Origin of the sequence: Nonomuraea sp. NPDC048916 (assembly GCF_040649575.1) — a bacterium.
Taxonomy (GTDB): domain Bacteria; phylum Actinomycetota; class Actinomycetes; order Streptosporangiales; family Streptosporangiaceae; genus Nonomuraea.
This window is the reverse complement of sequence record NZ_JBEZFS010000016.1, coordinates 114,701-160,144: the sequence shown is the minus strand read 5'-3', so window position 1 is coordinate 160,144 and position 45,444 is coordinate 114,701. Positions and strand designations below refer to the sequence as shown.

Genomic DNA, 45,444 nt, shown 5'->3' with positions numbered 1-45,444 from the left:
CTCGAACACGTCTACTCCGCCGTCGCGCTCAACCTCATCCGCCTGGACGCCTGGTGGAACGGCCACGTGCTCGATAGAACCCGCACCAGCCATCTCGCCCGCCTCGAACTCGCGCTGACCGCCTGATCAGAATTCGGCAACGGGGTCACCGGCATCGACAAACCCGACCCCATCGACCCCACCGCCAAAGAGGAGTACAACCCCTACCGCTTCAACAGCAAGCGCTGGGACAACTCCACCGGCATGTACGACATGGGGTTCCGCGACTACAACCCCAACCTCAACCGCTTCCTCAACCTCGACAGCTACAACGGCGCCCTCGACGATCTGAGCCTCAGCCTCGATCCCTGGACCGCCAACCGCTACGCCTTCACCGGCGGCAACCCCATCACCGGCATCGAACACGACGGCCACGAACCACGCCCCTGGCACAACCCGAAGTACAAGGCATCAGACTGCCAGAACAACAGCAGCATCGAATGTAGCCCGGGATCCGAAGGAAAGTGGTTCGCAGCAAATCAGGCGGATGTCCGCTATCGGGAAGGAATGGACGAGGACAAAGACGGCTTCGTAGATGATCGCGAAGCCGCTCGCAATGGGCTTGCACTCGACCACGACGGATCCCTGAACGGCGCACCGACGAAGGCCGCGCTAGCTCTCAAGGATTTCCTGCTCGGTCTTCAGAGCACCCCATGTGGCGATATCGAGGATCATCGTCTGGCCCTTGCCTGCCTGAACCTCTACGCACTTACAGGAGGCATCGAATTTGGCGGACCGGCTAGGAATGCGACGAGAGGAATCTTTGAGGTAAGAGCGCCGAACAAACTTCATCCGCCGCGGGCCGATGTGACGGAGGCAATGCTTCGAGCCTGTCATCCGAACATGGACTGCGATGAAATCGCAGAGGATCTCCTGGAGACTGCAGGTGGTGTAGGAAAGCTAATTCGTTATGAGCCGGCCAAGGGGACGATGTTGCGTACGCCTGAGGCTGGCGGGAGAAGCATCGAAGACTACGTATTCCACGTAATATACACGGATGGGAAATACGCATACGACCCAAGATTTAGTTCAACACCGGTTCCCCTGGGCGACTATCATCGAATGATGAGTAGGCTCAATCCTGGTATCATCAAAAAGTGAACGTGGACGACCAAGGAATCACGGCGCGTTTGATGTCGCTTCTGGGCCTGATGGGCGAGGTAGAATGGGCGCGCTTCGCAGTTGGTCCAACGCGCGAAGGGAAGCCGCGCCCGCCACTGCTGGTATGGCGATTCAAAGTGGAAAATGAGTCACTTGAGGAGCGGCTTGCCGATGCTGTCCACTCTTTTTCAGGAAGAGTGGAATGGCTACTTGATGAATCGACTCGAAATCGCGTCCTGATGCCAAGGGAAGTATCGGAAGCTCTAGGGCTTTGGCGGACGGACTCTGAGGTTCTTCTTCACCTGGCAGAAACTCGTCCCAAATACTCCAGAGATTCGATGGAGGATCTGAATGATCTTCTTGACCATATCGAGCGGGCTTTGGAATAATTGTACTGAGCATAGCGGGATGAATAGGATGCAAATCCCGTTCATCCCGTTCATCCCGCTATGCTTTTCTGTCCGGTGGCTCGTATGCGTCGGCACCCGCTGACATCGCCTTCGCCATCAAGCATCTGAACGAGGGGGGCACCGAAGGCGCCGTATGGGACCTGGTCAGGATCGTTCCCATCGTCGGAGACACGGGAAGATTCACCGCGAATGTGGTGCGGCGCTGCCACAGCTTCGTCCCAGGCACCCAAGTCGCCATGGCTGATGGGACGTATAAGCCGATCGACGAGGTGGTGGCATAATAAGAGCAGCCGCTCATGATCATGTCTGTCCCTTCAGTCGTAGATCGCCGTGGCTCTGGGAGATCCTTGTGTCGGCCTCGATGACTCAGCTGGTGGCCATGTCGGTTGAGTCAATCGGCGTGGCGGAGGTTTCCGCCTGATCATCCTTTTCGTGGTCTCCTGCGGGGTGGCGGGCCGCCCGAGACGCTCGGCTGGGCGGCGGCTTCCACGGGCCGCGGGGGTGTGGATTGACTCCTTTCCGAGGTTGTCGAGACGGGTTGGTGCCGGTCAGGGCGGTTCAGGCAGGGCGCAGAGGCGCTGCCAGCAGGTGAGGAACGCGTTCTTCCACGGCCATGTGGCGCTGATCTTCAAGATCCGCTGGCGGGCGTGGGAGATCAGCCGGGCGGGCAGGTGCCAGAGGCAGTAGCGCAGGGTCTGCGGTTCGGCGGGGCCAGTTCGGCATCGTCGTGCAGGCCCAGCAACCGGGTCCAGGCATCCAGGTCGGCGGCGAGGTTGGCCGCCGGCACCCATCCGACGTTGACGTTCCACGTCTTGGACGGCAGGTTGCGCAGGCCCATCGCCTTGTTGCAGCGGACCCGGTCCTCGACCTCGGCGTGATCGCGGTGGACGGCGTCGATGAACTGCACGTGGTGGCTGCCGCCGATGCCGCGCAGCCCGCGGGGGCCGAGGTTGGTGGCGATGATGGCGTACTTCCAGCCGGTTCGTTTCTCCAGGTCGGTCAGCTGCGCCGCGTCGCGGGCCGAGGGCTTGACGCGGCGCACCAGGAGCCTGACGCCCCAGTGCTTGGCGCGCTCGTCCAGGCCGGTCAGCTCGGCCACCTGGGCGTGCTCGTGCACCCGGCCGTCCTGGCGGAGGGCGGCCTGCCAGGCCGATTCCGGGAGTTTGGCGATCGCGGCCTCGTCGACGTCGGTGATCTTCCAGCCGACGGTGAAGCGGACGGCGCGCCGGGTGGTGTTCAACCCTTGCATGTGTTCGACCAGGTCGTGGGTGGCGCCCGCGCCATCGATCCGGATCCAGATTTTGGCCCGGTAGGCGTCGGGGATCTGGGCGATGGCCTCGGACAGGACGCGGATGTGGCCGCGACGGTGTTGGAGCCCGCCGAGCCGGTGCGCAGCAGCATCGCCAGGCATTCGTGGGTGTTGCTGCACCAGGCGGCCAGCGGGTGAAAGCCGTAGCCCTTCTTGAACGTTGCCGAGGCGCCTTCCTTGGGGCTGTGCGCGGTGATCAGCGTGGCATCCAGATCGATGACGATCCAGCCGGTCAAGACCTTCCCCGCGACCGTCAGCCAGGGGAATCCGGTCGCGGCGGCGATGAGCTCCCATACATGCCGCCGCACCCGGGCACGGGCGCGGGCGAGCCGCCAGCGGGTCTGCTCGTCGGCGCCGATGGGTTCCAAGGTCCGGCGGACGGTGGAGTCCGAGGGCGGTGTGCCGAAGACCGGTTCCTGGTGGGCCAGAAGGGCGATCTGCCGCATGCTGGTTGCTCCGAGCGTCATCGCCACGGCCAACTGGACGAGGACCACTCCCCGGTCCCACACCGGCGAGCCGCCCAGCCGGGCGAACACCGCGCCCAGCGCGCTGGTTAACCCGTTCTGATCAGCGCATTTGCGCAGGAGCACGGCTCCCGCGTGCCCGACGAGTCCCTTGCTGTCGCCGCGTACAGACAAGCGGCGGTCCCATGCCGTACCGTTCACCCGGAAGGTGCGTCCGTTCTGTGCGATGTCTTGATCTAAGCAGTCAGATCATCGCAGGTCGGAGGCACCTTCTTCAGTTATCGATCTTCAGATAGGAATCCCGGCTGAATACCCGAGGCCAACATCAGCGTGAGGATTGTGCCGTGACAGACGTCGAGCGTGTGCTCGCCAGGGCGCTCATGGAGATCGTGGTCTCCCTCGATCTGAGCGATGACGACGAGATCGATCCCGATGTGGCGACGGGCATATTGGAGCCGGTGGCCGCGCTGCTGCAGAACGCTCCAGCGGAAGATCGACAGGCGATTGTCAGGCTGTTCACCGAGTGTGCGGAGGAGGAAACCGATGCGACTAGAAGGCTGACGGCTTTGGACCTGCCCGACGCGTTCGGCATCCGCTGACAGTGCCTCCCCGCCGGGTCGTCTGTGCGGGGAGCCGTCACAGGCCCGCTGGAGTGTTCAGCGGGCCTGTGAGTCCTTTGTGTGAGGCTGGTGCTGGGGTTCCGCGGGTCGATCTTTGGCGGCTCCGGTGCTGGGACCTCCGTGTTGTTGGGCCGGGTGGAGCTGAATGGGCGGCCTTAAGTGGGCGTTTGAATCCTACAAGTTCTGTCTGACTCGGATTTAAGGTGTTTCGCCAGGTTGGGGTGGATTCCCCGGTGAGGCGGCGGCTCATATTGTCGATCATGGCGATGTGGATCAGGGCTTCGGAGCTGGCGGGCAGGGTCTCGTAGTCGCGGACCAGGCGACGGTGAAGCATGAGCCAGCCCAGGATGCGTTCGGCGACCCAGTGGCGCGGCACGGGGGTGAAGCCTCGGGTCCCGGGAGGGCGTCGGACGATCTCCATGTCGATGCCGAGGGTGGCGGCGTGTTCGACGAGGTGTTGGCGGTAGCTTCCGTCCACCCAGGTCTTGCGGATGCCGGGATGGTCGGTGGCGATCTGGTCGATGAGGGTGGTGCCGGCGACGGAGTCGGGAACGGAGGCGACGAGGACGTAGGTCACCGGGTTTGGGCGCGGATGGTCCAGCCCGGCGGCTGATCGGGGGAAGCTCAACCGCGACTACTACCTGGCCTGGGGACCACCCGACACACCCATCGAGGAACTGGTTCTCGTACCCGGCGCCCGGTGGCGGGTAGAAGAAGCCATCAAGCTCGGCAAATCCGCCTGCGGCCTGGCCGACTACGAGGTCCGTTCCTACCACGGCTGGTACCGGCACATCACCCTGGCCCAGTTAGCCGCCGCGTTCCTGGCCGTCCAGCAGGCCACCACCGCCGGGAGCGACGGCGATCTCCACCGCGACGGCGATCTCCACCGCGACGGCGACGGCACCGCCACCCACACAGGGGGTTCTCGCCCCGTCCACCACCAGCACCTCCACGCTCTCCAGCCGCGTTGAGCCAGTGGGGTACTCCACCTACGAGATCCGTCGCCTTATCCTCGCGGTCACGCCCTTACCCAGCCCGAGCACACGGCTGCAGCACGCACTGGCCTGGTCCCGCTGGAGACGTCACCACCAAGCCGTTGCCCGCGCCTGTCACCGAGCCCGGCAGGCTACCGCCAGACCCCCACCGACACAAGGATCTCCCAGAGCCACGGCGATCTACGACTGAAGGGTGAGTGCGGTTGTATCCCCATTGAAAAGCGCGCCTGGTCTTAATGATGTTCGATGAGCTCTAAGTTCGTCTTCTCGTGGCCAGCACGGCAGGGACTACCGTATGCGAGCCAGTTCGCTGGTTGGCCTTACATCCGGGACGGGTAGGGTCGACTACGGCTTTACTTAGAATGTCTTTCTGGACCTGGATAATCATTGCGACGAACTTGATACTGGTAGTTCTCTTAAATCATCGCTCCAAAGAAGGGTACTTCCCGTGGATGTACACATTGGGGACGCCGTGCAACTATCCTGCGACACAGTACTGGTTCCGATCCTTGACATATCTGGTGATTACATCACCACACGATTGCCGTGGTATCAGGTCGACCCCGCGTCCGAATTCGGCTGGGATGGCACACGCCGCCTTCCTCGGAACCCAGATGCCGGCGAATGGTTGGCAACGCCATTTCGTTTCCAAGAAGATCCCACCTCCTTCGTTCCGGGTGAAACCCGTCCTCTCTCGATACAGGGGATAGTCGCTTATGTTGCGAGGGTCGAGCACTTCGATCAGCCGCTCGATGTCGGCTGGCTGCCGCGTCCAACAGTCTCGTCCGCGCTTCTGCTGCAGGGAAACGTGCCGGTGCCATTCGCAGAGGATCAGGGATTCTCATACAACCTGCCCGGAGACGAGTTCATGAACGTCGAATTGCTGTTTCGGCCCTACGCGTTCCTTGAGGAAGGCGACGTCATCCTGGATGCGCGGGGACTGACATGGCGATTCAGCCGTCCTTGGCTCTGGGAGATGGAGGGCGGTTCGGGTAACGACGCACCTGAGTGGCCGCTTACTCTCCGGAGTCCGATCAACCCTTCCAGCTCTTCTCGCAGGCGACGCATTTCGCAGGCGACACGTACGGGATCGCACGTCGATGAGCTGACGCGATGGGAACAAATGAGCCATGTAAGGCCAATTAGTATCGAGCATATAGCCAACCAATGATGACAGATGAGCCGTTGACCTCGATTCGTCAGGGGCCTGCGTTGTGTGAGCGGCTTCGCGGTTTACCCATAATGTCCCCTGTGTGGGCGGGGTGGGCCATCGCATGACGCTGCGGGGCGCCGGGTTCCACGGGCCCGGAGGTGGTTTCCTTCCTTGGTGTCGGGCTGGGGTTGGCTCTCAGGTGAGGTCCGGCAGGTGGGTGAGGCGTTGCCAGGCCAGGACGAAAGTGAGGGCCCAGGGCCAGGTTCGCTCGTCAAGGGCGCGATCACCTGCGCGGTCAGTACGTGCGCGCCGACAGACCTCGGCGTGGCGAACGAGGTTGGCGGCACGAGCAGCGGGAAGTGCCGCACGCTATCGGCGGGACCCGGGAGAGTGCGATATGAGGCGGTCGAAGACCTCGATCAGTGAGGCCGTGGTGAGATCGCGGACCCGCGCGTACTCCGCCTCCGGATACTGCCGCGGCCCGTTCTCGATCAGCAGGATCAGGTAGAGGTAGGCGCGGTAGAGGTCGAGCCGGACCCGGGCGGCGGGCGTGAGCTCCAGCGGGGTCACCTCGCGGTAGCCGGCCAGCAGCGGGTCGTCCTCGCGCAGTTCGCCGAAGATGGTCGGCGTGACGAACTCGGCCAGCGGATCGCCCCAGAAGGCCCGCTCGTGGTCGATGAGGGCCTGGATCCGGGGTGTCCCCGTGAGGTCGAGGAAGACGTTGCCCGCCCAGACGTCGAAGTGCACCAGATGCGGCGTGGTGACCTCGTCCAGCGCCGGTGAGGCGGCCGCGAGGAGCGCGGCGATCTCGCCGACCGGCAGCGGGAGCGCCGTCGGGTAGCGCTCGGTGTCGCCGAGCAGCGCCCCCACCATGGCCAGGTACGCCTCGCGCCAGGTGGCGCCGGTGATCCCCGCGTGCGGGTAACCGAACACCTCGCCGGTCACCGTGTTGAACCGGGCCAGCAGCCGGCCCAGCTCGCGGCGCAGCTCATGCTCGGCGTCCGGCGACGCGCCGTTCCACGAGACGCCGTCGAGCGCGCCGAGCAGCAGGTAGTCGCCGCCCAGCACCGGATCGTCGAACCCGGCGCGCAGCAGCTCCGCCACCGGCACGCCCGCCGCCGCGGCCAGCTCGTAGGCCGCCGCCTCCATCCGCAGCAGGTTGCGCTCGTAACTGAGCTGCTCCAGCTCCGGCGGCGGCGCCAGCTTCAGCACCACGTCGCGGCCGTCGTCGAGGGACAGCCGCCAGACCGCGTTGGCGTAGCCGTCCGTCAGCTCGGTCGAGGCCGCCACGCCGGTGCCCAGTGCGCGCCGTGCCAGCGCGTCGAGCTCGGCAGCCGACAAGTGCCGTTTCGTCCTGCTGTCCACGGGACCTGATTGTGATCGCACGCACCGCTGATCGTCCAGCCCTCCCCGCAAGGCCGCCGCGCGCGAGCCTCATCGAGCGCCATGCTCAGGCGGACTCACGGCGTACGAGATGGGTGTCGAGGATGACCACCGGCTGGCGCAGCTCCTCGCCGTTGATGCGGGCCACCAGCAACTGCGCCATCTGCCGGCCCATCGCCTCGGTCGGCTGGTGCACGGTGGTCAGCGGCGGATCGGTGTGCAGGGCCGCCTTGGAGTCCTCGAACCCGACCACCGCCACGTCGCCGGGAACGGACCGGCCCGCGGCCTTCAGCACCCGCATCGCGCCCACCGCCATCAGGTCGGAGGCGGTGAACACCGCGTCGAGCCGTGGATGCCGGTCGAGCAGCTCGCGCATCGCCGACACGCCGCTCTCCTCGGAGAAGTCGCCGTAGGCCACCAGCTCCGGCATGCCGGAGCTGAGCAGCGCGTCGCGGTAGCCCGCGAGGCGGTCGACGCCCACGCCCATGTCCTGGGGCCCGGCGATGGTGGCGATCGCGGACCGGCCGAGGCTCAGCAGGTGTTTGACCGCCTGCCGGGCTCCGGCCCGGTTGTCCATGTCGACGTAGCTGTAGGGGTCGAGGCCGACGGGACGGCCGCCCAGCACGGTCGGCACGCCCATCGCCTCCAGCCGGCCCGGCAGCGGGTCGGCGCCATGCAGCGACAGGAGCAGCACGCCGTCGACGTGCTGACCCGTCAGATAGTGCTCCAGCCGCTCGTGCTCCTCGGGCGACTGCGCCATCGCCAGGATGAGCTGCAACCCCGTCTCGGACAGCGCCGAGCCGATGCCGCGGATCGTGCCCGCGAAGTAGGGCTCGTCGAACACCCGCAGCTCCGACTCCGACACCACCAGCGCCACCGTGTCGGTGCGCCGCGTGACCAGCGCCCTGGCCGCCCGGTTGGGCACGTAGCCCAGCTCCTCGATCGCCTGGTGGACGGCATCTCGCGCCTTGGCGCTCACGTTGGGCGAGCCATTGATGACTCTCGACACCGTGCCCCGGCCGACCCCGGCCCGAGCCGCGACTGCCTCAAGAGTCGGTCGGTTCATATCGCCTATTCTGCCGGATGATCTCGGCATACCAGAGAGCGCTGTCCTTCATCACTCGCCGCTGGGTCTCGAAGTCGACGTGCACCAGGCCGAACCTCTTGCCGTAGCCCCAGGCCCACTCGAAATTGTCCATCAGCGACCAGGCGAAGTAGCCCTCCAGGGGAACCCCCGCCCCGATCGCCTCCCGGCAGGCGCGCAGGTGCGCGTCGAAGTAGTCCCGGCGCTCGGCGTCGTGCACCCGGTCCTGCTCCAGCACGTCGTCGAAGGCGGCCCCGTTCTCCGACACGACCAGCGGGATCGGCGGGTAGTCGCGCGCCACCCTGGTCAGCACCTCCAGCAGCCCGTCCTGGTCGATCTCCCAGCCCATCGCGGTGACCGGGCGGCCGCCGTTGACGAACGACACGTGCTCGCTGCCCACCCACGGCGAGGCCGTCTCGGTGGGCGCGGCCGCGGCCGATGCCTTCCCGCCGGGCGCGCCCGACACCGTGAACCGGCTGTAGTAGTTGACCAGCAGCAGGTCGATCGGCGCGTTGATGGCCTTCAGGTCGCCGTCGGCGATGAAGTCCAGGTCCATGCCCAGGTCGTCGAGCACGTCCCGCGGGTAGCTCCCGGTCAGCAGCGCGTCCAGGAAGAACCGGTTCTGCAGCCCGTCGATGCGCCGGGCCGCGTCCAGGTCCTCCTCGCTGGAGGTGGCCGGGGTGACCGCGTAGAGGTTGACGCAGCCGCCCACCCGCGCCGCGCCCATGGCCTGCACGGCCAGCCCGTGCGCCAGGTTGAGGTGGTGGGCCGCCCGGATAGCGCTCTCCGGCTCGCGCCGCCCCGGCGCGTGCTCGCCCGAGGCGTAGCCGAGGAACGCCGCGCACCACGGCTCGTTCACCGTGCCGAAGGTGTGCACGTGGTCCTTCAGCGCCTCGTGCACGGTCGAGGCGTAGTCGGCGAACCGCAGCGCGGTGTCGCGGTTCGGCCAGCCGCCCGCGTCCTCCAGGGCCTGGGGCAGGTCCCAGTGGTAGAGGGTCAGCCAGGGGTCGATGCCGTGGCCGCGCAGCTCGTCGGTGAGCCGCTTGTAGAAGTCGAGCCCCTTGGGATTGACCTTCCCGGACCCGTCGGGCTGGATCCGCGGCCAGGAGACCGAGAACCGGTAGGCGGTCAGGCCCAGCTCCGCCATGATGCCGACGTCGTCCCGGAACCGGTGGTAGTGGTCGATGGCCACGTCGGCGTGTTCGCCGCCGACCACCCGGCCGGGCGTCTTGGTGAACGTGTCCCAGATCGAGGCGCCGCGGCCGTCGGCGTCCACCGCGCCCTCGATCTGGTACGCCGAGGTGGCCGCGCCCCACGCGAATCCGGCGGGGAACCGGAGCTGGGAGCGCGTCTGCTCCTCTTGAGTCGTCACGCTTTGACCGCACCTTCCATCAGGCCGCCGACGATCTGCCGGCCGAACAGCACGAAAACCACGAAGAGGGGGAGGACGGAGGCGGCGGTGCCGGTGAACAGCATCACGTAGTCCGTGCCGTGGGCGGAGTTGAGCGCCGCGATGGACGTCTGCACCACCGGAGTGTCCGGGGTCAGCACGATCAGCGGCCACAGGAACTCGTTCCAGGTCTGCATGAAGACCAGCAGCGCGAGCACCGCCATCCCCGGCCGCAGCGCGGGCAGGATGATCTTGCGGTAGATGCCCATGGTGGACGCCCCGTCGACCCTGGCCGCCTCGACCAGCTCGTCGGGCACCGCCTGCGAGGCGTACTGGGTCATCATGAACACGCCGAACCCGTTGAGCAGGAACGGCAGGATGACCGCCTTCAGCTGCCCGATCCAGCCCAGCGTCACCATCAGCTCGTAGAGCGGCACCATGCCCATCTGCTGCAGCGGCACCATCATGGTCACCAGGATCAGGCCCAGCAGGATCTTGGAGCCGGGGAAGCGCAGCTTGGCGAACGCGAAGCCGGCCAGCGTCGAGATGAGCACCACCGACACCGTCACCGTGCCCGCCACGATCGCCGAGTTGATCAGGCCGGTCATGAAGTTGGCGTCCTCGGTGGCGAGCAGCCGCTGGACGTTCTCGCCGAGGTGGCCGCCGGGCAGCAGCGGCGGGGGAGTGTCGATCGCGTCCTCGTTGGTCCGCGTCGCCATGATGAACATGTAGTAGATGGGGAACGCCGACAGCACCAGGGCGAACACCAGGGTGACCTTGGTGAGCAGGTTCGCGTCCCACAACCGGTTCGTCACCGGGCACCTCCGATGCGACGGGTGAACCCGTAGTTGATCAGCGTCCCGATCAGGATCAGCACGAACAGCAGCCAGGCCGCCGCGGAGGCGTAGCCCATCTCGAAGTCGCGGAAGGCGGACTTCACGATGAACATGGCCACCGTCTGGTACTGGCCGGTGGTCCCGCCGGTCATCATCGGGTTGCCCTCGAACATCACCGGTTCGGTGAAGAGGGTCAGCCCGCCGATCGTGGAGATGAAGACCACGAACACGATGGTCGGCCTGAGCATCGGCACCGTGATCTGCCAGAACTGCCGCCGGGGGGTCGCCCCGTCGATGGCCGCCGCCTCGTACAGGTCGCGGGGGATGGTCTGCATCGCGGCCAGCAGGATGATCGCGTTGTAGCCCGTCCAGCGCCAGTCGATCATCGTGGCGATCGCGAGCCAGGACGACCACTTGTCGTTCTGCCAGGTGATCGGGTCGATGCCGGCCAGCCCGAGCCCCCAGTTGATCAGCCCGTAGTCGCGGCTGAAGAGCTGGCTGAAGACCACCGCCACGGCCACCACCGAGGTGATCAGCGGCAGCAGCACGCCCAGGCGGAGCAGCAGCCTGCCCCGCAGGCGCTTGTTCAGCGCGTTGGCCAGCATCAGGGCCAGCACCAGCTGGGGCACGGTCGCCATCACGAACATGCCCAGCGTGTTGACGACCGCGTTCCAGAAGGCCTCGTCGGCGATCAGCTCGACGTAGTTGGCCATCCCGGTGAACGACTTGTCGCCGGCCAGCTCCCAGTCGTGCAGCGACACCCAGAGCGTGTAGACCAGCGGGAAGACGCCGAAGATCGCGAAGAGCAGGTAGTAGGGCGAGACCAGCAGGTAGGGCACGCCCTTGAGGTCGAAGCGGGCCCATCGCCGGTTGGGCGCCGACCGCCGGCCCGGCGTCTGCCGGGGCGGTGACGCTAGTTGGAGAGTCATCGAATCTCCTTGAGGCTGGAGACCCCGTCCGTTTTCAGGGCGGGGAGGTAAGCCGGAACAATGCCATCAAATCGAACACTCATTCGATATTTTGCTGATCTTGCAGTACGGTGTGAGGCGTGGCGCAGATCGTGAAGCGGGCCTACAAGTACCGCTTCTACCCGACTCCCGAGCAGGCAGAGGAGCTTGCCCGGACGTTCGGCTGCGTGCGCCTGGTCTACAACATGGCGCTGGAGGAGCGCAGCCGGGCCTATCGGCTGGAGGGCCGTGGTGTCTCCTATGTGGAGTCGTCGGCGGCGCTCACGCGGTGGAAGCGCTCTGAGGAGTTGAGCTTTCTGGGTGAGGTGTCGTGCGTCCCGTTGCAGCAGGCGTTGCGTCACCTTCAGGCGGCGTTCGCCCACTTCTTCGCTAAGCGGGCGAAGTATCCGGTGTTCAAGTCCCGTAAGAGGTCGCGCTTGTCGGCGGAGTACACCCGTTCGGCGTTCCGCTGGTGTGAGGGCCGGTTGACGCTGGCGAAGATGTCCGAGCCGTTGGACATCGTGTGGTCGCGTCCCCTGCCTGAGGGTGCGCGGCCGTCCACGGTGACGGTGAGCAGGGATGCGGCCGGGCGCTGGTTCGTGTCCATCCTGGTGGAGGAGAAGATCTCCCCGCTGCCCCCGGTCGAACAGGTGGTGGGGGTGGATGCGGGCATCACCGCTCTGGTCACGCTGTCGACCGGGGAGAAGATCGCCAACCCGCGCCATGAGCGGGCCGACCGCAGGCGGCTGGCCCGTGCTCAGCGGGCGCTGGCCCGCAAACAGAAGGGATCGAACAACCGGGCCAGGGCCCGGCTGAAGGTGGCCCGGGTGTACGCGCGGATCGCCGACCGCAGGCGGGACTTTCTGCACAAGGTCAGCACACGGCTTGTTCGCGAGAACCAAGTGATCGCCGTGGAAGACCTGACCGTCCGCAACATGGTCAAGAACCGTTCGCTGGCGCGCGTGATCTCTGATGCGTCCTGGCGGGAGTTGCGCGGCATGCTGGAGTACAAATCGGGCTGGTACGGGCGGCGGCTTGTGGTGGTGGACCGCTGGTTCCCGTCCTCCAAGCTGTGCTCGGCCTGCGGCGCCATCACCGACACGATGCCGTTGAACGTCCGAACCTGGGTCTGCGCCTGCGGCGCAGCCCATGACCGGGACGTCAACGCGGCCAAGAACATCCTGGCCGCCGGGCTGGCGGACAGCTGAAACGCCTGTGGAGCTGGCGTAAGACCTCAAGGGAAGTCCTTCCTGGCGGGCGGCCGGCGGTGAAGCAGGAACTCTCACCTGTGAGGGTGGGAATCGTCCTCGTTTACGAGGGGGAGGAGGTCAAGGAAGCCTTTCGAGCCAGGTCAGGGGGGTGGCGCCGGCGGAGGGAGCCGGACGCCACCCGGTCCAGGGGCGGGTCAGCCCGCTGCCTTGACGCCTGCCGCGACGAACTTCGACCAGGCCTCGTCGTACTTGACCGCGCCCTGGTCCATGCCCTCGATGACCTTCTCGACGGCGGTCTTCACCTGCGCGTGCTTCTCACCGAAGAACACCGGCTGCAGATCCTTCACCGAGGCCGAGAAGATCTCGCCGGTCGGCGCGTTGTTGAAGTAGGCGTTCTTCAGGCTGGACACCCGCGGGTCGGTCTGCGCCGGGATCGAGCTCGGGAAGGCGCCCGCCTCCTGGAACGCCTCGACGTGGCCCTCCTTGCCGGTGAGGTAGTTGAGCACCTCGGCGGCTTCCTTCGGGTGCTTGGTCTGCTTGGGCACGGCCAGCCAGGAGCCGCCCCAGTTGCCCGAGCCGCCCGGCACGGCCGCGACGTCCCAGTTGCCGTTGTTGGACTCGCCGGCCTTGCCCTCGATCACGCCGAGCATCCAGGACGGGCAGCCCATGGTGGCGAAGCCGCCGCCCTTGATGGCCTTGTCCCACGCCGGGCTCCACGCCTGCAGCTTGGCCGTCAGGCCTTCCTTGCTGAACGTGGTGACCCAGTCGAACGACGCCTTGACGGCGGGGTTGGTCTCGACGATGAGCTGGTTGCTCTTGTCGAAGTAGGACACGTTGCCGTTCTTGGGCGCTTCCTGCGACAGGATCACGTTGTAGATGGTGTTGGGGCCGTCCATGAACTTCGCCCCGGTCTTGGCGGCCTCGAACTTCTTGCCGACCTCAAGGAAGGCGGGCCAGTCGGGCCACAGCTTGCCGACCTCCTCACGCTCGGTCGGCAGGCCGGCCTTCTTGAACAGGTCCTTGCGGTAGCACATGGTCATGCCGCCGATGTCCGTGCCCAGCGCGAACAGCTTGCCGTCGGCGTTGACGCCCGACTCCCACTTGGCCGCGGGGAAGTCGGCCTTGCGGCTCTGCAGGCCGTACTCGCCGAGGTCGGTGAAGAACTGCGGGCGGGCGGCCAGCAGGCCCATCGCGCCCTCGTCGATGCCGACCACGTCACCCGCGCCTGCCCCCGCCTGGAGGCGCTGGAGGAGCTGCGGCAGGTACACGTCCTCGAAGCGGTCGGTCAGGTTCTGGTACTTGATCTGGATGTTCGGGTGCTCGGCGTTCCACTTCTTGACGGCCTCGTCATAGCCGAAGTTCTCGCCGCCGCCGAAGGTGTGCACGTTGATCGTGACCGGCTCGGCGGGCGCCGCGGCGCTGCTCTGTGACGTGGCCGGCGTGGAGCCACCGCCGCCGCACGCGGCGGTGGCTGCCAGAGCGATGAGCGCGGCACCGGCTACTGCAAAGCGCTTGTGGTTCGTCATTCCGTATCCCTCTTGGGTGTGGAGATGGGAGGTGCGTCGCGGCCCGTGGCCGCGGTGGGAAAATTCTTGGGAGCGCTCCCACAAAGAGTGCCCGCACGCCGTGCGGGCGTCAACGTCCCGAAACGGAACCGTTACCAACCAGGCGATTCGCCACGACGAAAGCGGACTCTAGTTGCCAAACATCTCAAGTGGGTTGCTGGGAGCGCTCCCATCACAGGGGCACCGTTTGTGCGCAAGCCGGGACAACTTCTCGCCGGCATCACCCCCGGCGCCGCTTGCCGGGGCGGAGCCAGGAGCGGGCGTCGCCCCGAGCCGCTCCCCGGGCGCAGGTCTCGGCGCGGGGCGCGGATCCGGTGGATCTAGGAGCAGGCCTCGGCGCGGTCGAGCAGCAGCCTGCGCTCGCGCTCGTTGCGCGTCAGCGAGGCCGCCCGCTCGAACTCCGCGCGCGCCTCGGCCCGGCGGCCCAGCCGGGCCAGCAGGTCACCGCGCACGCTCGGCAGCAGGTGGTAGCCCTTGAGCGACGGCTCGTCGACGATCTGGTCGACCAGCTCCAGGCCGGCCGCCGGGCCGTAGGCCATGGCGAGCGCGACGGCCCGGTTGAGCTCCACGACGGGTGACCGCGCGAGCCGGGCCAGCTCGTCGTACAGCGCCGTGATGCGCGCCCAGTCGGTCTCCTCGGGAGTGAGCGCCCTGGCGTGGCAGGCCGCGATGGCCGCCTGCAGGGTGTAGGGGCCGCGTGCGCCGGCGAGCTCCTCGGCGCGTTCGAGGGCGGCCAGCCCGCGGCCGATGAGCAGGCGGTCCCAGCGTGCGCGGTTCTGCTCCATCAGCAGGATCGGCTCACCGGACGGCCCCACCCGGGCCCGCGCCCGCGACGCCTGGATCTCCATCAGGGCGACCAGCCCGTGCACCTCGGCCTGCCGGGGCATCAGCCCGGCCAGCACCCGCCCCAGCCGCAGCGCGTCGTCGCACAGCGCCGGCCGCATCCAGTCGTCGCCCGCGGTGGCCGAATAGCCCTCGTTGAAGATGAGATAGATCACCTCCAGCGCCGAGGAGAGCCGCCCCGCGAGCTCCTCGCCCTGCGGCACCTCGAACGGGACCCGCCGGGCGGCCAGTGTCCGCTTGGCCCGCACGATCCGCTGCGCCACGGTCGGCTCCGGCACCAGGAAAGCCCGGGCGATCTCGTCGGTCGTCAGCCCGCCGAGCACCCGCAGCGTCATCGCCACCCGCGCCTCGGTCGACAGCACCGGATGGCAGGCCGTGAACACCAGCCGGAGCAGGTCGTCCTCGATCTCGTCGACGTCGGGGAGCTCGTCGTCCCCGTCGAGGTCGCGGCCCAGCTCGGCCAGCTTGCGCTCGTAGCGCTCCTGGCGGCGCAGCAGGTCGACGGCGCGCCGCTTGGACACGGCCATGAGCCAGGCGCCCGGGTTGCGGGGCACCCCCGACTCCGGCCACTGCTCCAGCGCCGCGACCAGCGCGTCCTGTGCGAGCTCCTCGGCCAGGCCGACGTCGCGCACCATCCGGGCCAGCCCGGCGATGAGCCGGGCCGCCTCGATCCGCCACACCGCCTCGATCGCCTGGTGCGTCTCGGAAGCCTTCACCGGCCCATGAGACCAGCCAGGGCGCCCCACCCGCAAACCGGCTCCGGCGCGTAGACCGGCTCCGGCCCGCAAACCAGGCCCTCGCAAACCAGGCCCGTCCGCAAATCAGGCCCGTCCGCAAATCAGGCCCGTCCGCAAATCAGGCCCGTTCCCCGGGCCGGGCCTGGGGTCAGGCGGGGTCGCGGTCCTCCAGCGACTCGCGCAGGGCCCGCTCGCGCTCGGCGGTCTCCGGCGACATGGACTCCGGTGGCATGTCGGTCGGGTCGAAGACCTGCCACACGTGCAGGCCGATGCCGTCGTGGTCGCAGGGCACCGGGAGCCGCATCGCCCACTCGAGCGCCTCTTCGCGCGACTTGACCTGGATCAGCCAGAATCCGGCGATGAGCTCCTTGGCCTCGGTGAAGGGCCCGTCGAGCACGGTCGCCTTGCCTGACTTGTAGGCGATGCGGGCCCCGTGCGAGCTCGGGTAGAGCCCCTCGGCCGCCAGCAACACCCCCGCCTTGACCAGCGACTCGTTGTACTCCATCATCGCGTCGACCAGTTCCTGGCTGGGCATGACGCCGGCCTCGGTCTCCTCGTTGCCCGCACCTACGATCATGAACTTCACGGCGCCGGCTCCTTCCGCGTTCGTTGCCGGGTCCCGGCCGGACCCCGCGCTCACCAACGCGTCGAACCCCGCAGGCGCGAATCGACGCGTTCAGTGGATTGTTTCGGAAAAGTGGCGAGCGCGCGCCCGAGGGGGAGTGGGGCACGCGCTCGCTGGAGGGGGACGTGTGTGTGATCGGGGGAGGGAGGTGAGGGGATCAGCTCGTGTACTGCGGGTAGCCGTAGCCGACGACCTGCCACGTGGGCCGGACCCGCTCCTCGACCTTGCCGTTGCCGGTGTTGCCCTCGATCGTGGTCAGGGTGCCGTTGCCGTTGTCCTTGACGACGAAGCCGACGTGGTCAATGGAGCTCAGGCTCTTTCCGCCGTTCCAGGCGAAGAAGACGACGGCGCCGGGCTTGGGGGTGGTGCCCCAGCGGCCGTTGTCGGCGAACCACTGGGCGTGCGTCACGGTGTAGGCGTCCCAGCCGATCTGGGAGCGGGCGCCGGCGTTCTCCCCGACCCAGGAGACGAACATCGCGCACCAGGCGGCGTTGAGGTAGGCCGCCCTGTTGCCGCCGTCACGGGCGATCGTCTCGGCGGCGCGCTGCGAGGCGGCGTACCACTTCTGGAACTTGGTGCCTCCGCCGTAGGCGTTCTCCGAGGTGCCGATCTGGGCTCTGGCCAGGGCGAGGACCTGCTCGGCCGTCACGCTGACCGCACTGGTCTCGGCCTGGGTCTCCGTGGCCGAACCCGCGTGCTGGTGGGAGTCCGCGGCGGCGGGGGCGACGGCGCCGAAGACCGCGGTGGCGGCGAGGGTGACGCCCAGGGCGGCGCGGACGGCTAGGTGCCTGGTGGCATGGGAAAGACGATGCGTGGCCATCGGGTGGGGTGACTCCTTGCTTCCATACCGCTTACCGGGTTAGCTGACGGGTTCGGACGTGGAAGCTGCCCTACGGCACGATGTGCCGATTCACCCCAATGGGACCTGGGTCCCCGGTTCCGCGTGATGCGGATTCAGCGGTCGCAGGTAGATCCTGCGATGTTCTCTGCGATGGGCCGGCAACGAACGGACAAACCGGACGTATGCCGCGAATGCCCCATAAGGTAATACAAGGGGCAAGGGGATTACAAGAGGGTAACTGGTTCGGTTAACAAAGTTGTTTCCACGCGTCCGCGAGGTGCCCCATCGGCGTCCGCGAGCTCGTACCGGCTCGATCGACGGGTCGCTGAGCGCGATCCGCCGCGGCGCCCAGGACGGCGCCTCGATGTCCGCCCGCATCCCGGTGCCCACCGCGTAGGCGCTGTTGGGCAGGGCTCCCAGGAGCGAGACGTCCGCCGGCGCCCGCTTCCCGTCCGGGTAGAGCGGCGCTCCCGCCGCCGAGTTCCGGCGCCCAGAGCCGATGCAGCGGGTCGTACGGTAAAGCGAAGTCAAAGCCGGCGTGAACGGAGCGAATGTCGCCGAAGCGCGGGCCGGCCGCACCACCCGCTCGGCGTCGGCGAGCGCAGCGGCCAGGGCTTCTCGCACAGCACCGCCTTGCCCGCCGCGATCACGGCCTCGGCCACCTCCACGTGCTTGCCGTGCGGGGGTGGCCGCGGGGAAAGATCATCCTTTACGCCTGGTTGAAGGTGTCCGGGTCGGGTCCGAGCCGCTTTCCGATGTTCATCGCCCCGATGGCCGCGATGTCCTCATGGTCGAGGATGAAGTTGAAAATGCCGAGGTTTTCCTTGATCCGCGACGGCGTGACCGACTTGGGGATCGCCACGTTGCCCAGCTGGATGTGCCAGCGGAGCACGATCTGCGCGGGAGTCCGGTTGTGCTTCTCCGACAGCACCGCCAGCGCCCGGTCCTCCAGCAGCCCCCGGCCCTGCCCGAGCGGGCTCCACGCCTCGGTGAGGATGCCGTTGGCCTCGTGGAACGCCCGGAGCTCGCGCTGCTGGAAGTAGGGGTGGAGCTCGATCTGGTTGATCGACGGCGCGATGTCGGCCTCGTCCAGCAGCCTCGTGAGCGTCTTCACGGTGAAGTTGGACACGCCGATGGCCTTGGCCCGGCCGTCACGGTAGATCTTCTCCAGCCCCCGCCAGGCCCGCAGGTAGGTGTCGCGCGCCGGCATCGGCCAGTGGATGAGGTAGAGGTCGACGTAGTCGAGCCCGAGCCGGGCCAGGCTCTCCTCGAACGCCTCCTCGGCCCGCTCGTGGTCGGTGTTCCACAGCTTGGTGGTGATGAACAACTTGGCGCGCGGGATGCCCGAGGCGTGTACGGCCCGGCCCACGCCCGCCTCGTTCCGGTAAAGCGTCGCGGTGTCGATATGCCGGTAGCCGACCTCCAGCGCGGTCTTCACCGACTGTTCGGCCGCGTCGTCGGGCACCCGCCAGACGCCGAACCCGATCTGCGGGATCTGGACGCCGTCACTGTTGAGCAAGAGCGAATTCATACCCTCCATTGTTCACGCGGCGTTCCTCACCGCTTCAGGCGGCCGGGCTAGCTTGAAGCGGTCATGCACGGGCCATCACCCGGCGGGGAGAACAGACTGGGAGACAGCGTGCGAGATCGGGCGTCGGCCTGGGTGGAGTCCCCGCTCCAGATGCTGTGCGCCGTCGAGGCCCACCACGCCGGGCTGCTCGGCCCCGCCACGGTCATCGTGCCGAGGGCGAGGCTGCGCCCGCTCAGGGCCACCCGCGCCGAGCTGTGCCGCCTCCCTCTGCCCGAGGGACTGGAACTGGCCGAGCCGCGCGAGCGCATGCCCCGCCGGCCGCACGCCGTCGGCGACGCCTTCTCCGGCAGGACGCAGCTGCGCTGGCTCACTTCCCGTCCCGGCCCTCTCGTGGTCGTCGACGACGGGCTGGCCACGCTCCGGCTGCTCGAACTCCTCGCGGCGGGGCCGTACCGGCCGCTGCTGCGGGCCCGCGCCCACCCCGGAACGCTGCGCACGGCGCTCGGGCTGGCCGCCGCCGTCCGGCTGCGCGCGAGCCGCCCCACCGTCTTCACCGCGCTGCCGGTGCCCGCCGGCCTGGTGGAGGGCGTCCGCCGGGCGGGCGTCGACCTGGTCCGCCACGACTTCCCCTGGCTGCGCGCGCAGCCGCTCACTGAGCCCGGCCCCGCCGAGCGGACCGTCGTGCTCGGCACCTCGCTGGTCAGGAACGGCCTGGTGCGCCGCGACCGCTACCTGCGCTGGATCACCGAGCTGGCCGCCGGGGAACCGCTCGCCTACTACCCGCACCGCCGCGAGGACCCCGTGGACGTGGCGCTGATCCGCGGGCGGCCGGGCATCACCGTGCACGACCCGGGCGCCCCCGCGGAGCTCACCCTGCGCGGCCTCGGCCCGGGGCAGCGGGTGCTCAGCCTGCCGTCGACCGCCATCGCCTCGCTGCGGGTGCTGCTCGGCCCGCGCGGCGTCGCGGTCGAGCCGGTCGACGTGCCGGACGACTGGTGGACCAGCGGCGCGGCCCCCGCGCTGCGCTCGCATCTGACAGGAGTGACCGGGTGAGGGTGCTGGCGATCGCCGACTCCGACTCGTATCTGAAGTGGGTGGCGTGCCTGCTCGGCGACCTGCCGTCCGGCTGCGCGACGGAGCTCGTGGTGGTGCGCACGCCCATCGCGCCGTCCCCGCCGCAGACGGCCGCCGCCGTCGGCGACCGCCCGGCGCCCCCGGTGCTGTCCGCGCGGGCCGTGCGGCGCATGGCGGAGCGGATCCGGCCCGACGTGATCATCGTGGCCTGTACGGGGCCCGTCGTGGACGTGCTGGTGGCCGAGACGCTCGACGGGCTGCGGCCGCGGCCGGTGATCGTGACCGGGCTGCCCGGCATCTCGGTGCCCGCCACCGAGAAGGCGTGGCTCTACCGCAGCGGCTGCGACCTGTTCGTGGTCCACAGCCGGCGGGAGATGGCCGAGTTCGGCGAGATCGCCTCCCGGCTCGGCGGGGGAGGGGTGATCGGCCTGGCCAGGCTGCCGTTCCTGCGCCCGCGGCAGGCGACCGGCGGCGGCGACCGGGTGGTGTTCGCCACCCAGGCCAAGGTGCCGAGGGCGCGGGCCGACCGCGAGCGCGTCCTGCTGGCCCTGGCCGCGCTGGCCGAGCGCCGGCCCGACCTCGACGTGGTGGTCAAGCTGCGCGCGCTGGAGGAGGAACGGCAGACGCACAACGAGCGCCACCACTACCGGCGGCTGTGGCGGGAGATGGGCGAGCCGGGCCGGCTGCTGTTCGAGACCGGCTCGATGCACGAGCAACTGGCGCGGGCGGCCGGATTCGTCACGGTCAGCTCCACGGCCGCGCTGGAGGCCATCGCCCAGGAGGTGCCGCTGCTCGTGCTGGGCGACTTCGGCGTGAGCGCCGAGCTGATCAACCTGGTGTTCGAGGGCAGCGGCCTGCTGGGCACCCTCGACGAGCTGGTCAAGGGCGACTTCCGGAGCGCCGGCCCCGAGTGGTGCGCCGCCAACTACTTCCATCCGCCCGGCCGCGACGACTGGACGGGACTGCTCGCCGCCATGGTCGCCGGCCCGGTCACCCCGGCCCGGTCGCTGCTGGACGGGCCCGAGCACGCGCGCGCCCGGCGCCGGGCCAGGCGGCGGGTGGAGGTGCCGCCCACAGTGCTGCGGGCCGGTTACCGGGCCAAGCGCCGGATGCGCCGCTACCTCAGAGCGCTGACCTGAACGTGCCGCGCGGGCGGGCCTGCTGCCTCAGAGCGCTGACCTGAGCCTGCCGCGCAGGCGGGCCAGCGCGGTCGGCCGGGCGGCGACGGCCAGGCCGAGCGCCTCCAGGCGCCTGCGCCTGAAGTAGCGCGGGTCGAAGTCCAGGGTCGCGGGACGCAGCCCCGGATACGCTTCGGCCCGCATGCAGTAGCCGACCGCGCGCACCAGCGCGGGCAGATCCACCTCGGGAGGCTCGGCCAGCGAGCCGTCCGGCGAAAGCCGGGGCAGCAGCGCGTCCACGATCGTCACCGGCACCCGGTTGCTGTTCTCGTACGGCGTGAGCCGTTCCAGCACCGGCCCGGTGCCGAACGAGGCCACCGGCAGCCCGAAGAAGCGGCGGGCCGTCACCAGCGCCGTCGAGAAGCAGCCCACGACCAGCTCCGGCCGGAGCGCGGCGAAGCACACCTCAGCGGGGACGCTCTCGCCCACCACGGCCAGCCGCACGTCCAGCGACCGCGCCACGTCCCGCAGCCGCCGCGCGTGGCCGGGCCCCGCCGCCGGGTGCGGCTTGAACACGACGCCGGTGTGCCCGCGGGCGGCCAGCGCGCGCAGCATCGACTCGTGCAGCACCGCCTCCTCCTCCGGCGTGAGGAGGTCCAGCGCGGACAGGTACTGGCCGAGGATCATCGCCCGCCCCTGCGGGAGGCCGGACGCCGTCGTGGCCACCTCCCGCACAACCGGCGGGAACGCCGCCTCCGGCAGCGCCGAGGCCGCCACGCCGTACTCGCTGAGCAGCAGCGGCGTCAGCCCCGGCACCAGGTCCAGGTGGAGCAGGCGGACGATCCGGTGGAAGATCTCGGCGGGCAGTGGGTCGCGGGTCGGGCCGTAGCTCATCAGCCCGTCGGAGTAGACGGTGATCGGGCAGTCGCGCACCAGCCGGGCGATCGTCCGGGCCGGCGGCACCGCGATCGACTCCAGCACCAGCTCGTCCACCTCGCCGAGCGCGAGGTGGGAGCGGATCAGCCGCTCCAGCATCGGCACCTCGATCACCCGTGCCCGCCAGTCCGACGGGTGCAGCGGGGCGATGAGCTCGTTCCACGAGTGCACCTCGCCGAAGCGGGCGCGCAGCGCCGCGAAGCCGGGCGTCCGATCCAGCGGCGTGGTCACTTCGGGGACCGCCGTGTTCGACGAGACGATCAGGACGCGGCGGCCGGAGCCGAACCGGCCGTCGTCGATCGCGGCCGCCAGCGACATCGCCCCGAACAGCGTCGAGGCGTAGAAGACCGTGGTCCTGTGTCCGGTCAAGTGTCCTCCCGATCGCGGCCCGGGCCCTGGTGGGAGCGGTGCCGCACGTGGGGGCCGGCGGGCAGGCCGGGCAGCAGCGCCCGCAGCGCGCCCGCGCGCTCGGCGGACATGTCCGCCACCGCGCCGGCCACCAGGTCCGCGGGCAGGGCGCGGGCCATCTCGGGGCCGCGCTCCTCGAAGCGGGCCCGCAACCGCGGCGTGAACCGGTCGGCGAGCTCCAGATGGTGGGCCAGCAGCGCGCAGAAGTTGCGCGCCGCCTTGGGCAGGTACTCCTCTTCGAGATCCTTGAAGACCAGCTGGAAGGCGTCGAAGAAGTGCAGCTGCCGCTCGTCGCCCACCTGGGTCAGCGACCCGGCGACCTGCCGCCGGTAGAACACCCCGGCCAGCGACACCACGGCGAACGTGGCCGCCTCCCGGTGCAGCCGCCAGATCCACGGCCGGTCCTCGGCGGTGTGCAGGGAGCCGGGAAAGTGCAGCAGGTCACGAAGCGAGCGCCGGTAGATCCCGGCCCAGGCGTACGGGTAGTCGACCATGGTCCGGACGTCCGCCGGGAGGATCGCCTCGCGGGGATCGAGCACCGTGCCCCGCCACGCCATCGGGGCCCGGTGCACGACCCGCTTGCGGCCCTCGGCCTGCACGTGGTCGGTGCGCACGAAGTCGCAGCCGAGCCCGTCGGCCGCCTCGACGAGCCGTTCCAGGTGGCCGGGGGCGAGCCAGTCGTCGCCGTCCAGGAACGTGACGTACCGGCCGGAGGCGGCCGACAGCCCGGCGTTGCGCGCGTCGGCCAGGCCCACCGGGGCGGGGTTGCGGATCACGGCGAGGCCGGGCAGCTCGGCGCGGAAGTCCTCGGCGAGGTCGCCGGTGGCGTCCACCGACCCGTCGTCCACCACGATGAACTCGAAGTCGCGGCGGGCGTTGCGGAGCAGCGAGGTGAGCGCGTCGCCGATGAAGCGCTCGCCGTCGCGCACCGGCACGACGACCGAGAGCGTGATCAAGACCGCCGTCCGTCAGACGGTGACGCGGCGCAGGCGGGCCTTGGGCGCCTCCTCGCCGGGGAAGACGCGCTTGACACCGTCGCCGAGGGCCTGCTCGATGATCCTGATGTCGCGCACCAGGTGCTCGAGCCCGGCCGGCTCCAGCGAGGCGGCGTGGTCCGAGCCCCACATGGTGCGGTCCAGCGTGATGTGGCGCTCCACGCAGACGGCCCCGAGCGTCACCGCCGCCAGCGAGACCTGCAGCCCGCGCTCGTGCCCCGAGTAGCCGACCGGCACGCCGTAACGCTCCTTGAGCGTGGTGATCGTGCGCAGGTTCGCCTCCTCGGGCGGCAGGGGGTAGGTGGAGGTGGCGTGCATCATGATCAGCTTGCCGGTGCCGAGGATCTCGACCGCCCGGTCGATCTCCGCCAGCGTGGACATGCCGGTCGACAGGATGACCGGCTTGCCGGTGGCGGCCAGGGCGCGCAGCAGCTCGTGGTCGGCCACGCCGGCCGAGGCCACCTTGTGTGCCAGGACGTCCATCTCCTCCAGGAAGTCCACCGACGGCACGTCCCACGGCGAGGCGAACCAGTGCAGGCCCCGCTCGTCGCAGTGCTTGGCGATCTGGAGGTACTCGTCGCGGCCGAACTCGGTCCGCTCCTTGTACTCCAGGTAGGTCATCTCGCCCCACGGCGTCTGCCGGATCCGGTCGCGCTGGTCGGCGGGCACGCAGATCGAGGGCGTCCGCTTCTGGAACTTCACCGCCTGGCAGCCGGCGTCGGCCGCCACGTCGATCAGCCGGCGGGCCAGGTCGACGTCGCCGTTGTGGTTGATGCCGATCTCGCCGATCACGTAGACGGGCTCGCCGTCGCCCACCGGCGTCTCGCCGATGGACACCGGGGCGAACCTGAGCCTGGGCGCCACCTCGGGCACGGGCTCGGCCACGGGCCCGGGACGCGCCGCCACGACGCGGTCGCACAGCTCGCGCACCGCGCCGTCGCCACCGGGCCTGGTGAGCACGACGCGGGCGGCGGCCCGCACGCGCGGGTGCGCGCCGGGCACCGCGACCGGCCAGCCCACCTCGCCCATCGGGCCGAGGTCGTTGACGTCGTTGCCGACGTAGGCGACGCGGGCCGGGTCGAGCCCTTCGATGGTCAGCCAGTCGCGCAGCACGGTCCGCTTCTCGGCCAGTCCCTGCAGCACCGGAACGCCCAGCTTGCGGGCCCGGGCGGCCACGACCGGGTTGTGCTCGGTCGACATGACCAGCACCTTCACCCCGGCCTTGCGCAGCAGCGAGACGCCCATCCCGTCGGAGCGGCTGACCTGCACCATCTCGCGGCCCTCGGAGTCGACGTAGGCGCGGTCGTCGGTGTGCACGCCGTCGAAGTCGGTGATGACCGCGTCCACGTCGATCGGCTCGGGCGCGTCCACGAACGGCGCGAGCGCGCGGGCGAGCTCCAGGTCGGCGGGCTCGTCGATCTCGACGGCGTGCCCGGGCGGCACCGGCTGGACCGCGACCGTGCCGAAGAAGCGGTGGCCGTGCTCGCGCAGGCCGGAGGCGCGCATCACGTAGAAGGCGCCGGTCTCGCGGAACTGCGGGTCGAGGTCCTGCCTGCGCGGCCTGACGGCCGGGTCGTGGTTGACGCCCGCGCCCGCCGCCGTCCACAGGAACTCGTGCGTGGGCAGCCCCGACACGACGGAGTCGGCCTCGCCGTCGAGCACCCTGCGCACGGCCGCCGACAGGGCGGCCGCGTCGATGAACGCGCTCGTGCACTGCACCAGCACGACGACCTCGGGGTCTCGCTCCAGCGTGTCGAGCGCGTGCAGCACCGCCGACTCGCTGGAGGCCGTCGCTCCGCTCAGTTCCTCCGGGCGGTCCACGACGAGCGCCCCCGCCTGCCTGGCGGCCTCCGCGATGCCGGCGTGGTCGGTGCTGACCAGCACCCGGTCGACGAGCTCGGCCCGCAGGCACGCGCGGACCGCGCGGGTCACCAACGGGACGCCGCCCACGGGGGCGAGGTTCTTCAGGGGGACGCCCGCCGAACCTCCGCGGGCGGGAACTACGGCCAGGACGCGCAACGTGACTCCTCAGTGCTCCGGATTGCATCCCGAAGCTAGAGGCTCCGATTGAACGACCGACGTCACCCCCCTGAACGTTCCGTGGGCATCCGGTAGAGCAACTCTGGACGGCCCACCCCGCCGTACTGCGGAAACCTCATCACCATTCCCAGCTCGACCAGGTATTCGAGGTAGCGGCGGGCCGTCACCCTGGACACCCCGGCCGCAGCCCCAACGGCATGCGCGGACACGCCGCCGGGCCGTTCGCGCAGTTGTGCGGCGACCGTGTCGAGGGTGTCCTGCGTCATGCCCTTGGGCAGCTCGGAGGTGCCGCGCAGGGTGCCCAGCACCCGGTCCACGTCGCCCTGCCCGACGATCTCGCCGGCCTGGCTGCTGAACCGGGCATGGCGGGTCAGCTTCTCCCGCAGGGCGGCGAAGGTGAACGGCTTGAGGAGGTACTGCGAGACGCCCAGCGACACGGCCGAGCGCACCATGGCCAGGTCACGCGCCGACGTGATGGCGATCACGTCGCAGAGCAGCCCCGCGGCCCGTGCGGCGCGGCACACCTCCAGCCCATGCATGTCCGGCAGGGACAGGTCGAGCAGGATGAGATCGACCGGGGCGCGCCGCAGGAACCGCAACGCCTCTCCGCCTGACCGGGCCACCCCGGCCACCTCGAATCCAGGCACCCGTTCCACGTAGACGCGGTTGGCTTCGGCGGTGATCGCCTCGTCCTCGACGATCAGCGTCGTGATCATCGGGCCGGCTCCGGTTTCGGCGTCGGCAGCCGCACGGTGAACACCGACCCGTCGACCGCGATCGTGCCGCCCAGCCGCCGCACCGCCTGCCCGACGAGCGCCAGGCCCAGCCCGCGCCCGTCGCCCTTGGTGGTCCAGCCCTTCGCGAACGCCTCGGCCCCGGTCAGCCCCGGCCCGTCGTCGGACACCCTGATGACCAGCCCGCCGGGGTCGCCACGCAGGTGCACCTCGATGCGCGAGGCCGCGTCGATCGCGTTGTCGATCAGGTTGCCGACGATCGTCACCAGCTCGCGCGGGTCCAGTCCCAGGTCGTCGAGCTCGCTGTCCGGGCTGATCACCAGCTCACCGCCGCGTTCGGCCGCCTCCGCGCTCTTGCCCAGCAGCAGCGCCGCCAGCACCGGCTCGCGCACCGCGGCCATCACCTGGTCGGTCAGCGCCTGCGCCGCGCGCAGCTCCGCCGTGCCGAACGCCACGGCCTGCTCGGCGCGGCCCAGTTCGACCAGTGTGATCACCGTGTGCAGCCGGTTGGCCGACTCGTGCGCCGCCGACCGCAGTGACTCGGCGAAGCCTCGTTCGGCGTCGAGCTGCCCGGCCAGCGCCTGCAGCTCGGTGTGGTCCCGGACGGTCACCACCGTGCCGAGCCGGCTGGCCGCGCTGTTGACCGCGAGCACCCGGTCGCCGGCCAGGTGGACGCGCTCCTCCTCGTGCGCGGCCGGCGGCTCCGGCAGGCCGAGCTCGGTGATGTGCCGCCCTTCGGCGTCGGCGGGCAGGCCCAGCAGCCGTCGGGCGGCGTCGTTGCAGAGTGCCAGCCTGCCGTCGGCGCCGATCAGCAGCAGCCCCTCCCTGACGGCGTGCAGCACGGCGTCGTGGTGCTCGTGGATGCGGCCCAGCTCGACCGGGCCGAGCCCGTGCGTCTGCCTGCGCAGCCGTACGGTCACCAGCGCGGTGCCCGCGGCGCCCAGGCCGAGCGCGAGCAGGGCGACGAGCCCCGCCCAGGCGAGCTGGTCCCAGGCCCTGGCGCTGACCCTGTCGACGGTGATCCCCGCGCTGACCAGCGCGCGGACGGTGCCGCCCGACCGGACGGGGGCGACCGCGCGCACAGACGGGCCGAGCGTCCCCGTGTAGGTCTCGGTGAACGTGCGCCCCCTCAACGCGGGCTCGATGTGGCCGAGGAAGCGCCTGCCGATCTGGGTGGGGTTGGGGTGGGTGTAGCGGGTGCCGTCGGGCCGCATGATGGTGACGAAGTCGACCCCGGTCTCCGCGCGCACCCGCTCCGCGAACGGCTGCAGCCTTGACGTGGGCGACGGCTCGTCCAGCGCGGCCAGCACGTCCGGCGAGGCCGCCACGCCGGCCGCGGTGGCCCTGGCGGTGGCCGTGGCCTCGGCGGTGACCAGCTGCCTGGTCAGGATCGTGACCAGGACGGTGCCTCCGGCCACGGTCACGGCAACCACGAGTAGCTGCAGGATCAGCATCTGCCCTGCCAGGCTCCAGCGTCGCATCGGATCCCCTCGGCGATCCTCTCGGTGAACGAAACTTACGCAATGGTGACGTAGGTCACCACGGGTCGCATTGTCGCACTGTCAGAAGAATCGTCCCAAATGCCCGGAGATCCCTGTCATGCGTGATCGCACCCGCTATCTCTATCTGGCCGTCGTTGTGGCGGTCCTGTTCGGAATCCTGGTCGGCTTCGTCTGGCCGGACGTCGGCGCGGAGCTCAAGCCGCTCGGCACCGGATTCGTCGCGCTCATCAAGATGATGATCAGCCCGATCATCTTCTGCACGATCGTGCTGGGCGTCGGCTCGGTCACCCAGGCGGCCAAGGTCGGCAGGGTGGGCGGGCTCGCGCTCGGCTACTTCCTTGTCATGTCCACCGTGGCGCTGGTCATCGGCCTGGTGGTCGGCAACGTCATCGACCCGGGTTCCGGGCTGCAGTTGAACGACACGGCCCGGCAGGCCGCCGAGGCGGAGGCGGCCAAGGGCGACTCGACCGGCACGGCCGACTTCCTGCTCGGTGTCATACCGACCACGCTGGTGTCGGCGTTCACCGAGGGCCAGGTGCTGCAGACACTGCTGGTCGCGTTGCTCGCCGGGTTCGCGCTGCAGGCCATGGGGGCCAGGGCGACGCCGATCCTGAACGGTGTCGCGCACATTCAGCGGCTGGTGTTCCGTATCCTCGCGATGATCATGTGGGTGGCGCCGTTCGGCGCGTTCGGCGCGATCGCCGCGGTCGTCGCCGCCACCGGGCTGGACGCGCTGAAGAGCCTGGCCGTCATCATGGCCGCCTTCTACATCACCTGCCTGCTGTTCGTCGGCGGCGTGCTCGGCTCGCTGCTCTGGCTGGTGGCCCGGATCAACCTGTGGTCCCTGCTGCGCTACCTGGGCCGGGAGTTCCTGCTGATCTTCTCGACGTCCTCGTCGGAGACGGCGCTGCCCAGGCTGATCGCCAAGATGGAGCACCTCGGCGTGAGCCGTACCGTGGCGGGCATCACGGTGCCGACCGGCTACTCCTTCAACCTCGACGGCACCGCGATCTACCTGACCATGGCCACGTTGTTCGTCGCTTCGGCGACCGGGGCGCCGCTGGAGTTCGGTGAGCAGGTGGCGCTGCTGCTGTTCATGATGGTCGCCTCCAAGGGCGCGGCGGGCGTGACCGGCGCGGGCTTGGCCACGCTGGCGGGCGGCCTGCAGTCACACCGGCCCGAGCTGGTCGACGGCGTCGGTCTCATCGTCGGCATCGACCGCTTCATGTCGGAGGCCAGGGCGCTGACCAACTTCGCCGGCAACGCCGTCGCCACTGTGCTGGTCGGCACCTGGACCGGCGACTTCGACCGCGACCGGGCGCTCACGGTGCTCGCCGGGCAGGTACCGTTCGACGAGGCCACCCTGCTCGACGAGGACGAGCGGCCTGAGCCGCCCGCCTCGTCCGCGGAGCGGGAGATGTCGGCGGTCTAGAGCTTGCGGCCGATTCCGGCCAGGCCGAGACGGGCGATGTCCTCGTCGAGGAACATCGTCGTCTCGGGGTCGGGGTCGGCGAACGGCCACACCACCTCCGGGCCCATGCCGGTGGCCAGGCCCGGGGGGATGAGCTCGAAGTCACCGAAGAAGGCCGCGACCTCCTCGTAGGACCGCGGGCAGAACGGGGTGTTGGCCTGCCGGTAGAACTCGCTGATCCGCGCCGTCACCGCCGGCGCCACGTCGCCGGCGACGTGCGTGACCGCCAGATAGCTGCCGGGGGCCAGCGCGTCGCGGTAGGCGGCCACGAACCCCTGCGGGTCGTCCTCGTCGGGCACCAGGTGCAGCAGGAACATCATCAGCACCGCCACCGGCCGGTCGAAGTCGAGCAACGCCGTGACCTCGGGATGAGCCAGCACCTGCTCCGGCCGCCTGACGTCGGCCTCCACCATGGCCACCCTGGCCGGGTCCGCCAGCAACGCCCGCCCGTGGGCGGCCGCCACGGGGTCGTTGTCGACATAGACCACACGGGCGTCCGGGGTGAACCTGCGGGCCACCTCGTGCACGTTCTCCTGGGCGGGAAGCCCGGAGCCCAGGTCGAGGAACTGGGTGATGCCCTGGTCGCACAGGTATTGGACCACCCGGCCGATCAGCGCGCGGTTCTGCCTGGTGCCCTCACGGACCTCGGGCATCACGCTCAGCACCAGCTCGGCCAGATCCCTGTCGGCCTTGAAATTGTTCTTGCCGCCAAGGAAGAAGTCGTACATGCGTGATGCGTTAGGGATGTGGGGGTCGACACCCTGAGGGGCTTGCTCCGTCATACGCCCATGATCCCTGAGGTTAAGGAGTGTTTTCAGCTGATTCGTCGTTCGCTGTAGGCAAACGGAGCGGGCATGTTCGGTCCAACGCCCCGCGGCCGGCGGCCGGGCGGCCGGGCGGCCCGTCGGCTCGGCGACCCAGGCGCCCGGTGTCCGGTGTCCGGCGGCCTCAGCGGTGCAGCCAGAGCGCGCTGTCGGGGGCGATCGTCCCGTCGCCCGCCTGGGGGCCGCTCGACAGCAGCACCTCGCCGCCCAGCCCGAGCGCGGCCAGCTCGACCGGCCGCTCGCCGGTGTTCAGCACCACGGCCAGGCCTGGGTCCCGCTCGAACGCCAGCACGTCCCTGGGCGAGTCGAGCCAGGCCAGCGTGCCGCCGCCGAGCGCCGGGTGCGCCCTGCGGATGCGGAGCGCGGCCCTGTAGAGGTTCAGCGTGGAGCCGGGGTCGTCGTGCTGCGCCTCGGCCGACAGCGCCCCCCACGAGCCGGGGATCGGCAGCCACGGGTCGCGCCAGCCGAAGCCGGGCGCGCTGGTCCACGGGATCGGCACGCGGCAGCCGTCGCGGCTCTCGCCGCTGCGCCGGAAGGCCGGGTCCTGGCGCAGCTCGTCCGGCAGGTCGAGCACCTCGGGCAGGCCGAGCTCCTCGCCGTTGTAGACGTAGGCGGAGCCGGGCAGCGCGAGCATCAGCAGCGTGGCCGCCCTGGCGCGGGCCAGCCCGCCGTGGCGGGTGACGTGGCGCGGCTTGTCGTGGTTGGACAGCACCCAGGTGGTGGGCGCGCCCACCAGCTCCGCCTCGGCCAGGGCCTTCTCGATGACCGTGCGGAACGACTTGGCGTGGAAGTCCGCCATCATGAACTCGAAGTTGAACGCCTGGTGCAGCCCCTCCGGGCCGACGTAGCGGGCCAGCCGCTCGGGCGACGACACCCACGCCTCGGCCACCGCCATCCGCCCGCCGGGGTAGGAGTCGAGGATCGGCCGCCACTCGCGGTAGATGTCGTGCACGCCGTCCTGGTCGAAGTACGGCACCTGCTCGTCGCCGAGCATCTCGGCCTGGGGGCCGTCCTTCGGGCCGACGTCCGGCAGCCCCTCGGCCTTGACCATGCCGTGCGCCACGTCCACCCGGAACCCGTCGACGCCGCGGTCCAGCCAGAACCGCAGGATGTCGTGGAACTCGGCGCGCACGTCCGGGTTGTCCCAGTTGAGGTCGGGCTGCTCGGGCGCGAACAGGTGCAGGTACCACTGCCCGTCCTCGACCTGCGTCCAGGCCGGCCCGCCGAAGATCGACTCCCAGTCGTTCGGCCGGTCCCGGAAGATGTAGCGGTCGCGCAGCCCGGCCTGGAACCACGGATGCCGGTCGGAGGAGTGGTTGGGCACCAGGTCGACGATCACCCGGATGCCCAGCGCGTGCGCGTCGCCGACCAGCGCGTCGAAGTCGTCGAGCGTGCCGAACATCGGATCGACGTCGCGGTAGTCGGCCACGTCGTAGCCGGCGTCGGCCATCGGCGAGGTGTAGAAGGGGCTCAGCCAGATCGCGTCGACGCCGAGCCCGGCCAGGTAGCCGAGGCGGTCGCGGACCCCGCGCAGGTCGCCCATGCCGTCGCCGTCGGCGTCGGCGAAGCTTCGGGGATACACCTGGTAAACAACGGCGTCGCGCCACCAGTCGTCGTCGGCCAGCATGATGATCCTTCCCCCGGATGTCCGTGATGTCTGGTGCAGGATGGCGTGATTTCTTGCGAGAGGTCAAGTGTAAGTTGCGGAAAGTTGCACAATTCTCCCGGGTCAGCTCATCGACCATGGCAGGAGGTGGCGCGGCATGCTGGAGATGAGGATCCGGTCACACTCCTTTGCAAGTTCTTTCCAATTCTTGCAAAGAGCCGGCAGCGTCCCGGAAACATAAGCCGCGAAGGCGGCGAATGATGACCTTTCCGGCGGCGGCGCGTGAGGTGTCGTCGCTCCTCCGCGACCTCAGAAGGTCTCATGCGCAACCGAGCTCTGGGTGCGGCCGCACTCGCGACGCTGACGTTAGCCGCCACGGCCTGCGGCGGCGGGCAGCCCGCCGCCCCTTCGGCGACGGCCACCGCGGCGACAAGGAGTCGGCCGTCACCGCGATCGAGACCGGTTCGGTGCGGCAGGCGCCCGGCTCGCCCGAGTACGGCCTGACGGCCGCGCTGCGCGGCGACGAGCTGGTGTTCCTGCTCGTCGACCCGAAGACCGAGCGGGTCCGGCTGGGATCGGCCGAGGGCCTGGCCCCGCTGGACGGGGCCCGGCTCGGCGTGACCGGCAGGGTGCTGGCCGCCCCCGGCCTCACCGTGCTGACCGCCCCGCAGGCGGCCGCCCGCGGTGTCCGACGCGCGCGCCCGAGCGGGAGATGTTCCACTTCGATCCCGAGACCGGCGACTACGCCTGGAACCGGCCCGCCGACCAGGACCTGACGACCCTGGCGGCCTACCGCGAGCTGCTCGGCCTGCGGCGCGCCGAACCGGCGTTGCGTCACGGAGGGCTACGTTGGCTGCACGCCGACCGCGACTGCCTGGTCTTCGCCAGGGAGACCGCCGAGGAGTCACTCCTGGTGTGCGCCCGCCGCGCTCCGGGGGCGCCGCCGCCGCTTCCGGCGGGGCGTCGCCGGTCTACAAGGCCTGTGGCAGCGGCGAATCGCCGGGCGACGCGCCGACCTTCGCTGTGTGGCGCCTGTACCGGTGACCCGCTAGGTTGGCGGCTTACTGTCCATCTTTCACCTAGATCGTGGTGTGCCCGCATGAGATTGCTGTCCGTGGTCGTCGTGGCTTCGTTGCTCCCTGCCGCCCCCTCCTCGGCACAGGTCCTAGCCGGCACCACCTACTACGTCGACTCCAGGGCCGGTGACGACGCCGCGGCCGGCACCAGCGCCACCGCCCCGTGGAGGTCGCTCGACCGGGTCAACCAGGCCGACCTCAAGCCCGGCGACGCGGTCAGCCTCAAGCGGGGCAGCGGCTGGACCGGCAGCCTCACGCTCGAGGCCGACGGCACCGCCGCCAAGCCCATCGTCATCCAGCCGTACGGCAAGGGCCCGCTCCCCAGGATCGGTGGCAAGGACGCCAACTGCGTGGTCGTCAGCGGCGATCACTGGCGGATCAGCGGCCTGCGCGCCTCCGGCTGCCACTGGGCGGGCTTCGAGGTCGGCGGCGACGGCAACCACCTGATCGGGGTGCAGGCCGACGGCAACGTCGCCGGCGTCTGGGTCACCCCGAGCGGCTCCCGCAACACGATCCGCGGCAGCCAGATCACCGGCAACAACCGGATGAGCGTCAACGACGTGGGCGGCGACAACGACTCCGGCGCCTTCGGCATCCTGCTCAACGGCGACGACAACGTGGTGACCGGCAACACCATCACCGGCAGCCACGCCGCCAGCCACGACTACGTGATGGACGGAGCGGCCATCGAGATCTACAACGGCGACCGCAACCTCGTCACCCACAACAAGGCCCACAACAACGAGACGTTCACCGAGCTCGGAGCGCAGAAGGGCAAGACGGCCACCGGCAACGTGTTCGCCTTCAACGTCGTCACCTCCTCCCTCAGGCAGGGGTCCTTCCTCGTCACCCGCGGGCCCAGGCACATCGTCGGGCCGGTGAAGGGCACCATCGCGGTGCACAACTCGGTCTCCCTGCCGGCCCGCAAGACGATCGGCTGGTCCTGCCACGACGGCTGCTCACCGTCGATCCTGAAGCTCCGCAACAACGTCATCGCCGTCGGCGGCCAGGCGGGCTACGAGGACGGCAGGGGAGCCGACGAGGGCGGCAGCGTCTACCAGGCGACCTCGGTCAAGTTCAAGCTCGGCCCCAGGTCGGTCATGGCCGACCCGCGTTTCTCGTCCCGCACCGACCTGCGCCTGCGCCCCGGCTCCCCGGCTCTCGGCCGCGCCTTCCCGCTCGGCGCCGAATGGTACGGCGGTAAGGCCCTCACCCAGGACATCACCGGCAAGCCCCTCCCGGCGTCCCCCGCCGCGGGCGCCTATCAGCCCTGACCGCCTCCGTCCTGTCCCGGGAGAATCCCGTCCTCGGCGGCCCGCCCGAAACCCGTCCCGAAAGAACCGGTCACCGGATGTCGATCGGGCGCGCACCCGGACGACGCTCTGAGGAGAGCTCTCAGGAGAGAACGCACGGACTTCGAGGAAGGAAGGCGCATCATGGACTGGAAGATCGAGGTCGTCCCCATTCCCGTCGCGGACGTGGAGAAGGCGAAGACCTTCTACAACGAGCGGCTCGGGTTCGTCGTGGACCACGACACCCGGGTCAACGACGACACGCGCATCGTGCAGCTGACCCCGCCGGGGTCGGCCTGCTCGATCGTCCTCGGCGCGGAGACCGGCACCGGCCCCGGCTCGGTGCAGGGGCTGCACCTGGTGGTGCCGGACATCGAAGCCGCCCGTTCGGAACTCGCCGGACGCGGAGTCGAGGTCAGCCCGATCAAGCACTACGAGCGCGACGGACGCCAGGTCGAGGGCAAGGGCGGCGACTGGAACTCGTTCGTCTTCTTCAATGACCTCGACGGCAACGGCTGGATCCTCCAGGAGCGCCCGGCAGGCGGGTGAGGACGTCTTTCGCGGGAGGTTTGACACGCCGTCCGGGCGATCCGGGGGAGGCGCCCGGGTCGCGTGGGACGATCCGGTGAGGTGCACCGGGGTCGCGGCGAGCTGTGCGGGGGAAAGTACGGTCAGGGCCGGAAAACCCCAGGTAGAGGTTGCCGAACCCTTATCGACAATCTGGGATTAGCGTTGCATGCTGGGACTAACCGCAGCATGTGCGACATATCCGTGGAACCTGCACGAAACCTTTCCACGGCACTGTGAGAGCCTCTGGAAAGGGGGCGGCAATGCTGCTGAGACTAAGGGTGTCATTGCCGGACCGGCCCGGTGGGCTGGGACAGGTCGCGAAAGCGCTCGGCACCCTGGGTGCCGACATTCTGCAGGTCACCGTTCTCGAACGCGAGGCCGGGCGCGCGGTGGACGACTTCGTCATCTCCTGGCCCGGTGCCGTGCCGGCGGAAGAGGTCCGCGACCGGATGTCCGCCGTGCCCGGCGTGCGGGTTGAAGGCGTCTGGCCGACCAAGGAGGTGCCGGGATCGGCGCCCGACTACGACCTGCTCATGCACGTGGCCACCGAGCCCTCTCGCGGCATCGCGACGCTGGTGGACGCGCTGCCGGGACTGTGCGGGGCCGAGTGGTCGATGGCGTTCGCCGAGGGCGGCGTGCTGCACGCCAGCCTGGCCGCCCCCGAATCCTTCGACCTGCCCGAGCCGCCCCTGCGCGCCGCCACCCGAGCCTCCGAGGACCTGCGGCTGATGCTGCTCCCGGTCGTCGCCCAGGGGCTGCACGTGGTCGTCGCCCGCGCCGAAGGCCCCGGCTTCCACCGCGCCGAACTCGAGCGCGCCGCCCGCATCGTGGACGTCGTCGCCACCCTGGCCTCCCGCCCCTGACCCCGACTCTTCGTGTCCTCGACTCTTCGTCTCTTCGTGTCTTCGTGTCTTCGGTTCCTCGTCTCTTCGGTTCCTCGTGTCTTCGTCTCTTCGTGTCCTCGTGTCCTCGTCTCTTCGGTTCTCCCGACGGGTAACCCCCCTCTTTCGCGCGACAATCCCCATCCTTCACGGCACGGCCAAGGAGGGCCCGCCCGCCGCACGTGGCTGAGGGCCTCCAGGGGATACGGCCTCTGACCCGCACGTGGCGGGCCGCCGTCACGACGTGCTGTGGGCCGGGTACCGGGGTCAAGGGCGTCGTCGTCGGCCGGTCGCCCGCAGACGTGTGCGCCGTGGGATTGAAAGAATGTTCTGTTTTCTGGACCCTGGACCTACCGGCGTGTGCCGAAGCCGTTGACCCTAAAACGTCAGACTAATACCGTGACGATCAAGTGCGCAGAGGAGCCGCCCGTGACCGTCCACCAGCATCACCCTGCCCCAGCGGCGACGGGCTCGCTCGTCCGGTGACGGGCACCTTCGGCCGGCGGCTCGCCTGCCCCGGCCCGGCGGGGGGCTCGCGGTGAACGCCGTCCGGACCCTGGTGGCCTGGGGGCTGGGGCTCACCTTGGACCAGGTGCCCGACGCCGCCCGGGCGGCCGCGTTACGCCACCTCCTCGACGGGCTGGGCTGCGCCGCCGCCGCCGTCCGTGAGGAGGGTCCCGCTGGGAGGGAAGGTGGCACGGCGGCTGTGGCGGTGGCGCTCGAACTCGGCGGGATGCCCCAGGCGAGCGTGCTCGGAGCCGGGCAGCGGGTGTCCGCACCGGCCGCCGCGCTCGCCAACGGCGCCCTGGTGCACGCACTGGACCTCGACGACGTGCACGCGGGCGGACCCGTCCACCCGAGCGCGCCGGTGCTGCCCGTCGCGCTGGCCGTGGGGGAGGAGGTGCGCGCTCCCGGGAGCGAGGTGCTGGCCGCCGCCCTCGCCGGATACGAGGTCATCTGCCGCCTCGGCGCCGCCGTGCCGTCAGGGCTGGACGCCACCTCCGCGTGCGGGTCGCTGACCTCCGCGCTCGTCGCCTCCCGGTTGTACGGCCTGCGGGAGGAGCAGACGGTCGCCGCGCTGGCGATCGCGGCCGGTCACGCCGGTTGGCTGCCGGCCTCCGCCGCGCGGGCGCATCCTGGGCTGGCCGCCCAGGCCGGGATCCTCGCCGCCCGCCTCGCCCGCTCTGGAGCCACCGGCCCGCTCGGCGCGCTGGAGGGAGAGCACGGCCTGTACGACACGCTGTTCGGCCGGCCCGGCGCCGACCCCGCCGGGGGCCTGGGGGAACACTGGGAGGTCACCCAGATCACGATCAGGCCCTATCCGGCCATCCGGCTCGTCCACGCCTCGCTCGACGCCGCCAGGCTCCTGCGCGCGGACATGGCCGGAGCACCGCCCGGCGGCCGGCTCGGCCCGGTCGGCCAGGGCGGCCAGGGCGGCCAGGGCGGCCAGGGCGGCCGGTACGACCGGATGGACGGACCGCGTGTGGCGCGGTCGCGCCGCGGTCTGCCGGGAGCCGCCCTGGCTCGCAGAGGAATACGCGGCGGCGGGCAGGACGGCGTGCGAGGTAGTGGCCAAGACGGCGCGCAAGGCGTCGGCCAGGATGGCGCGCAAGGCATCGGGCAGGATGGCGCGCAAGGCGTCGGGCAGGGCGGGCGGCAGGGCGACGGGCAGGGTGGCGGGCAGGGTGGGTGGCACGGTGCCGGAGGTGCGCGAGCGGGCGGCGGCGTGTTACCGGGCGGGCGTGATGTCCGGGCTGTCCGAGAGATCGTCGCCATGGTGCACCGCGACAGCGTGCCCGTCGTGTGCGGGCCGGGCGGCGTACGGCCGCGGACGGCGTACGAGGCGATGCGCAGCCTGCCGTGGAGCGTCGCGGCCATGCTCCTCGACGGCGAGGTCACTGTGCGGACATATCGCGATATCGAGCGGGAAGATGTCGCGGAGCTGGCCCGGCGCATCCGGCACGAGGTGATCGAGCTGCCCTGCGAGGCCGACGACCAGCCGGGACGGCTGCTCGTGAGATACGCCGACGGGACCGAGGCGGTGGCCGCCGTCGAACGCGGCTCGGGCGGCCCCGGCGACCCGGACATCGAGGACCTGGTCCGGCGCAAGGCGCTGGGCAACGGGCTGAGCCCCGCGGCCGTCGAGGTCGTGCTGGGACTGGCGGAGCTGGACGTGCTGGAGCTGCCGGCATGCGACAAGGAGTGAGAGATGGATTTCGAGCTGAACGACGAGCAGAAAGCCCTTCGCGAGACGTTGCGCGCGTTCGTGGACAAGGAGATCGTGCCTGTGGCCTCCGAATGGGAGCGCACCGGGAGATATCCCACCGAGATCGTCGAGAAGATGAAGCAGATGGGGCTGTTCGGCCTGTCCGTGCCCGAGGCGTATGGCGGGATGGAGGCCGACATGGTGTCGTTCGCGCTGGTCTTCGAGGAGATCGCGCGCGGCTGGATGGGCGTGGCGGGCACGATCGGCTCGCATTCGCTGGCCTGCTCGATGATCGCCCGGCACGGCACCGAGGAGCAGAAAAGCCTCTATCTCAAGGACCTGGCCAGCGGCGCGCGCCGTACCGGAATCGCCCTCACCGAGCCCGGCGCGGGCACCGACCTGCAGGGCATCCAGACGCGCGCCGTGCGCGACGGTGACCACTACGTCGTCACCGGCACCAAGACGTGGATCACCAACGCGCGGCACGCCGACCCGCTGCCCGTGCTGGTCAAGACCGCCATCACCGAGCCCGCGCACAAGGGCATGGCGGTGCTGCTCGTGGATCCCTCCTCCGAGGGGTTCGGCGTGAGCCGGGACCTGCCCAAGCTGGGCTACAAGGGCACCGAAACCTGCGAGGTCGTGCTCGACGGCGTACGCGTGCCCGTCGAGGCGCTGCTCGGCGGCGTCGAGGGACGCGGCATGCAGCAGGTGCTCGGCGGGCTGGAGATGGGCCGCATCAACATCGCCGCCCGCGCCGTCGGCGTCGCGCAGGCCGCCTACGACGCGGCGCTCGCCTACGCGCGCGAGCGCACCGCGTTCGGCCAGCCGATCGCCGAGTTCCAGGCCATCCAGCTCAAACTGGCCGATCTCGGCACCGAGATCCAGGCGGCCCGGCTGCTCACGTACTGGGCCGCCTCCCAGGCCGACGGCGGCAAGCGGGTCGACATGGAGGCGGGCATGGCCAAGTACTTCGCCTCCGAGGTGGCGCTGAAGGCGACGCTGGAGTCGATGCGGATCCACGGCGGCTACGGCTACTCGCAGGAGTACGTGGTCGAGCGGCTCTACCGCGACGCGCCGCTGATGGCGATCGGCGAGGGCACCAACGACGTGCAGCGCATGGTCATCGCCCGCGCGCTCGTCTCCGGCAAGGGCAAGGTGGGATGGTGACGCGGCTCGCGCGCCCCTCGGCCCCTGCCTCCCGGGCTCGTCAGTCGTGCCGGGGAAGGTCGGAGACCTCGTGGTCGGCGTGCGACAGCGCCTCGGCGATCAGCGCGCGCACATGTGAGTCGCGGGCGCGATAGAGCACCCGGCGGCCGTCCCGGCGGGTGGTCACCAGACCGGCCAGGCGCAGCTTGGCCAGGTGCTGTGAGACCGACGGCCGGGGCGCGCCGACGGCCTGGGCGAGCGAGTTCACATCCAGCTCGTCCGACGACAACAGCCACATGAGCCGGAGCCGGGTGGCGTCGCTGAGCATGCGGAACGCGTCGACGGCAGAGCTCACCTGGGCGGGAGTGGGTTGCTCCTGCGCCAGATGCGCACCTGAGTCGTTGTCGCGTGCGTACATGAATACATATACTCGGCCAAAGGAGACATCGTGCGCAAGTGAGGGACGGCATGCCTGACCCCGAGTTCAGCCCCACGCCCGAACACCACCCGCACGCCCCCGATCCCGGCCACACCCTCGACCCTGGTCGCGACGGCGAGGACGGCCGTGGCACGGAAGACACTCGGGTCGGCGATCACGGACACGGACGCGGGGATAGGCGGGGGCACGGTCGGCATGGCGACGGGCATGACCATGACCATGACCGCGGACATGGACATGGACATGGACACGGGAGTGGGAGTGGGTGGGGGAGGAGGTGGCTGGCGCGTGTCGGGCAGGTGATCGCGCCGCACGGTCACGACAGCGCCGACAAGACCGACGCGGCCCTGGAGGCCAGCAGTCGCGGGCTGCGCGTGCTGGCCATCTCGTTCGCCGTGCTGATGGTCACCGCCGCCGTCCAGGCGGTCATCGTCGTCAGGTCGGGGTCGGTGGCGCTGCTGGGGGACACCCTGCACAACGTCGCCGACGCGCTCACGGCCGTGCCGCTGGCGATCGCCTTCTCCGTCGGCCGCCGCGCCGCCACCCGCCGCTTCACCTACGGCTACGGGCGGGCCGAGGACCTGGCCGGCATCGTTATTGTGCTGATCATCGCCGCCACGGCCGGGCTGGCGGGGTACGAGGCGGTCGGGCGGCTGGTCGGCCCGCAGGAGATCTCGGACGTGGGCTGGGTCGCCGCCGCGGGCGTGGCCGGGTTCCTGGGCAACGAGTGGGTGGCCCGCTATCGGATCAGGGTCGGCAGGGAGATCGGCTCGGCCGCCCTGGTGGCCGACGGGCTGCACGCCAGGACCGACGGCTTCACCTCGCTCGCGGTGCTCCTCGGCGCGGGCGGCTCGGCGCTCGGCTTCCCGCTGGCCGACCCGATCGTCGGCCTGCTCATCACGGTCGCGATCTGCTTCGTGCTGCGCGACGCCGCCCGCGAGATCTACCACCGGCTGATGGACGCCGTCGACCCCGATCTGGTCGACCGTGCCGAGGCGGTCCTGCGCACGGTGGGCGGGGTCCGGCAGGTCGGCTCGGTCCGGCTACGCTGGATCGGGCACGCGCTCCACGCCGAGGTGGACATCCTCGTCGGCCACGACCTCACCCTGCTCCAGGCGCACGCGCTGGCGGTGGAGGCCGAGCACCGCCTCATCCACGAAGTGCCGCGGCTGCGCGCCGCGACGGTCCACACCGACCCGCACGGACCCGCGGGCGCCGACCATCACGCCCCTTTGAATAGTCATCGCATCACTTGAACCATTACGGGTATGTTGGGCCGGGTGTCGATTGCCGCCACCGCGCATCAGTCCTCCACGTCCGCCCCATCGACGAGGCTCGCCTGGCTCGACGCCCTGCGCGGCATCGGCGCGATGGCCGTGGTCGCCGAGCATCTGATGCCGTGGTTACTGCCCTCGCTGCGACCGTACTGGTTCAGCCTGGGAGCCTTCGGCATTCTGGTGTTCTTCCTGGTCAGCGGCTATATCATCCCGACCTCGCTGGAGCGGCACGGCGACGTGCGCAGGTTCTGGATCAGCCGGGCCTTCCGCCTCTATCCGCTCTATCTGGCGGTCATCGTCCTGGTGGTCGGGATGGCGTGGTGGGTGCCGGTGCGCGAGCAGGTCCCGCGTGACGGGTCGGCGATCGCGGCGCACGCGACGATGCTGCTCGACGTGGTCAGCGTCGGCGGGCTCGCCGACACGATGTGGACGCTCTCGTACGAGATGGTCTTCTATCTGCTCGTCACCGCCCTGTTCGTGACCGGGACACACGAGCGCAGCGGGCTGCTGGCGATGCTGTTCGGCGGGGCCGCGGTCGTCGCCGGGCTGCTGTTGTCCAGAGCCGTGCTCGAGGGGGAGTGGCTCTCGTACGCCTCCGCCGCGGTGTTCGTCGCCGGCCTGGCCTGCGTGATCTCGGGCCGGTTCCGTACGGCGGGAGCGTACTCGCTGGGCCTGCTGGCGGTGACGCTGGTGGTGCTGGGCAGCCGGGTGCCGTGGCTGGGCGTCGCCGTGCTGGGCGCGATGTTCGCCGGCACCGCCATCCATCGCTGGGAACGCGGCACCGGCACGCTCTGGCCGGTGGCGGTCACCACGGCGCTGATCGCGGTGGCGCCCGTCTGGGCCCCCCAGGCGGGCTGGTGGTGGGTCCAGCCGGACGTGTGGATCACCACGATTGCGCTGGTCATCGTCACGTTCGCGGGCGGGATGACGCTGCGGGGGCGGCGGGTGCCACGGGTGCTGACCTGGCTCGGGCTGATCAGCTACTCGCTCTATCTGGTGCACCATCCGCTGCTGAAGTTCTTCATGCAGCTCACCGGCGACCTGCGCGCCTCGCCGCTGCCCCTGCAACTGGCCATGGCCGGGGTGGCCGTCGCGCTGATCCTGCTGGCCAGCGCGCTGACCTACCGGTTCGTCGAGAAACCGGCGCAGACGTGGGGCCGCCGCTTCACCAGACCTCAGCCGAGCGCCGGCCACCCCTGACGCCCAGGCCGCCGAGCGCGTCGCGGTCGTCCCGGGCGCCGAGGCCATCGAGACCATCGAGTGGGTCGCGGGCATCGGGGGCGTCGAGGGCGTCGAGGGTGCCGAGCTCGCCCAGGAAGGCCTCGGCCGGTTCGCCGGCCGGCGCCAGCGCCGCCACCAGCTCCGGGTGCCGCACGAGCGCCTCGCGCACGACCGGATCGCGGGCCACCAGGTAGGCGAGATGCCGCACGGCGTGCGCGGCCACGTGCGCCGGCTCGATCCGCTCCGGCGTGGGGCTGGCCGGGGCCGGGCCGCGGGCGATCTCCAGGCCGGGCAGCTCGACGGCGGGCAGCCACGGCGCGGGATCGGGGCACACGGCGTAGGTCAGCACCACCTCGCCCTCGGGCAGGTAGCGCCAGCTCGTGGAGTGCACGACGATGCCGGACCGGCCGGCGGTGACTCCGCTGACGCGCCGCGCGGCCTCGTCGGGGCTCTCTCCCGGGCCAGGCACGGTGACGGCGCGTCGATAGGCCCAGCGACTGTCGGTGCTCGCCCGTAGCATGAGCGTCTCAACCGAGACCATGTGTCTTCCCGTCACCGTCACCAACTTACTGCCAATCATGTGCAGGAGCATTCCTGTCGCATAAGTGTCCGGGGCTCGAAGGGCTCCCCTGGGCATGGCCGTAGTCGGTGGGTGCGAGAGAGAGGTGGACAGCCATGCCCGCGATGCTGGTGCTCATAGGGTCGGGCGAAACGGCTCCGACCATGGTCGAGATCCACCGTGCCGTCGCCCGGCGGCTGCGGCCGGGGCCGCGGGCCGTGCTGCTCGACACCCCCTACGCCTTCCAGGAGAACGCGGCCGACATCTCCGCCCGCGCCTGCCGATACTTCGCGCGCAGCGTCGGCCTGGACGTCCAGGTCGCCGACGGCGTCACCGGGGCCGACTGGGTGTTCTCCGGGCCGGGCAGCCCCACCTACGCTCTCGACCGCTGGACGTCGGGGCCCGTGGCGGGCGACCTGCGGGCTCGTGTCCGGGCCCGTAACGGGGTGACCGTGCTGGCCTCGGCGGCGGCCTGCACGGCCGGCCTGGCCACCGTGCCGGTGTACGAGATCTACAAGGTGGGCGCCGAGCCCCACTGGCGTGAAGGGCTCGGCCTGCTGGAGGCGCTCGGCCTGCGGGCCGTGCTGATCCCCCACTTCGACAACGCCGAAGGCGGCACCCACGACACCCGCTACTGCTATCTGGGGGAGCGGCGGCTGACCCGCATGGAGCGCGAGCTGCCGCCGGGCACCGCCGTCCTCGGCGTCGACGAGCACACCGCCGTGCTCATCGACCTGGAGAGCGAGGAGGTCGAGGTGGCCGGCCGCGGCGGGCTGACCGTCCGGCGGCCCGGCTCCGTGGTGGTCCTCCCGGCGGGCACCCGCACCGACCTGCCGGAGCTCCGCCGCCTGGCCGAAGGCGTCACCGGCCGTTCGGCGCCGCCGCCGCCCCGGCCGGCGGTGCCGCCTCGGGGCCAGGTCACCCTGGAGGAGACGGTCCGCTCGTGCGAGCGCCGCTTCCGGGCCGCGGCGGCCGTGCCCGACCTGGCGGCGGCGGCGCGGGCCGTGCTCGACCTGGAGGCGGAGATCGTCAAGTGGTCCGCCGACACCGAGGAGGACGCCGGCGGGGTCGACGAGGCCCGCGACCTGATGCGGCTGCTGATCGTGAGGCTGGGCGAGCAGGGCGCCACCGCCGGCCTCCGCTCCCTCGTCGAGCCGCTGCTGGCGTTGCGCAACGAGCTGCGCCGCCAAGGCCGCTACGAGCTCGCCGACGCGCTGCGCGATGCCCTGCTCCGCGGCGGCGTCCTGGTCGAGGACACCCCTGACGGCTCCCGCTGGACCCCCGCCGAGTCCCTGTCCCGGCGGCCGGCCGGCCCCGAGTCCTAGTCGTCGTCTCCCTCGTCGTCGTCCTCGAAGATCTCCTCGACCATCTCGCCCACCACGTAGCCGCCGACCAGACCGGCCGCGCCGGCCGCCGCCACCGTGCCCCAGCCGGGCCCGTCGCCGTGGTGCCCGCCGTGGTGCCCGGAAGGGTGTCCGCCGTGGTGCCCGCCGTAGTGACCGGCGGGGTCGTGGCCGTCGTACGGGCCGGGGCCGCCGTGGTGGGCGAGAGCGCCGAGCCAGCGGTCCAGCTCGGCGGCCCAGTCCTTGGCCAGCGCCTCGTCGTGGCCGACGCGGAAGCGGCCGATGGCGTCGCCGGAGCCGCTGCCGTCGGCCTCCAGCACCACCTCCAGCCCGTCGGGGGCGGCGACGAAGGTCAGCTCCACCTGCCCGATCCGCCCGGCGTACTGGGGCGGCGGGTAGAACTCGATCTCCTGGTAGAACGGCAGCTCCTGCCGCACTCCGTACACCTGCCCGGCCTCGACGTCGGCCGACTTGAACTGGAAGCCCAGCCGCGGGAACGCCTGCAGGATCCGCGCCTGCGACGGCAGCGGCTCGACCGCGACCGGGTCGAGGTCGCCCTTGTCCACGGCCTTGGCGATGGCCAGCTCGGTCCGCACCCCCACGGCCATGCCCGTCAGCGGCTGCCCGTCGATCTCGCTGATCGGCGTCTCCCACGGCACCGGGATCCGGAACGGGATCACCCGGCCGGCCTTCGAGGCCAGCTTGAACGGCCCGGACACCTCGACCCGGTGGAAGTCCGCCAGGCCGCTGAGCTCGCCGCCCTCGCCCTCGATCTCGACCCCGGCGACGAGCCCGAGCGTGATGCCCTCGATGTCGGCGTCGAAGTCGCCGCCCCGCAGCCGTACCTCACCGCTCAGCACCCCGCCGGGTTGTACGCGCGGTGTGTCGAGGACGGTGTCCACGGTGGGGGCGCCCACGCCGAAGGCACCGAGCATGCGTTTGAAGACCACGGGTTCCACTCCTGTTCGGCCGATGTGATGTCGATCATCGAACGATCATGACCGGCCTCCGGTTCCGCCCGGCAGGGCTGACCCGCCGAGCCGATCTTCCGCCGCCCGATCGTGAGGACCGTCTTCGGCGCCTGCCCGTCCGTCAGCCCGCTCAGCTCGCCGGCCTGGATCAGTGCCCGGCTCTCCGAGTGCCCGAGCACGTACGCCGCCTCGGTCGCCGTCGAGCAGGGGGTGGCCGGGACCCCCGCCTTGGCGATCCCGCACGCCACCTCCGGGTATTCCAGCCGGTTGCCCAGCAGCACGGCCACCCGCTCGCCGGGCCGCAGCCCGGCGTCCAGCAGCACGTTCGCCAGCCGGCTGGACCGGTCGTCCAGCGCCCGGTAGGTCAGCCGCCGGTCCCCGTCGGCCACGGCCACGGCCTCCGGCGTCGCGACCGCGAACTCCCGCACCTCGCCGGCGATCGACAGCGCGGCACCACCGGGCGGCAGCGGCATCGGACCCGCCTCGTTTCGCAGGGAGGAACGTAATTTCCCGTAGAGCACGTGTCGCGGTTCCGGCCCCGGTCAATGGAAAGTCTGACGTTTTCCCGTACGATTGCCCCCGTGAGCACGCGCCCGCCCGCCTACCAGTCGCTGGCCGCCGAGCTGCGCGGCCAGATCCTGGCCGGGGTGCTCAAGCCGGGTGACCGGCTG

At 70.3% G+C, this 45,444-nt stretch carries 44 protein-coding genes and 1 riboswitch (1 of these 45 running past the window's edge); of the genes, 19 read left to right on the top strand and 25 right to left on the bottom strand.

Annotated features, from left to right (window positions below; genetic code table 11):
- Nucleotides 1-153: 153 nt before the first annotated feature.
- Complete coding sequence (locus AB0C16_RS19565) at nt 154-1,140, top strand: RHS repeat-associated core domain-containing protein (RefSeq protein ID WP_357684744.1); 987 nt, start codon at nt 154-156, stop codon at nt 1,138-1,140.
- The gene (locus AB0C16_RS19560) at nt 1,137-1,529 is read left to right on the top strand and encodes a hypothetical protein (RefSeq protein ID WP_357684722.1); all 393 of its coding nucleotides are present in this window, start codon (nt 1,137-1,139) and stop codon (nt 1,527-1,529) included. Before AB0C16_RS19565 ends, AB0C16_RS19560 begins: the two co-directional genes overlap by 4 nt.
- Nucleotides 1,530-2,205: 676 nt before the next feature.
- Here the strand turns inward: AB0C16_RS19560 and AB0C16_RS19555 are convergent.
- Together AB0C16_RS19555 and AB0C16_RS19550 are read right to left on the bottom strand one after the other, a co-directional pair.
- Nucleotides 2,206-2,799: a hypothetical protein gene (locus tag AB0C16_RS19555; protein WP_357684720.1), complete on the bottom strand. Its 594-nt coding sequence runs from the start codon at nt 2,797-2,799 to the stop codon at nt 2,206-2,208.
- Complete coding sequence (locus AB0C16_RS19550; protein WP_357684718.1) at nt 2,787-3,497, bottom strand: transposase; 711 nt, start codon at nt 3,495-3,497, stop codon at nt 2,787-2,789. The genes AB0C16_RS19555 and AB0C16_RS19550 overlap by 13 nt, the downstream gene beginning before the upstream one ends.
- Nucleotides 3,498-3,667: 170 nt before the next feature.
- On the opposite strand from AB0C16_RS19550, the gene AB0C16_RS19545 reads away from it, so the two are divergent.
- On the top strand, nt 3,668-3,922 hold the full coding sequence (locus AB0C16_RS19545) for a hypothetical protein (protein ID WP_357684716.1): 255 nt from the start codon (nt 3,668-3,670) through the stop codon (nt 3,920-3,922).
- 37 nt (nt 3,923-3,959) lie between these two features.
- On the opposite strand, the gene AB0C16_RS19540 is transcribed toward AB0C16_RS19545, so the two are convergent.
- Together AB0C16_RS19540 and AB0C16_RS19535 are read right to left on the bottom strand one after the other, a co-directional pair.
- Nucleotides 3,960-4,520, bottom strand: coding sequence for a hypothetical protein (locus AB0C16_RS19540; protein WP_357684714.1), 561 nt, complete (start codon nt 4,518-4,520; stop codon nt 3,960-3,962).
- Between the two features lie 229 nt (nt 4,521-4,749).
- Nucleotides 4,750-4,932, bottom strand: coding sequence for a hypothetical protein (locus tag AB0C16_RS19535; protein WP_357684712.1), 183 nt, complete (start codon nt 4,930-4,932; stop codon nt 4,750-4,752).
- A 454-nt stretch (nt 4,933-5,386) separates the two neighbouring features.
- Here AB0C16_RS19535 and AB0C16_RS19530 point away from each other — a divergent pair, with 454 nt between their 5' ends.
- Nucleotides 5,387-6,109: a hypothetical protein gene (locus tag AB0C16_RS19530; RefSeq protein ID WP_357684710.1), complete on the top strand. Its 723-nt coding sequence runs from the start codon at nt 5,387-5,389 to the stop codon at nt 6,107-6,109.
- Nucleotides 6,110-6,460: 351 nt separating this feature from the next.
- On the opposite strand, the gene AB0C16_RS19525 is transcribed toward AB0C16_RS19530, so the two are convergent.
- The 5 genes from AB0C16_RS19525 to AB0C16_RS19505 form a co-directional block, all read right to left on the bottom strand.
- The gene (locus AB0C16_RS19525; protein WP_357684708.1) at nt 6,461-7,456 is read right to left on the bottom strand and encodes an aminoglycoside phosphotransferase family protein; all 996 of its coding nucleotides are present in this window, start codon (nt 7,454-7,456) and stop codon (nt 6,461-6,463) included.
- An 85-nt stretch (nt 7,457-7,541) separates the two neighbouring features.
- The gene (locus tag AB0C16_RS19520; protein WP_357684706.1) at nt 7,542-8,540 is read right to left on the bottom strand and encodes a LacI family DNA-binding transcriptional regulator; all 999 of its coding nucleotides are present in this window, start codon (nt 8,538-8,540) and stop codon (nt 7,542-7,544) included.
- Nucleotides 8,521-9,930 (bottom strand): GH1 family beta-glucosidase, encoded by a 1,410-nt coding sequence (locus AB0C16_RS19515; protein WP_357684704.1) that lies wholly within the window; start codon nt 9,928-9,930, stop codon nt 8,521-8,523. Before AB0C16_RS19515 ends, AB0C16_RS19520 begins: the two co-directional genes overlap by 20 nt.
- A complete protein-coding gene (locus tag AB0C16_RS19510) occupies nt 9,927-10,763 on the bottom strand; it encodes a carbohydrate ABC transporter permease (protein WP_357684702.1) in 837 nt (278 codons plus the stop codon). Before AB0C16_RS19510 ends, AB0C16_RS19515 begins: the two co-directional genes overlap by 4 nt.
- Entirely contained in the window at nt 10,760-11,713 is a 954-nt protein-coding gene (locus AB0C16_RS19505) for a sugar ABC transporter permease (protein ID WP_357684700.1), read from the bottom strand. Before AB0C16_RS19505 ends, AB0C16_RS19510 begins: the two co-directional genes overlap by 4 nt.
- A 119-nt stretch (nt 11,714-11,832) precedes the next feature.
- Between AB0C16_RS19505 and AB0C16_RS19500 the strand changes: the two genes are divergently transcribed.
- Complete coding sequence (locus AB0C16_RS19500) at nt 11,833-12,939, top strand: RNA-guided endonuclease TnpB family protein (protein ID WP_357684698.1); 1,107 nt, start codon at nt 11,833-11,835, stop codon at nt 12,937-12,939.
- A gap of 197 nt (nt 12,940-13,136) precedes the next feature.
- On the opposite strand, the gene AB0C16_RS19495 is transcribed toward AB0C16_RS19500, so the two are convergent.
- The 5 genes from AB0C16_RS19495 to AB0C16_RS19475 form a co-directional block, all read right to left on the bottom strand.
- Complete coding sequence (locus AB0C16_RS19495; protein ID WP_357684696.1) at nt 13,137-14,468, bottom strand: ABC transporter substrate-binding protein; 1,332 nt, start codon at nt 14,466-14,468, stop codon at nt 13,137-13,139.
- 359 nt (nt 14,469-14,827) lie between these two features.
- Nucleotides 14,828-16,066, bottom strand: coding sequence for an RNA polymerase sigma factor (locus tag AB0C16_RS19490; RefSeq protein ID WP_357684694.1), 1,239 nt, complete (start codon nt 16,064-16,066; stop codon nt 14,828-14,830).
- Between the two features lie 169 nt (nt 16,067-16,235).
- Nucleotides 16,236-16,664: a YciI family protein gene (locus AB0C16_RS19485; protein ID WP_357684742.1), complete on the bottom strand. Its 429-nt coding sequence runs from the start codon at nt 16,662-16,664 to the stop codon at nt 16,236-16,238.
- 205 nt (nt 16,665-16,869) lie between these two features.
- Complete coding sequence (locus tag AB0C16_RS19480; RefSeq protein WP_357684692.1) at nt 16,870-17,532, bottom strand: CHAP domain-containing protein; 663 nt, start codon at nt 17,530-17,532, stop codon at nt 16,870-16,872.
- A gap of 13 nt (nt 17,533-17,545) precedes the next feature.
- A riboswitch (cyclic di-AMP (ydaO/yuaA leader) is annotated at nt 17,546-17,682 on the bottom strand.
- A 580-nt stretch (nt 17,683-18,262) separates the two neighbouring features.
- Nucleotides 18,263-19,084: an aldo/keto reductase gene (locus AB0C16_RS19475; protein ID WP_357684690.1), complete on the bottom strand. Its 822-nt coding sequence runs from the start codon at nt 19,082-19,084 to the stop codon at nt 18,263-18,265.
- A 108-nt stretch (nt 19,085-19,192) separates the two neighbouring features.
- Here AB0C16_RS19475 and AB0C16_RS19470 point away from each other — a divergent pair, with 108 nt between their 5' ends.
- Nucleotides 19,193-20,137 carry a hypothetical protein gene (locus tag AB0C16_RS19470; protein WP_357684688.1) on the top strand — a complete coding sequence of 315 codons (945 nt, stop codon included), beginning with the start codon at nt 19,193-19,195 and terminating at the stop codon, nt 20,135-20,137.
- Nucleotides 20,134-21,297 (top strand): DUF6716 putative glycosyltransferase, encoded by a 1,164-nt coding sequence (locus tag AB0C16_RS19465; protein ID WP_357684686.1) that lies wholly within the window; start codon nt 20,134-20,136, stop codon nt 21,295-21,297. Before AB0C16_RS19470 ends, AB0C16_RS19465 begins: the two co-directional genes overlap by 4 nt.
- A gap of 27 nt (nt 21,298-21,324) precedes the next feature.
- Here the strand turns inward: AB0C16_RS19465 and AB0C16_RS19460 are convergent, their stop codons facing one another.
- The 5 genes from AB0C16_RS19460 to AB0C16_RS19440 form a co-directional block, all read right to left on the bottom strand.
- Nucleotides 21,325-22,581, bottom strand: a complete 1,257-nt coding sequence (locus AB0C16_RS19460) for a polysialyltransferase family glycosyltransferase (RefSeq protein ID WP_357684684.1) — start codon at nt 22,579-22,581, stop codon at nt 21,325-21,327.
- On the bottom strand, nt 22,578-23,576 hold the full coding sequence (locus AB0C16_RS19455) for a glycosyltransferase family 2 protein (RefSeq protein ID WP_357684682.1): 999 nt from the start codon (nt 23,574-23,576) through the stop codon (nt 22,578-22,580). Before AB0C16_RS19455 ends, AB0C16_RS19460 begins: the two co-directional genes overlap by 4 nt.
- Before the next feature lie 12 nt (nt 23,577-23,588).
- Nucleotides 23,589-25,634 carry an N-acetylneuraminate synthase family protein gene (locus AB0C16_RS19450; protein ID WP_357684680.1) on the bottom strand — a complete coding sequence of 682 codons (2,046 nt, stop codon included), beginning with the start codon at nt 25,632-25,634 and terminating at the stop codon, nt 23,589-23,591.
- Between the two features lie 62 nt (nt 25,635-25,696).
- Nucleotides 25,697-26,371, bottom strand: coding sequence for a response regulator (locus AB0C16_RS19445; protein ID WP_357684678.1), 675 nt, complete (start codon nt 26,369-26,371; stop codon nt 25,697-25,699).
- Complete coding sequence (locus AB0C16_RS19440; protein ID WP_357684676.1) at nt 26,368-27,870, bottom strand: ATP-binding protein; 1,503 nt, start codon at nt 27,868-27,870, stop codon at nt 26,368-26,370. Before AB0C16_RS19440 ends, AB0C16_RS19445 begins: the two co-directional genes overlap by 4 nt.
- Before the next feature lie 118 nt (nt 27,871-27,988).
- On the opposite strand from AB0C16_RS19440, the gene AB0C16_RS19435 reads away from it, so the two are divergent.
- Nucleotides 27,989-29,323 (top strand): cation:dicarboxylase symporter family transporter, encoded by a 1,335-nt coding sequence (locus AB0C16_RS19435; protein ID WP_357684674.1) that lies wholly within the window; start codon nt 27,989-27,991, stop codon nt 29,321-29,323.
- Here AB0C16_RS19435 and AB0C16_RS19430 read toward each other — a convergent pair.
- Nucleotides 29,320-30,144, bottom strand: a complete 825-nt coding sequence (locus AB0C16_RS19430; protein WP_357684672.1) for an SAM-dependent methyltransferase — start codon at nt 30,142-30,144, stop codon at nt 29,320-29,322. The genes AB0C16_RS19435 and AB0C16_RS19430 overlap by 4 nt on opposite strands.
- Before the next feature lie 166 nt (nt 30,145-30,310).
- Entirely contained in the window at nt 30,311-31,813 is a 1,503-nt protein-coding gene (locus AB0C16_RS19425) for a glycoside hydrolase family 13 protein (protein WP_357684670.1), read from the bottom strand.
- Between the two features lie 236 nt (nt 31,814-32,049).
- Between AB0C16_RS19425 and AB0C16_RS19420 the strand changes: the two genes are divergently transcribed.
- From AB0C16_RS19420 to AB0C16_RS19395, 6 genes are all read left to right on the top strand, one after another.
- Nucleotides 32,050-32,568: a hypothetical protein gene (locus AB0C16_RS19420; RefSeq protein WP_357684668.1), complete on the top strand. Its 519-nt coding sequence runs from the start codon at nt 32,050-32,052 to the stop codon at nt 32,566-32,568.
- Nucleotides 32,569-32,891: 323 nt separating this feature from the next.
- Nucleotides 32,892-34,142: a right-handed parallel beta-helix repeat-containing protein gene (locus AB0C16_RS19415; protein WP_357684666.1), complete on the top strand. Its 1,251-nt coding sequence runs from the start codon at nt 32,892-32,894 to the stop codon at nt 34,140-34,142.
- Between the two features lie 162 nt (nt 34,143-34,304).
- Nucleotides 34,305-34,709, top strand: coding sequence for a VOC family protein (locus tag AB0C16_RS19410; RefSeq protein WP_357684664.1), 405 nt, complete (start codon nt 34,305-34,307; stop codon nt 34,707-34,709).
- A gap of 281 nt (nt 34,710-34,990) precedes the next feature.
- On the top strand, nt 34,991-35,593 hold the full coding sequence (locus AB0C16_RS19405; protein WP_357684662.1) for an amino acid-binding protein: 603 nt from the start codon (nt 34,991-34,993) through the stop codon (nt 35,591-35,593).
- A gap of 556 nt (nt 35,594-36,149) precedes the next feature.
- Nucleotides 36,150-37,817 (top strand): MmgE/PrpD family protein, encoded by a 1,668-nt coding sequence (locus AB0C16_RS19400; protein ID WP_357684660.1) that lies wholly within the window; start codon nt 36,150-36,152, stop codon nt 37,815-37,817.
- A 3-nt stretch (nt 37,818-37,820) separates the two neighbouring features.
- A complete protein-coding gene (locus tag AB0C16_RS19395) occupies nt 37,821-38,984 on the top strand; it encodes an acyl-CoA dehydrogenase family protein (RefSeq protein ID WP_357684658.1) in 1,164 nt (387 codons plus the stop codon).
- A gap of 40 nt (nt 38,985-39,024) precedes the next feature.
- On the opposite strand, the gene AB0C16_RS19390 is transcribed toward AB0C16_RS19395, so the two are convergent.
- Nucleotides 39,025-39,381, bottom strand: coding sequence for a metalloregulator ArsR/SmtB family transcription factor (locus tag AB0C16_RS19390; RefSeq protein WP_357684656.1), 357 nt, complete (start codon nt 39,379-39,381; stop codon nt 39,025-39,027).
- A 147-nt stretch (nt 39,382-39,528) separates the two neighbouring features.
- On the opposite strand from AB0C16_RS19390, the gene AB0C16_RS19385 reads away from it, so the two are divergent.
- From AB0C16_RS19385 to AB0C16_RS19375, 3 genes are read left to right on the top strand one after another with little or no spacing between them, the layout of a single operon-like run.
- The gene (locus AB0C16_RS19385) at nt 39,529-39,705 is read left to right on the top strand and encodes a hypothetical protein (RefSeq protein ID WP_357684654.1); all 177 of its coding nucleotides are present in this window, start codon (nt 39,529-39,531) and stop codon (nt 39,703-39,705) included.
- Nucleotides 39,702-40,658 (top strand): cation diffusion facilitator family transporter, encoded by a 957-nt coding sequence (locus AB0C16_RS19380; RefSeq protein ID WP_357684652.1) that lies wholly within the window; start codon nt 39,702-39,704, stop codon nt 40,656-40,658. Before AB0C16_RS19385 ends, AB0C16_RS19380 begins: the two co-directional genes overlap by 4 nt.
- Before the next feature lie 24 nt (nt 40,659-40,682).
- On the top strand, nt 40,683-41,879 hold the full coding sequence (locus AB0C16_RS19375) for an acyltransferase (RefSeq protein ID WP_357684650.1): 1,197 nt from the start codon (nt 40,683-40,685) through the stop codon (nt 41,877-41,879).
- Here AB0C16_RS19375 and AB0C16_RS19370 read toward each other — a convergent pair.
- A complete protein-coding gene (locus AB0C16_RS19370; RefSeq protein WP_357684648.1) occupies nt 41,845-42,441 on the bottom strand; it encodes a hypothetical protein in 597 nt (198 codons plus the stop codon). The genes AB0C16_RS19375 and AB0C16_RS19370 overlap by 35 nt on opposite strands.
- A 134-nt stretch (nt 42,442-42,575) precedes the next feature.
- On the opposite strand from AB0C16_RS19370, the gene AB0C16_RS19365 reads away from it, so the two are divergent.
- Nucleotides 42,576-43,784 carry a hypothetical protein gene (locus AB0C16_RS19365; RefSeq protein ID WP_357684646.1) on the top strand — a complete coding sequence of 403 codons (1,209 nt, stop codon included), beginning with the start codon at nt 42,576-42,578 and terminating at the stop codon, nt 43,782-43,784.
- Here AB0C16_RS19365 and AB0C16_RS19360 read toward each other — a convergent pair.
- Together AB0C16_RS19360 and AB0C16_RS19355 are read right to left on the bottom strand one after the other, a co-directional pair.
- On the bottom strand, nt 43,781-44,752 hold the full coding sequence (locus AB0C16_RS19360) for a sporulation protein (RefSeq protein ID WP_357684644.1): 972 nt from the start codon (nt 44,750-44,752) through the stop codon (nt 43,781-43,783). The genes AB0C16_RS19365 and AB0C16_RS19360 overlap by 4 nt on opposite strands.
- Nucleotides 44,656-45,246, bottom strand: a complete 591-nt coding sequence (locus AB0C16_RS19355; RefSeq protein ID WP_357684642.1) for an AMP-binding protein — start codon at nt 45,244-45,246, stop codon at nt 44,656-44,658. The genes AB0C16_RS19360 and AB0C16_RS19355 overlap by 97 nt, the downstream gene beginning before the upstream one ends.
- A gap of 108 nt (nt 45,247-45,354) precedes the next feature.
- Between AB0C16_RS19355 and AB0C16_RS19350 the strand changes: the two genes are divergently transcribed.
- A protein-coding gene (locus AB0C16_RS19350; protein WP_357684640.1) for an FCD domain-containing protein crosses the window boundary here: on the top strand, nt 45,355-45,444 show its 5' portion. The gene runs 669 nt beyond the window's last position; the window shows 90 of its 759 coding nt (coding positions 1-90); it begins with the start codon at nt 45,355-45,357; the stop codon falls past the right edge of the window.

What these genes read in the sequence shown, in the direction of transcription:
- AB0C16_RS19555 (WP_357684720.1), bottom strand. Translation starts at nt 2,799, where the DNA reads ATGCAAGGGTTGAACACCACCCGGCGCGCCGTCCGCTTCACCGTCGGC.
- AB0C16_RS19520 (WP_357684706.1), bottom strand. Translation starts at nt 8,540, where the DNA reads ATGAACCGACCGACTCTTGAGGCAGTCGCGGCTCGGGCCGGGGTCGGC.
- AB0C16_RS19505 (WP_357684700.1), bottom strand. Translation starts at nt 11,713, where the DNA reads ATGACTCTCCAACTAGCGTCACCGCCCCGGCAGACGCCGGGCCGGCGG.
- AB0C16_RS19495 (WP_357684696.1), bottom strand. Translation starts at nt 14,468, where the DNA reads ATGACGAACCACAAGCGCTTTGCAGTAGCCGGTGCCGCGCTCATCGCT.
- AB0C16_RS19485 (WP_357684742.1), bottom strand. Translation starts at nt 16,664, where the DNA reads ATGATCGTAGGTGCGGGCAACGAGGAGACCGAGGCCGGCGTCATGCCC.
- AB0C16_RS19480 (WP_357684692.1), bottom strand. Translation starts at nt 17,532, where the DNA reads ATGGCCACGCATCGTCTTTCCCATGCCACCAGGCACCTAGCCGTCCGC.
- AB0C16_RS19475 (WP_357684690.1), bottom strand. Translation starts at nt 19,084, where the DNA reads ATGAATTCGCTCTTGCTCAACAGTGACGGCGTCCAGATCCCGCAGATC.
- AB0C16_RS19445 (WP_357684678.1), bottom strand. Translation starts at nt 26,371, where the DNA reads ATGATCACGACGCTGATCGTCGAGGACGAGGCGATCACCGCCGAAGCC.
- AB0C16_RS19440 (WP_357684676.1), bottom strand. Translation starts at nt 27,870, where the DNA reads ATGCGACGCTGGAGCCTGGCAGGGCAGATGCTGATCCTGCAGCTACTC.
- AB0C16_RS19435 (WP_357684674.1), top strand. Translation starts at nt 27,989, where the DNA reads ATGCGTGATCGCACCCGCTATCTCTATCTGGCCGTCGTTGTGGCGGTC.
- AB0C16_RS19430 (WP_357684672.1), bottom strand. Translation starts at nt 30,144, where the DNA reads ATGACGGAGCAAGCCCCTCAGGGTGTCGACCCCCACATCCCTAACGCA.
- AB0C16_RS19425 (WP_357684670.1), bottom strand. Translation starts at nt 31,813, where the DNA reads ATGCTGGCCGACGACGACTGGTGGCGCGACGCCGTTGTTTACCAGGTG.
- AB0C16_RS19420 (WP_357684668.1), top strand. Translation starts at nt 32,050, where the DNA reads ATGATGACCTTTCCGGCGGCGGCGCGTGAGGTGTCGTCGCTCCTCCGC.
- AB0C16_RS19415 (WP_357684666.1), top strand. Translation starts at nt 32,892, where the DNA reads ATGAGATTGCTGTCCGTGGTCGTCGTGGCTTCGTTGCTCCCTGCCGCC.
- AB0C16_RS19410 (WP_357684664.1), top strand. Translation starts at nt 34,305, where the DNA reads ATGGACTGGAAGATCGAGGTCGTCCCCATTCCCGTCGCGGACGTGGAG.
- AB0C16_RS19405 (WP_357684662.1), top strand. Translation starts at nt 34,991, where the DNA reads ATGCTGCTGAGACTAAGGGTGTCATTGCCGGACCGGCCCGGTGGGCTG.
- AB0C16_RS19395 (WP_357684658.1), top strand. Translation starts at nt 37,821, where the DNA reads ATGGATTTCGAGCTGAACGACGAGCAGAAAGCCCTTCGCGAGACGTTG.
- AB0C16_RS19390 (WP_357684656.1), bottom strand. Translation starts at nt 39,381, where the DNA reads ATGTACGCACGCGACAACGACTCAGGTGCGCATCTGGCGCAGGAGCAA.
- AB0C16_RS19370 (WP_357684648.1), bottom strand. Translation starts at nt 42,441, where the DNA reads ATGGTCTCGGTTGAGACGCTCATGCTACGGGCGAGCACCGACAGTCGC.
- AB0C16_RS19365 (WP_357684646.1), top strand. Translation starts at nt 42,576, where the DNA reads ATGCCCGCGATGCTGGTGCTCATAGGGTCGGGCGAAACGGCTCCGACC.
- AB0C16_RS19355 (WP_357684642.1), bottom strand. Translation starts at nt 45,246, where the DNA reads ATGCCGCTGCCGCCCGGTGGTGCCGCGCTGTCGATCGCCGGCGAGGTG.